This is a genomic window from Rufibacter sp. LB8 (assembly GCF_014876185.1).
In the GTDB taxonomy this organism is placed as follows: Bacteria; Bacteroidota; Bacteroidia; order Cytophagales; family Hymenobacteraceae; genus Nibribacter.
This window is the reverse complement of sequence record NZ_JADALJ010000001.1, coordinates 1,946,895-2,003,964: the sequence shown is the minus strand read 5'-3', so window position 1 is coordinate 2,003,964 and position 57,070 is coordinate 1,946,895. Positions and strand designations below refer to the sequence as shown.

The 57,070-nt window shown below is 50.8% G+C and carries 53 protein-coding genes (2 of these 53 only partly in view); 35 read left to right on the top strand and 18 right to left on the bottom strand.

What is annotated here, in order from left to right; translation table 11 throughout:
- From IMY23_RS08545 to IMY23_RS08515, 7 genes are all read left to right on the top strand, one after another.
- On the top strand, window positions 1-229 hold the 3' portion of the coding sequence (locus IMY23_RS08545; RefSeq protein WP_192821678.1) for a hypothetical protein. Its footprint begins 32 nt before the window's first position; 229 of the gene's 261 nt are visible here — the last part of the coding sequence; the start codon falls outside the window, past its left edge; it ends in the stop codon at window positions 227-229.
- A 109-nt stretch (window positions 230-338) separates the two neighbouring features.
- Window positions 339-1,016, top strand: coding sequence for a response regulator transcription factor (locus IMY23_RS08540; RefSeq protein WP_192821677.1), 678 nt, complete (start codon window positions 339-341; stop codon window positions 1,014-1,016).
- Complete coding sequence (locus tag IMY23_RS08535) at window positions 1,013-2,278, top strand: HAMP domain-containing sensor histidine kinase (protein ID WP_192821676.1); 1,266 nt, start codon at window positions 1,013-1,015, stop codon at window positions 2,276-2,278. Before IMY23_RS08540 ends, IMY23_RS08535 begins: the two co-directional genes overlap by 4 nt.
- 255 nt (window positions 2,279-2,533) lie before the next feature.
- Window positions 2,534-2,968 carry a hypothetical protein gene (locus tag IMY23_RS08530; RefSeq protein WP_192821675.1) on the top strand — a complete coding sequence of 145 codons (435 nt, stop codon included), beginning with the start codon at window positions 2,534-2,536 and terminating at the stop codon, window positions 2,966-2,968.
- 115 nt (window positions 2,969-3,083) lie between these two features.
- Window positions 3,084-3,992: an SdiA-regulated domain-containing protein gene (locus tag IMY23_RS08525; protein ID WP_192821674.1), complete on the top strand. Its 909-nt coding sequence runs from the start codon at window positions 3,084-3,086 to the stop codon at window positions 3,990-3,992.
- 311 nt (window positions 3,993-4,303) lie between these two features.
- Window positions 4,304-5,155 carry an SPFH domain-containing protein gene (locus IMY23_RS08520; protein WP_192821673.1) on the top strand — a complete coding sequence of 284 codons (852 nt, stop codon included), beginning with the start codon at window positions 4,304-4,306 and terminating at the stop codon, window positions 5,153-5,155.
- Between the two features lie 3 nt (window positions 5,156-5,158).
- Window positions 5,159-5,356, top strand: coding sequence for an Arc family DNA-binding protein (locus tag IMY23_RS08515; protein ID WP_192821672.1), 198 nt, complete (start codon window positions 5,159-5,161; stop codon window positions 5,354-5,356).
- Window positions 5,357-5,758: 402 nt separating this feature from the next.
- On the opposite strand, the gene IMY23_RS08510 is transcribed toward IMY23_RS08515, so the two are convergent.
- The 5 genes from IMY23_RS08510 to IMY23_RS08490 all read right to left on the bottom strand — a co-directional run bounded on the left by IMY23_RS08510 (window position 5,759) and on the right by IMY23_RS08490 (window position 11,717).
- Window positions 5,759-6,742: a sulfatase-like hydrolase/transferase gene (locus IMY23_RS08510; protein WP_192821671.1), complete on the bottom strand. Its 984-nt coding sequence runs from the start codon at window positions 6,740-6,742 to the stop codon at window positions 5,759-5,761.
- Between the two features lie 28 nt (window positions 6,743-6,770).
- Window positions 6,771-8,063 carry an exo-beta-N-acetylmuramidase NamZ domain-containing protein gene (locus tag IMY23_RS08505; protein ID WP_192821670.1) on the bottom strand — a complete coding sequence of 431 codons (1,293 nt, stop codon included), beginning with the start codon at window positions 8,061-8,063 and terminating at the stop codon, window positions 6,771-6,773.
- Between the two features lie 94 nt (window positions 8,064-8,157).
- The gene (locus IMY23_RS08500) at window positions 8,158-9,960 is read right to left on the bottom strand and encodes a glycoside hydrolase family 3 protein (protein ID WP_192821669.1); all 1,803 of its coding nucleotides are present in this window, start codon (window positions 9,958-9,960) and stop codon (window positions 8,158-8,160) included.
- Window positions 9,961-10,210: 250 nt separating this feature from the next.
- Window positions 10,211-11,146 (bottom strand): phosphatase PAP2 family protein, encoded by a 936-nt coding sequence (locus IMY23_RS08495; protein WP_192821668.1) that lies wholly within the window; start codon window positions 11,144-11,146, stop codon window positions 10,211-10,213.
- Between the two features lie 112 nt (window positions 11,147-11,258).
- A complete protein-coding gene (locus tag IMY23_RS08490; protein ID WP_192821667.1) occupies window positions 11,259-11,717 on the bottom strand; it encodes a DUF2059 domain-containing protein in 459 nt (152 codons plus the stop codon).
- A 143-nt stretch (window positions 11,718-11,860) separates the two neighbouring features.
- On the opposite strand from IMY23_RS08490, the gene IMY23_RS08485 reads away from it, so the two are divergent.
- From IMY23_RS08485 to IMY23_RS08440, 10 genes are all read left to right on the top strand, one after another.
- Window positions 11,861-12,397, top strand: coding sequence for an NUDIX domain-containing protein (locus IMY23_RS08485; protein WP_192821666.1), 537 nt, complete (start codon window positions 11,861-11,863; stop codon window positions 12,395-12,397).
- Between the two features lie 97 nt (window positions 12,398-12,494).
- Window positions 12,495-13,034 carry a hypothetical protein gene (locus IMY23_RS08480; RefSeq protein ID WP_192821665.1) on the top strand — a complete coding sequence of 180 codons (540 nt, stop codon included), beginning with the start codon at window positions 12,495-12,497 and terminating at the stop codon, window positions 13,032-13,034.
- Window positions 13,035-13,258: 224 nt separating this feature from the next.
- The gene (ligD, locus tag IMY23_RS08475; RefSeq protein ID WP_192821664.1) at window positions 13,259-15,808 is read left to right on the top strand and encodes a DNA ligase D; all 2,550 of its coding nucleotides are present in this window, start codon (window positions 13,259-13,261) and stop codon (window positions 15,806-15,808) included.
- Window positions 15,809-15,812: 4 nt separating this feature from the next.
- Window positions 15,813-16,835, top strand: a complete 1,023-nt coding sequence (locus tag IMY23_RS08470; protein ID WP_192821663.1) for an SDR family oxidoreductase — start codon at window positions 15,813-15,815, stop codon at window positions 16,833-16,835.
- Between the two features lie 171 nt (window positions 16,836-17,006).
- Window positions 17,007-17,393 carry a CZB domain-containing protein gene (locus IMY23_RS08465; protein ID WP_192821662.1) on the top strand — a complete coding sequence of 129 codons (387 nt, stop codon included), beginning with the start codon at window positions 17,007-17,009 and terminating at the stop codon, window positions 17,391-17,393.
- Window positions 17,394-17,524: 131 nt separating this feature from the next.
- A complete protein-coding gene (locus tag IMY23_RS08460) occupies window positions 17,525-17,755 on the top strand; it encodes a hypothetical protein (RefSeq protein WP_192821661.1) in 231 nt (76 codons plus the stop codon).
- 223 nt (window positions 17,756-17,978) lie between these two features.
- Window positions 17,979-18,914, top strand: coding sequence for a membrane-binding protein (locus tag IMY23_RS08455; protein ID WP_192821660.1), 936 nt, complete (start codon window positions 17,979-17,981; stop codon window positions 18,912-18,914).
- Between the two features lie 188 nt (window positions 18,915-19,102).
- A complete protein-coding gene (locus IMY23_RS08450) occupies window positions 19,103-20,026 on the top strand; it encodes a M20/M25/M40 family metallo-hydrolase (protein ID WP_225986458.1) in 924 nt (307 codons plus the stop codon).
- Between the two features lie 276 nt (window positions 20,027-20,302).
- Window positions 20,303-20,788: a hypothetical protein gene (locus IMY23_RS08445; RefSeq protein WP_192821659.1), complete on the top strand. Its 486-nt coding sequence runs from the start codon at window positions 20,303-20,305 to the stop codon at window positions 20,786-20,788.
- Between the two features lie 238 nt (window positions 20,789-21,026).
- Window positions 21,027-21,704: a porin family protein gene (locus tag IMY23_RS08440; protein ID WP_225986457.1), complete on the top strand. Its 678-nt coding sequence runs from the start codon at window positions 21,027-21,029 to the stop codon at window positions 21,702-21,704.
- A gap of 97 nt (window positions 21,705-21,801) precedes the next feature.
- Here IMY23_RS08440 and IMY23_RS08435 read toward each other — a convergent pair whose 3' ends face one another.
- The 6 genes from IMY23_RS08435 to IMY23_RS08410 all read right to left on the bottom strand — a co-directional run bounded on the left by IMY23_RS08435 (window position 21,802) and on the right by IMY23_RS08410 (window position 28,849).
- Window positions 21,802-22,458, bottom strand: coding sequence for a PA2169 family four-helix-bundle protein (locus IMY23_RS08435; protein WP_192821658.1), 657 nt, complete (start codon window positions 22,456-22,458; stop codon window positions 21,802-21,804).
- A gap of 187 nt (window positions 22,459-22,645) precedes the next feature.
- The gene (locus tag IMY23_RS08430) at window positions 22,646-23,674 is read right to left on the bottom strand and encodes a patatin-like phospholipase family protein (RefSeq protein WP_192821657.1); all 1,029 of its coding nucleotides are present in this window, start codon (window positions 23,672-23,674) and stop codon (window positions 22,646-22,648) included.
- Between the two features lie 64 nt (window positions 23,675-23,738).
- Entirely contained in the window at window positions 23,739-24,290 is a 552-nt protein-coding gene (locus tag IMY23_RS08425; protein WP_192821656.1) for a hypothetical protein, read from the bottom strand.
- A 272-nt stretch (window positions 24,291-24,562) separates the two neighbouring features.
- Complete coding sequence (locus IMY23_RS08420; protein ID WP_192821655.1) at window positions 24,563-25,582, bottom strand: SDR family oxidoreductase; 1,020 nt, start codon at window positions 25,580-25,582, stop codon at window positions 24,563-24,565.
- Between the two features lie 221 nt (window positions 25,583-25,803).
- The gene (locus tag IMY23_RS08415) at window positions 25,804-27,963 is read right to left on the bottom strand and encodes a S9 family peptidase (RefSeq protein ID WP_192821654.1); all 2,160 of its coding nucleotides are present in this window, start codon (window positions 27,961-27,963) and stop codon (window positions 25,804-25,806) included.
- A 67-nt stretch (window positions 27,964-28,030) separates the two neighbouring features.
- A complete protein-coding gene (locus tag IMY23_RS08410; RefSeq protein ID WP_192821653.1) occupies window positions 28,031-28,849 on the bottom strand; it encodes a hypothetical protein in 819 nt (272 codons plus the stop codon).
- 192 nt (window positions 28,850-29,041) lie between these two features.
- Here IMY23_RS08410 and IMY23_RS08405 point away from each other — a divergent pair, with 192 nt between their 5' ends.
- From IMY23_RS08405 to IMY23_RS08380, 6 genes are all read left to right on the top strand, one after another.
- Window positions 29,042-29,323 (top strand): ATP-dependent Clp protease adaptor ClpS, encoded by a 282-nt coding sequence (locus IMY23_RS08405; RefSeq protein WP_192821652.1) that lies wholly within the window; start codon window positions 29,042-29,044, stop codon window positions 29,321-29,323.
- 15 nt (window positions 29,324-29,338) lie between these two features.
- Window positions 29,339-29,947, top strand: a complete 609-nt coding sequence (gene recR / locus IMY23_RS08400) for a recombination mediator RecR (protein WP_192821651.1) — start codon at window positions 29,339-29,341, stop codon at window positions 29,945-29,947.
- A gap of 20 nt (window positions 29,948-29,967) precedes the next feature.
- A complete protein-coding gene (locus IMY23_RS08395; RefSeq protein ID WP_192821650.1) occupies window positions 29,968-30,624 on the top strand; it encodes a hypothetical protein in 657 nt (218 codons plus the stop codon).
- A 154-nt stretch (window positions 30,625-30,778) separates the two neighbouring features.
- Window positions 30,779-32,695, top strand: a complete 1,917-nt coding sequence (locus tag IMY23_RS08390) for a glycosyltransferase (RefSeq protein WP_192821649.1) — start codon at window positions 30,779-30,781, stop codon at window positions 32,693-32,695.
- A 311-nt stretch (window positions 32,696-33,006) separates the two neighbouring features.
- Entirely contained in the window at window positions 33,007-34,218 is a 1,212-nt protein-coding gene (locus IMY23_RS08385) for a pyridoxal phosphate-dependent aminotransferase (protein WP_192821648.1), read from the top strand.
- Between the two features lie 206 nt (window positions 34,219-34,424).
- Window positions 34,425-35,450, top strand: a complete 1,026-nt coding sequence (locus IMY23_RS08380) for a bifunctional heptose 7-phosphate kinase/heptose 1-phosphate adenyltransferase (RefSeq protein ID WP_192821647.1) — start codon at window positions 34,425-34,427, stop codon at window positions 35,448-35,450.
- Window positions 35,451-36,050: 600 nt separating this feature from the next.
- On the opposite strand, the gene hemE is transcribed toward IMY23_RS08380, so the two are convergent.
- The 3 genes from hemE to IMY23_RS08365 all read right to left on the bottom strand — a co-directional run bounded on the left by hemE (window position 36,051) and on the right by IMY23_RS08365 (window position 38,418).
- Window positions 36,051-37,082 (bottom strand): uroporphyrinogen decarboxylase, encoded by a 1,032-nt coding sequence (hemE, locus tag IMY23_RS08375; protein ID WP_192821646.1) that lies wholly within the window; start codon window positions 37,080-37,082, stop codon window positions 36,051-36,053.
- A gap of 113 nt (window positions 37,083-37,195) precedes the next feature.
- Window positions 37,196-37,816 (bottom strand): MarC family protein, encoded by a 621-nt coding sequence (locus tag IMY23_RS08370; RefSeq protein ID WP_192821645.1) that lies wholly within the window; start codon window positions 37,814-37,816, stop codon window positions 37,196-37,198.
- A gap of 95 nt (window positions 37,817-37,911) precedes the next feature.
- Window positions 37,912-38,418, bottom strand: a complete 507-nt coding sequence (locus IMY23_RS08365) for a hypothetical protein (protein WP_192821644.1) — start codon at window positions 38,416-38,418, stop codon at window positions 37,912-37,914.
- Between the two features lie 170 nt (window positions 38,419-38,588).
- Between IMY23_RS08365 and IMY23_RS08360 the strand changes: the two genes are divergently transcribed.
- The 4 genes from IMY23_RS08360 (at window position 38,589) to IMY23_RS08345 (ending at window position 41,583) form a co-directional block, all read left to right on the top strand.
- Entirely contained in the window at window positions 38,589-39,716 is a 1,128-nt protein-coding gene (locus tag IMY23_RS08360; RefSeq protein WP_192821643.1) for a 5-(carboxyamino)imidazole ribonucleotide synthase, read from the top strand.
- Window positions 39,713-40,237: a 5-(carboxyamino)imidazole ribonucleotide mutase gene (gene purE / locus IMY23_RS08355; RefSeq protein ID WP_192821642.1), complete on the top strand. Its 525-nt coding sequence runs from the start codon at window positions 39,713-39,715 to the stop codon at window positions 40,235-40,237. The genes IMY23_RS08360 and purE overlap by 4 nt, the downstream gene beginning before the upstream one ends.
- A gap of 6 nt (window positions 40,238-40,243) precedes the next feature.
- The gene (locus IMY23_RS08350) at window positions 40,244-40,777 is read left to right on the top strand and encodes a GNAT family N-acetyltransferase (RefSeq protein ID WP_192821641.1); all 534 of its coding nucleotides are present in this window, start codon (window positions 40,244-40,246) and stop codon (window positions 40,775-40,777) included.
- A gap of 230 nt (window positions 40,778-41,007) precedes the next feature.
- Window positions 41,008-41,583 (top strand): histidine phosphatase family protein, encoded by a 576-nt coding sequence (locus IMY23_RS08345; protein ID WP_192821640.1) that lies wholly within the window; start codon window positions 41,008-41,010, stop codon window positions 41,581-41,583.
- A 54-nt stretch (window positions 41,584-41,637) separates the two neighbouring features.
- Here the strand turns inward: IMY23_RS08345 and IMY23_RS08340 are convergent, their stop codons facing one another.
- Window positions 41,638-42,258, bottom strand: a complete 621-nt coding sequence (locus IMY23_RS08340; RefSeq protein WP_192821639.1) for a 3'-5' exonuclease — start codon at window positions 42,256-42,258, stop codon at window positions 41,638-41,640.
- 287 nt (window positions 42,259-42,545) lie between these two features.
- Between IMY23_RS08340 and IMY23_RS08335 the strand changes: the two genes are divergently transcribed.
- Window positions 42,546-44,216 carry a hypothetical protein gene (locus tag IMY23_RS08335; RefSeq protein ID WP_192821638.1) on the top strand — a complete coding sequence of 557 codons (1,671 nt, stop codon included), beginning with the start codon at window positions 42,546-42,548 and terminating at the stop codon, window positions 44,214-44,216.
- Window positions 44,203-44,646 carry a hypothetical protein gene (locus tag IMY23_RS08330; protein WP_192821637.1) on the top strand — a complete coding sequence of 148 codons (444 nt, stop codon included), beginning with the start codon at window positions 44,203-44,205 and terminating at the stop codon, window positions 44,644-44,646. Before IMY23_RS08335 ends, IMY23_RS08330 begins: the two co-directional genes overlap by 14 nt.
- A 96-nt stretch (window positions 44,647-44,742) precedes the next feature.
- Here IMY23_RS08330 and dnaK read toward each other — a convergent pair whose 3' ends face one another.
- Window positions 44,743-46,683 carry a molecular chaperone DnaK gene (gene dnaK, locus IMY23_RS08325; protein ID WP_192821636.1) on the bottom strand — a complete coding sequence of 647 codons (1,941 nt, stop codon included), beginning with the start codon at window positions 46,681-46,683 and terminating at the stop codon, window positions 44,743-44,745.
- A gap of 998 nt (window positions 46,684-47,681) precedes the next feature.
- Here dnaK and IMY23_RS08320 point away from each other — a divergent pair.
- The 3 genes from IMY23_RS08320 (at window position 47,682) to IMY23_RS08310 (ending at window position 52,448) form a co-directional block, all read left to right on the top strand.
- The gene (locus IMY23_RS08320) at window positions 47,682-51,215 is read left to right on the top strand and encodes a T9SS type A sorting domain-containing protein (RefSeq protein ID WP_192821635.1); all 3,534 of its coding nucleotides are present in this window, start codon (window positions 47,682-47,684) and stop codon (window positions 51,213-51,215) included.
- A 146-nt stretch (window positions 51,216-51,361) separates the two neighbouring features.
- Window positions 51,362-51,949: a Crp/Fnr family transcriptional regulator gene (locus IMY23_RS08315; protein WP_192821634.1), complete on the top strand. Its 588-nt coding sequence runs from the start codon at window positions 51,362-51,364 to the stop codon at window positions 51,947-51,949.
- A 73-nt stretch (window positions 51,950-52,022) separates the two neighbouring features.
- On the top strand, window positions 52,023-52,448 hold the full coding sequence (locus IMY23_RS08310; protein WP_192821633.1) for a DUF4345 domain-containing protein: 426 nt from the start codon (window positions 52,023-52,025) through the stop codon (window positions 52,446-52,448).
- 106 nt (window positions 52,449-52,554) lie between these two features.
- Here IMY23_RS08310 and IMY23_RS08305 read toward each other — a convergent pair whose 3' ends face one another.
- Window positions 52,555-54,447, bottom strand: coding sequence for an amidophosphoribosyltransferase (locus IMY23_RS08305; protein WP_192821632.1), 1,893 nt, complete (start codon window positions 54,445-54,447; stop codon window positions 52,555-52,557).
- Between the two features lie 784 nt (window positions 54,448-55,231).
- Here IMY23_RS08305 and IMY23_RS08300 point away from each other — a divergent pair.
- From IMY23_RS08300 to IMY23_RS08290, 3 genes are all read left to right on the top strand, one after another.
- Window positions 55,232-56,119 carry a DMT family transporter gene (locus IMY23_RS08300; RefSeq protein WP_192821631.1) on the top strand — a complete coding sequence of 296 codons (888 nt, stop codon included), beginning with the start codon at window positions 55,232-55,234 and terminating at the stop codon, window positions 56,117-56,119.
- 73 nt (window positions 56,120-56,192) lie between these two features.
- Window positions 56,193-56,447, top strand: a complete 255-nt coding sequence (locus IMY23_RS08295; RefSeq protein WP_192821630.1) for a hypothetical protein — start codon at window positions 56,193-56,195, stop codon at window positions 56,445-56,447.
- Between the two features lie 149 nt (window positions 56,448-56,596).
- Complete coding sequence (locus IMY23_RS08290; protein WP_192821629.1) at window positions 56,597-56,887, top strand: YMGG-like glycine zipper-containing protein; 291 nt, start codon at window positions 56,597-56,599, stop codon at window positions 56,885-56,887.
- A gap of 70 nt (window positions 56,888-56,957) precedes the next feature.
- On the opposite strand, the gene IMY23_RS08285 is transcribed toward IMY23_RS08290, so the two are convergent.
- Window positions 56,958-57,070 carry the 3' end of a TonB-dependent receptor domain-containing protein gene (locus IMY23_RS08285; protein WP_192821628.1) on the bottom strand. It continues 2,350 nt past the right edge of the window, so only the last 113 of its 2,463 coding nucleotides appear in the window; its start codon lies off the right edge, out of view; its stop codon occupies window positions 56,958-56,960.

Here is a 57,070-nt window from a genome sequence, read left to right as displayed (position 1 = left end):
CAGCAAACCACTGGCCCCAGACAGCCGGCTGGAAGATACGTTTTCGGGCAAAGACCTCACCATCATCACAGACGGGCAGGGCCGGGCCATCACCTTGTTTTTAGGCAAACGTACCCCAGACGGCAGCATCAATGGCGAGCGCTTCGTGCGGCGGTTCAAACTGGAAGCCGATGGCGTGACCGTGAAAAGCAGCCATTGGGAAGCCAAAGGAAAAGTGACCCGTTCCTGATTTCGGGCTCATTTCTGGAAATGAGCCCGAAAACGGAAAATCTGGTGCTAGGCCGCCATTCCCAACTCATTCCAGAATTGCCGCTTACCTTGCCAAAAACGCTTTAGCTATGAAAATTCTGGTCATTGAAGATGAGGCCCACATGCGTGATTCCATGGTGCAGTCCCTTAAGCAGGAACAGTACGTGGTAGAAACCGCCGTGGACTTTGACAGCGCCCTGGAAAAACTGGGCGTCTATGACTATGACTGCATTCTGCTGGACATCAACCTACCCGGCGGCAGCGGCCTGCAACTGCTGGAAGAACTCAAAAAGCTCCAGAAAACCGAAGGTGTGATCATTGTCTCGGCCAGAGATTCTGTGGATGACCGTATTCAGGGCTTGGAGTTGGGCGCCGATGATTATCTGCCCAAGCCGTTCCACATGGCTGAGTTGCACGCCCGCGTGAAATCTATTTTGCGCCGCCGAAAGTTTGAGGGCCACAACGTGCAAACCCTCCAGAACCTGCAAATTGACCTGGACAGCCACACCGCCACCGTGGCCGGACAAGACCTGGCGCTCAATCGCAAGGAGTTTGATGTGCTGCTTTACCTGGTGGCCAACAAAGACCGGCTGGTGAGCAAAACCGCGCTGGCCGAGCACGTCTGGGGCGACTACATTGACCAAGCCGACAACTACGAGTTCATCTATTCCCAGATCAAGAACCTCAGAAAGAAACTCAAAGACCACGCCGCCGAAGTGGAGGTGCAGGCCGTCTATGGCATTGGCTACAAACTGGTCACGGTATGAAACTGCTCAACCACGCCACCTCTTATTTCGCAGGGCTGCTTTTTGTGGTCATCACCATTTGGGCGGCGCTTTTCTACTTCAACATGCTAGAGGAAATCTATGACAGCATGGATGACGGCCTGGAAAACCAGAAATTGCTGGTCATGCAACAGGCCGGCAAAGACAGCACGGTGCTGCAGCAAGATTCGTTTGAGGCCGGGTATTACAAAGTAAAAGAAATACCGTTTACCCAAGCCAAACATCGCAAAGACCAGTACCAGGACACGCTCATGTACATGCTCAACGAAGAGGATTTTGAGCCCGTGCGCATGTTAACTTCCGTGTTCAGGCACCAGGAAAAGTATTATGAAGTGCGCCTCATTACGTCTATGGTAGAGGAAGACGACCTCATCTCAGATTTACTGTATTCTTTGTTGTGGCTCTATGCGGGCCTCATTGCCAGTATTTTGGTAGTCAATAACCTGCTCCTGAAACGCATCTGGAAGCCGTTTTACCATATTTTGCAACGTTTGCAGCGGTTTAAGCTGGAAGACGCCCAGCCAGTGCCCGTGCAGAAAACCAGCGTTGACGAATTCCGGCTCCTGAATGAAACCGTGGAGAACTTGCTGCAGCAAAACGTGACAACCTTCCAGAACCAGAAAGCCTTCATTGAAAACGCTTCGCACGAGTTGCAGACGCCGCTGGCCATTAGTCTGAACAAGCTGGAACTTCTGGCTGAAACCCAGCCGCTGCAGGAAGAACAGCTACTACAGATTGGCGCCATCATGGAAAACCTGGAGCGCCTCACCCGTCTGAACAAAAGCTTGCTGCTACTTTCCAAGATTGAAAACCGGCAATTCGGTCAGGAAGTGGAAGTGACTATAGCTGATGTACTACGGCAAACGTTGGCAGATTTAGAGGACCAGATTTCGTTTAATGAGGTAGCGGTGCAGGTAGACACCCAGGCAGCCAGTTCTGTGCGCATGAACCCAGATTTGGCCAGCATGTTGGTCCTCAACCTGCTTAAAAACGCGGTGGTGCATACGGCCAGGTCAGGGGAAATCAAAATCATTTTAACTTCGGCATTTTTGCAAATCAGCAATTCGGCCATCAACCAGCAGCCGCTAGACGCAAGCAAAGTGTTTGAGCGGTTCTTTAAAGATGACGCCGCCACTGCCTCTACCGGGTTGGGGCTTGCCATTGTCAAAGCCATCTGTGACCGGTACGGGTTCAAGGTTTCGTACGCCTTTGAAAACGGCCACACCTTTACGGTGAGTTTCTGAGTTTCCTGCAGTTTATAAAAGCCGATTTTATTGTTGTCCTGAGATTGATTCTGCTGGGCCTTGCAGGGCGTTTGAGGCAGTAAATGTTAGTTTGTAAGCAGTAGAGCAGATTTTAGTTGCTACCCACTCCGTTTTCCTCCCAGAGAAAAAAATCGAAATTTTTTTATTTCACGCCGCAGATTCCCAATTCTTTCCTGATTTGGGCCAGACCTTTGGGCTATATAAACTGATCACCTAATCTATACCGTTATGAAAATGACCTTGAGTGCTCTAGTAATCGCCGCCACCAGTTTCTTTAGCTGTACCCGTGACCTGGCCCCCACAGACGTGCCTTCGTTGGCCTTGAATTCTGTGAAAGCCAAGTTCCCCCAAGCCCTGACCATTGACTGGGAAAAAGCCGGCGATTTGTTTGAGGCCGAGTTTGAGGTAAATGGCCTGGACCAAACCATTTTGGTAGACGCCAACGGCACCATCTCCAAAGTAAAGCAAGACCTGTTGGTGACAGATTTGCCTGCCGCCGTAGATGCTGCTATTAAACGTGATTTTGCCGGCTACGTAGTAGATGACCTGGAAAAAGTGGAGATCAACGGCCAGGTGTATTACCAGGTAGAATTGGAGAACAAGTTGAAAACAGTAGAAAAAGTATTTGCCGCAGACGGTACAGTAGCCACCGTGGCCTACTGGGACTAAGGAATTTCCGTTTTCGGGCTCATTTTCATAAATGAGCCCGAAAACAGAATAACTTTCTGATATAGAAAAATAGCGCATGCTCACTTGCGTTCCCCTACCCTAAACAAAAGAGACTATGAAACGCTTTAAAATAATCTTGTCCAGCCTGTTCCTATCGGCCACCTTGCTGGCCTGCGACAACAGCAACGCACTTGGCTTTACATCAGACAACGGGAAAAAAGGGAAAGCTGCCAAAGTGGTAGAGCCCGCCTCCAACGCGGTAGCCGTTGCCCAGAAATGGGAAGTGCCGCCCATCTTGCGCGAAGTCTCTGGCATTGCCTATTTAGGCGATGGTAAATTTGCCTGCGTGCAAGACGAGGCCGGCGTGATTTTCATTTACAACACCGCCACCAAAACCCTTGACAAACAAGTGACCTTTGCCGCCGCCGGTGACTATGAAGGCATTGCCCTTGTCAATGAAACGGCCTATGTGGTCCGCAGCGATGGGCGTTTGTTTGAGGTAGCCAACTGGCAAAGCGCTTCGCCCAAGATTACGGAGCACAGCACGCCGCTCAACGCCGCCCACAACGTGGAAGGCCTTACCTATGACGCCCGCCAAAACCGCCTGCTGCTGGCCATTAAAGGCATTGAGAGCGGCAGCCCGACCTACAAAGGCGTGTATGCGTTTGATTTGGCCACCAAAAAATTAGCATCACAGCCGCTCCTCAAGCTGAACCTCAATGACCCGTTACTGGTGAAAACCGTGGCCAAGAAGAAAAAGAAGAAAGCCGGCAGTGACTGGCAGCCCTCAGAGATTGCCTTGCACCCCACCACCGGTGACATTTATCTGTTGGAGGCTACCAACCCGCAGTTGTTTATCTTGAACCCCGATGGCAGCATTAAAGCCCGCCACAAACTCAATGACGCTGAGTTCTACAAGCCAGAAGGTATTGCCTTCGGCCCGAAAGGAGAGCTTTATATTTCCAACGAAGGCAAGAATGACCCCGGCAACATTCTGCTGGTAAATTTCCAAGGCACGAAATAAAAAGTCCTTCCTGCTTATTTCCATCCCGTTTTCGGGCTCATTTCTAGAAATGAGCCCGAAAACGGGATTTTTTTGTGGGCGTTGGAAGCAGGTTGTCTGCAAGTTATACCTCATTAGTCCGTCACTGCCAGAACTGGGCTTTCTTCAATTTACATAACAGCTTTGCTATCAAGTAGTTTGACAAGTAAATCATTAGAAAGAAGCAAAATTTGTCTAAACAATTTTTGGGAAAAATTAGCGGTCAACTTTCAACTGTCCATAAAATTTTCTACTTTCACTGATATCAAAATGATATCAAAATAAATACGCCTATGAAAGCCGAAAAAACGTTTCATCCTTCTTCTGGTTACACCTTCCTTATTCTGGTGCTGATCTTGTTGCTGGCCACCGGGGCGGGCATTTACTACTTCGGGCCTGAGGTGCTGCTGCCCTTTGCTCTGGTGTTCTCGTTTCTTTGCAAGGGCTTTAAGATTGTGAACCCGAATGAATCCCGGGTGCTCACGCTGTTTGGCGAGTACAAAGGCACCATCAAGCACAACGGCTTCTTCTGGGTGAATCCGTTTTTTGCCGCCAAGAGCATCTCGCTCCGCGCCCGAAACCTGGACACTAATCCCATCAAAGTGAACGACAAACTGGGCAACCCCATCATGATTGGCGTGGTGCTGGTGTGGCGCGTGGAGGAAACGTTCAAGGCCGCGTTTGAGGTAGACAACTTTGAGACCTTCGTGAAAGTACAGAGTGAGTCTGCCATGCGGAAACTGGCCGGCGTGTACCCGTATGACAACTTTGAGGACGAAAGCGAAATCTCTCTGCGCGGCAGCAGCCAGGACGTGAACGACGAACTGGAGCGCGAACTAATGGAACGTCTGGCCATTGCCGGTATTCATGTGCTGGAGGCCCGCATCAGTTATTTGGCCTATGCTCAGGAAATTGCCAGCGCTATGTTGCAGCGGCAGCAGGCCACCGCTATTGTTTCAGCGCGCGCCAAGATTGTGGAAGGTGCCGTGGGGATGGTAGAAATGGCTTTGGCACAGATCACCCAGAAAGGTCTGGTGTCTTTTGACGAAGAACGAAAAGCCGCCATGATCAGTAACTTAATGGTGGTGCTCTGCTCAGACCGAAGCGTGTCGCCTGTAGTGAATGCCGGAACTTTACACCACTAGCCTATGGCCGAGAAAAAATCGTTTGCCCTGCGCATGAACGCCGAGATGATGAAAGCCGTGGAGAAATGGGCCGCAGACGAATTCAGGAGCACCAACGGCCAGATTGAGTGGATCATTCAGGAAGCGCTCAAAAAACAAGGCCGTCTACCAAAACCGTGTGCTTCAGAAGAATCCACTCCAGAGACTTCATCTTCAGAATAATTTCCGTTTTTAGGCTCATTTTTGAAAACGAAGCCTAAAACAGACTTGTCACTTTTAAGCGCCACCGCCGTTTTCGGCCTCATTTTAAAAATGGAGGCCAAAAACGGCGGTGGCGCTTATATAAACGGAGCCTGACTTATATAATCATCTACGGACAGATCTTGACCTGTCCTTAGCGGTGGCCTAAGCAGTTAACTTACGATGCAACTACCAAAAAAGCACCCCTCGGAAATGCGTGCGGACAGGTCAAGCGCTGTCCGTACTATCTGCCAATATTTCCCTGCTTGGTAAAAAACTCACTTCGGTTCCTGTTAAAGGAAAATGTATAATTACCAGGCGTTTTGGGCTTCATTTCCAGTTTAGAGGCCAAAAACGATCTACATAAATTACTTCCCCAAAAAACTACTTCGCTTTCTCTACAAGGGGCTCTTCTTTAAACAATTCCAGCATGGGCTCACCGTCTCTTTTAGGGAAAGGGAAACCCAGGAGTTCTGCCACGGTGGCGGCTACGTCTGCCTGCGTGCGGGGCTTTTTGGCGCGGCTGCCGGGCGGTACGTCGGGACCCAGCATGAGCAGACTGATGTGGCGGCAACTCTCACAACCATCGCCGTGGTCTGTGAACCGGCGGCCCGGGTGACGCCCGTGGTCATTGGTGATGATGAAGGTGGTGTTGTTGCGGTAGTGCGGGTGCTGCTGAAGCCAGTTCCAGAGGTCGTGGACCAAGCGGTCGCTTTTTTTTATGGCCGCGAGGTAACCGTCCCAGTTGCCCCGGTGGGCTTCCGTGTCGGGTTCATGTAAATTGATGAGCGACAGCCGCGGGGTATGTTCCTGGAAAATCTGTTTGGCTATTTTTAGGGTTTCTTCGTCAGCCCGGTAGCCAGAACCCAGACCGTTCACGCCGCAATTGCTGGACGGCGAAAAGGTAGCGACTTCCTCCTGGCTGTAGGTTTTACCCAGCACTTCCAGTTTATCTTTGCTGGTGATAAGCCAGGCGTCTGTGGCCGCAGTTTTGGAATGCTGGCGGTAATAATGGAAGATGGACGGGTACAGGGGCAGTTCGGAGCCGCGGTTGCTCAGGCGCTGGTACTTGCCCGTGGTCAGCGCCACGTGGCCCGGCATGGTGAGCGTGACGCCCTGGTTGTAAAACGCCGGATGGAACAAGCCCTGCGGTGCCAGCTGCTTCGCCATGAACGGAATATTGGTATAGGCAGAGTCGCCCCAACTGTCTGAGTACCGCACGCCGTCAATCACCACCAGCACCACGTTTTGGGCAGCATACGTGCGCGAAGGCTCGCGCATGGCCGCCGGCGACGACGGTTGGCAGCCTTCCAGAAAAAAGGCACAGATAATAAGTAAGAAAAGCAGCTGAAACCGAAGTCTGTTCATGCAGGGCAGAAAATAATGACTTCTTTTCCTACGGATAAAGCAGGTATTTGGCTCTCACGTTTTTGAAATAGGCCAACTCCGGCGCCCAGGCGGCAATAATAGCCTGCGGGTTTTGCCCGGCCTGTAATTGCTTGCGGGTCACGTCGGTTTTCCAGAGGCCGTCCATGCGGCTGTTTTTGTATTCCAGCTTTTCTGGGTAGAGCGTTTGCAACGCATGAATGAGGTACACGCTGGCTTTGGCACCTTCAAACTTGTTTCTATCTGTAATCACCATCTGGGCTCCTTGGCACACCTGCCCCATGAACTTAGGCGGATAGATTTTGATGCCGTCTACCACACTGTCTGGCTTGAACTGCACCGGTTTGAACGTGACTCCAGGTAATTTGTAAGAGTTGAGTTGTTTGGATAAAGCTTCACCGTTCACCCAGGGCGCGCCAATGAACTCAAAAGGCTGCATGGTGCCGCGGCCTTCAGACAAGTTGGTGCCTTCCAGAATACAGGTGGCGGGGTACAAGGCGGCCGTGGTCAGATTCAGCATGTTAGGCGAGGGCTTGATCCAGGGAAGTCCGGTTTGGTCAAACCACTGGGTTCGGGCGTAACCGCGCATGGGCACCACCAATAGTTCGGCCTGCCGAAGTTTTTTGGCCGAACGTTCGCCGTTGAACATGCGGGCCAGTTCGCCCACCGTCATGCCGTGCGTGATGGGCAAGAAGTTAGGGCCGGTTACGGGTTGGTGGGCGTTGTTGCCAATAGCGCCGTCAAACGCCACGCCGGTGATAGGGTTGGGCCGATCCAGTATGATCATCAGTTTTTCGTTTTCGGCGGCAGCCTCCAGTACGGCGGTCATGGTGGCAATGTAGGTGTAGTAACGCGCGCCCACGTCTTGAATGTCGAAGATGAGAATGTCCACGTCTTCCAACATCTGCGGGGTGGGTTTGCGCACGTTGCCGTACAGCGAAATCACTTTCAGGCCGGTTTTTTTGTCAATATCATCGCTCACGTGGGTGTCGGCCTCGCCGCGTATGCCGTGCTCCGGGCTGAAGAGTTTCACCACTTTCACGTCTGGGCGCGCGTGGAGCAGATCTACAATGTGGCTTCGGTCTGGCATCACGCCGGTGTGGTTGGTGAGAATGGCTACGCGGCGGTTCTGGATAAAGGGGAGGAATTCTGGGGTCACCAGCCGTTCAATGCCAATCACCACGCGGTCTTTGGGGGCTGCCGTGGTAGCAGTAGATGTTGATGATTTAGTGCAACCAGTCAGAAAAGTGACTGCAGAAAGCAGCGTGAAAATGAAAAGGCGGGAGGGGAAAATTCTGTTCATGTGGGCAATATAGAAAACAAGGCATATATCACGGCATGTTCCTTTCTGTTTTCGGGCTCAATTCCAGAAATGAGCCCGAAAACAGGAAATTACGCTACAACCCTTGCCCGTATTGGAAATGCTTGTTCACGGTTACCGGTAATTTACCCTGCGGTACCAGATCGCCCATCACCATTTTAGCCGCGGCCGCCTGCACAGCCGGCAATTGCTGGTAGCCCAACAACAGCGCCGACGACTGATGAATATCTGCGAACTGGTTCAAGGTATAGGCATTGTCAAAGAGCACCACCACCGCGCGTTTGCGCCGCACCAATTCATTCACCAGCGCCCGCTCCTCTTTGCTGAAACCAAGGTTGTTGCTGGGTCTTATGCTGGGTCCGTAAATGCTGATGACCAATAAATCCTGTTTCAGGAGCACTTTCCGGAGGTTCTCCAGGTCTTTCTTCTTGGTCTTGCGCGGCATGAAATAGTCTTTCACGGTCAGGCGGTTTTTGAGGCGTTGCTGAAACAGCGTAGGTTTGGCCGCACCCACTGCCAAACTCGCCACCGACCGCATTTTCTTGTTCTTTAGGGGCACTAGGTCTGGTTTGTTCTGGAGCAAGGTTAGCGAGCCCTCTGCCAGGCCGCGCAGCGTTTCTTTGGCGTGGGAGGTGTGCAGGTCCTGGTACAGGCTGTCTAACTTAATGGGTTGGTACTTGTTGAGGCCTACCCAATACTTGGCGGCCAATACTTTCTTGCAGCGGCGGTCCAACTCCTTGCGGTCTAACCTTCCGCTTCTGATGGCGGCTTTAATGGCATTCAGGGCTTTGGGCACGCTCACCAGACGTTCCAGTACATCATTACCGGCTTCCAGGGCCATGACTTCGGCCTCACCGGGGGCAAAATATTTGGTCACGCCTTTCATCACCATGGCGTCTGTGATGATGAGCCCCGCGTAGTTGAGCTCGTTTTTCAAAATGCCCGTCACAATGGGTTTGGAAAGCGAAGCCGGTAAATTGGCCGTGGAATCTAGCTTGGGCATGTGAATGTGGCCCACCATCATGCCGCCCACGCCGCTCTGTATCAAATGCCGAAACGGGTGCAGTTCCAGGGAATCCAGACGCTCACGGCCATAGGGGATGATGGGCAAGTCATAATGCGAATCCACATCGGTGTCGCCGTGGCCGGGGAAGTGCTTGGCGGTGGCAATCACGCCGTTGTCCTGCATGCCCAGCATTTGGGCCAGGCTTTTGGAACTTACATCGTTCTTGTTTTCGCCGAAGGAACGGTAACTGATGATGGGGTTTTTGGGGTTGTTGTTCACGTCTACCACCGGCGCAAAGTTCAGGTGCATGCCCAGCCGCTTGAATTCAAAAGCCATTTCGGCCCCCATCTGGTAAATAAGGCTGTCATTGTTAATGGCGCCCAGCAACATAGGCAAAGGGTATTGCATGGCACTGTCCATGCGCATGCCAATGCCGTTCTCAGCGTCCATGCCCACCAGCAATGGAATCTTGGAGGCCGCCTGCAGTTTGTTGGTGAGTTTGGCCTGCCGCACCGGTCCTCCCTGGAAGAAAATCACGCCGCCTACTTTGTATTGCCGCACCAGACGCAAGGCGTCTTCTTCATGCTGCGGACCCTGGTTAGAGAACACTTCCACCATCATGAGTTGGGTGATGCGCTCGTCTGGGGTCATGCGCCTGAAAACAGAATCTACCCATTTGTTGTGCCGGTTGAGGGCCGTGATAAGCGCGTTGGGGTATTTGATGGTGTCTTGCGGCAGAATGGGCTGGGGTTTGAACACCACCGTTTCATGCACGGGTTTTTTCTCCTGGCAGGCTTCCAGGGTGAACCCCACGCTAAACACGAACAGGTAAAAGTATAAAACCGGACTTTTAAAGATAGAAGGTAATGACATGGCAAGCGCAGACGGGCAGGAGGTTTGGTAAACGCACGGCCTGGGAAGATGAGAAGTACGCAAGCCAGCCGCTAAAGTTAATTAAAGCGCCCGCGCGCCTTCCGTTGAAAGATTTTTTACTGAAGACGTAAATTTTTATTGGAGATTTTGGCGGGTTCCCATTCCGTTTTCGGGCTCATTTCTGGAAATGAGCCCGAAAACGCAAATGTTGTTTCCCACAATTAACAGCGTAATAACCAAGCTGGCTAGATTAGAACTGAAGTGTGGCGCTCAAGCTGGCAGAGCCTTTCCCCACGTTTGGGAAGAACTGCCATTTGTTGCCTTGTAAGCGGTCTTTCAGCTGAAAATAGGTCCAGTGCGTCACCTTGGCAGATACGTACCCCACGGCGGCGCCCGCTATCACGTCTGAGGCCCAGTGGGCATTGTCATGAATGCGGGAGAGACCCACCAGCGTGGCAATGCCATAGGCCACGGGGGGCACCCAGCCTTTGTCGCGGTAAATGGTGGCCACGGCGGTGGCGGTGGCAAAGGCGTTGGAGGTGTGCGACGATGGCAGCGAGGCGTATTCATAGGAACTGGCAGGGCCGTTGAACTCATCATTGTCCTCAGCGTACAAGGGCCGTGCCCGCCTAAAGGTTTTCTTCAGTTGGCTTGTCATCATGGAGTTCAGGTAATAGCTGGCCAGCGAGATGGTGGCCACTTGCCTCAGCTTTCGGTTTTTGGTCACCAGACCTACCATGAACAAAGAGCCAAAGGTGGCGTGCAGCCTTTCTGAGGTGCCAAACGGTTCAATGGTTTCTGAAATGTCACGGGTAAAGGGCGTGGCGTTTCTCTGCACAAATTCTTTGAGAGGTTCGTCTACCCAATGGTAGGCAGCCAAACCAAGCCCAAACGTAGCCACAGCCCCAGCGGCACTCCACACAAATTTCTTCTTCTCCCGAGACCAACCCCTTTTAACAGGAAGTGCCTCTACCGTGTCACCCAGTAAAAAATAGGTTCGGTTAAATTCCGGGAAGCCAGTTCCATCAGTGGTTTTTAATTCCGAAGTAGAAGGAGAGGCTACAGCACTTATTGAATCTGAAGAGAAATGGACGGCAAAAGACGTGTGCCCCAGGCAAAAAGTGGCCAGGGTGAGCGCAACGCGAATAAGGAATTTGGTGAAGATGGTGGGTGAGACGGCCTTCATGCAATGTTGTGTCTTGTTAGGTCGAATGTCAATTACAATAAGACTTAGAAAGCCCAAAACTCGCAGTTTAGTCACTACCACAGGTTCTGGGCTTTCGTTTCTTACCAATTACTTAATTGTCAAGCTGCATTTTCTTCTGCAACAGCTGCTGCAGTTCCATCATGTGCGGTTCAATTTTCTTCTGGCCAAGCTGGGCGCTGCGCATGGTAAGGAGTGACTGCTTTGAGGCTAGTTTCTTGCCGGTGGGCGTGCCGTAAAAGGCGGTCATGTCTTTCAGCTCTTTCTCGGTGAACTCCGTCATGTACAGGTTGATGAGATCGGTTTTGATGGCTTCCCAGTTCATGTACTTGGCAAAGAAAGCGCGTACTTCCAGTTCGGCTACCTTCATGGCAGGCACCTGTTCCATTTGCATGGTGAGCATCTGCTGGAGGTTATCGTCAATGGCTTTGGGGCTGCCCATGGTCATAAGCAAGGTTTCGGCGGCTTTATAATGGCTGCTGGGGGCTTGTGCTAGGGTATTTCCGGTGGTCAACAGCACCAGTAACCCCCATAATAAAATAGTATTTTTCATAAAAAAGAATTATTTCTGCTCTTCATACGCAGAAAGCCAGGACAAAGCCACCACCTTTGCTTTTTATTGGCAACGGCTTTTACCCAACGTGCCGCCAGGTTGTGCGTACCATTAGCCAGACTTGCCAGATTTACAGCAGCACCATGAAAATAACAGACAAAGAAACCCTCTACCAAGGCCATTATAAGCTGCAACTCTACACGGTGACAGACGGCGAGAAGGAGTTCAAACGAGAAGTATACCATACCGGCACCGCGGCCTCGGCGCTGGTCTATGACACCAAAAAACAGAAATTCATCTTTGCCCGGCAGTACCGCCCCGCCATGGAGCAGGACCTGCTGGAGATTGTGGCCGGCATGCTGGACAGCCCAGACGAAAACCCCGAAGACGCCGTGAAACGGGAAATGGAAGAAGAAATTGGCTACGCCGTAGATGAACTGCAACTTATCCATGAATTCTACCCAGCGCCCGGTGCAGTGGCCGAAAAAGTCTTTCTGTTCTACGCCCAGGTAAGCCACCAGGTAAGCGAAGGCGGCGGCAAAGACAGCGAGCATGAAGACATAGAGATAGTGGAGATGACACCCCAGGAAATGCTTGACCACACCTTCTATGACGGCAAAACCATCATGGCCATTGAATGGGCCAAAAACCACGTGCTACCCACGCTTATGAAATCTTAAGGAACTGATCCCAAGCCCGCTGGTTTAACTATAGTTGCCAACGCCCGTAAATACGGGTACATATCCCTTATTTGTACACCTAACCTTACAAGAAACTATGGAAGAGCAAAATAAAAACCAGGACCAGAACAACGGCAGCAATAACAGTCAGGACGGGAACCAGGGAGGCGGCAGCTTCGCAGATCATAACTACGGCACCAAAGCCGAGGGTGGCAACACCGCCAACTATGACGCAGACGGCAACTTAGATGTGAACGATGCCGGCGGAAACCTTGACAAAGGCCAGGCCCATGATGACATCAACGGCGGCGGCGATGTGCTGGGCCGCCAGGGCGGTGGTTCTGGTGAGCGCGAAGGCGTTTTAGGCAAAGAGTCTCTCAAGCAGAAAGGCTCCGGACCAGATGCCGAGAGTGACAAAGACACCGGTTACGGCACCCACGCCGGCGGTATGAGCGACGGCCACAGCGGCTTCAAAGGAAACCACAACGGCAATGACGGTACTGGCGGAGGCCGCAGCTCCGGGCACGCGGGCAACGGTGGAGACCCTGAAAGACCAGACAAGCAAAACCCGCAAGGCAACGGCAAAGACGACAATAACAATGAAAACATAGCCGGCCGTGGCGGCAGAAAAGACTAGAGATCTTGAAGCTTATACATTTGAGAAAGGCCTGTTTCCTGAAAAGGAGGCAGGCTTTTCTGTTTTTGGCCTCGTTTCCAGAAATGAGCCCGAAAACAGGAAATGCAGCACGGCACAGTTTTTAAAATTTCCGTAGAAAGCAACAGTCCAACAAGTGCTTGTGAAATTTAGATTTCGACCTGAGGACCCAAAGACAGACAGACAACAATAGAGACACTACTAGAATGGCGTTAGAAAAATACAACCAGAAACGGCACTTCAACCAAACCCCAGAACCAGAAGGCAAAGAAGCCAAAAACAAAGGCGCGCTGAGGTTTGTGATTCAGCGGCACCAGGCCTCCACGTTGCATTATGATTTCCGGCTGGAGATGGGCGGCGTACTCAAAAGCTGGGCGGTGCCCAAAGGGCCGTCGCTCAACCCCGCAGACAAACGCCTGGCCATGGAAGTAGAAGACCACCCCATCAGCTACGGCAGTTTTGAGGGCGACATTCCCGAAGGCAACTACGGCGCCGGCCATGTGGACATTTGGGACGAAGGCACTTACCACGCCATTGGCACAGATTCCCGCGCGGCTGCTGAGAAACTTTTACTGGAGGAACTGGAACAAGGCGGCCTGCATTTTGTGCTGGATGGCCAGAAACTACAAGGCGAATTCAGTCTGGTAAAAATGAAAGGCCGCCAGAAAAACGCCTGGCTGCTGCTAAAGAGAAAAGACGAAGCCGCCACCACAGACCCGTATGACGCGGAGGATTTCGCCAAAGGCAAATCCTCAAAAGCCGCCACTTCCAAATCCAAAGCTGTTGCCAAGGCTAAACCTAGCGCCAAAAAAACATCAGACTCAAGCATTGGAAGCAAAGCAGACATGCCGCATAATCTGGTGCCCATGACCGCCAAACTCACCGACGGCCCTTTTGATGACCCAGATTGGCTCTTCGAGGTGAAATGGGACGGCTATCGCGCCGTGGCTGAAGTAGAAAACGGACAAGTACATCTCTATTCGCGCAACGGAAAATCGTTTAAGGAAAAATACCAGTCGGTGGTGAAAGCACTGGAAGCGCTAAAGGACCAAGTGATTTTTGACGGTGAATTGGTGGTGCTGGACCGCAAAGGAAAAGCAGATTTCCAAGCCTTGCAGAATTACCAAAACACGCCCTCAGAGCATTTGTATTACTATATTTTCGATATTCTGCACCTTAATGGTGAAGACCTCACCCATTTACCTCTCCTTCAGCGCAAGGAAAAGCTGAAGCAAGTGTTGAGCAAAGCCAAAGACCCGCTGCGTTACAGCGAACACCGCGTGGGCGACGGTACTCAGTTTTTCAAAGAAGCCCAGAAAAATGAGTGGGAAGGCATTATGGCCAAAGCCGCTGGGAGCAAATATCTGGTAGGCAAGCGGTCACAAGAATGGCTGAAGGTAAAAACGCACCTCCGGCAGGAGGCCGTAATTGCCGGTTACACCGCGCCGCAGGGAGCACGCCAGCATTTGGGTGCGCTGGTGCTGGGCGTGTATGAAGGCGACCAACTCAAATACGTGGGCCAGTCTGGCAGTGGCTTCAACAAAACCAGCTTGCAGGAACTCATTGACAAACTGAAACCGCTGGAGCGCAAAACCTCGCCGTTCAAAGAAAAAATCCCGCTCAGCCGTGATGTGACCTGGGTGAAGCCGGAACTGGTCTGTGAACTGTCTTTTGCCGAATGGACCACTGACGGGCAGATGCGCCAGGCCATCTTCAAAGGCCTGCGCGAAGACAAAAAAGCCCAGGACGTGGTGCATGAAGAATCGGTGTCGGCCAAAGAAGAACAGGAGGAAACAGATTCCCGTTTATCGGCTCCAAATCCCAAACTCAGCCCAAAACAGACCGCAGACAAAAACGCCCTGGTGTTGGAGTTAGACGGACAAGAAGTTACTATCACCAACCCAGACAAAGTGTATTTCTCTCAGGAAGGCTATACCAAAAAAGACCTGGTAGATTATTACCAAACCATGGCAAACGTGCTATTGCCTTACCTGAAAGACCGTCCGGAATCTTTGCTCAGGCACCCCAACGGCATCAGCAAGCCCGGGTTTTTCCAGAAAGACGCCGGCGAGCAGGCCCCGGATTGGGTTCAGACCACCAGCATTGAGGCCGAATCAACGGGCAAAGAGGTGGAGTACATAGTCTGCCAAGACAAAGCCACGCTGGCGTATCTCAACAACCTGGGCTGCATTCAACTCAATCCTTGGAACGGCCGGCTGCCGCATTTAGAAAAACCAGATTATTTAGTCCTGGACCTTGACCCCGGCGAAAATACCTATGATGAAATGGTGGAAGTTGCCTTGGTGGCCAAGCAGGTGCTAGACGAACTGGAGATTCCGGTATACGCCAAAACCTCTGGGGCCACAGGTATGCACCTGTACGTTCCGCTGGCTGCTAAATTTCCGTTTGAGCCCGTGAAGGAACTGGCGTTTGCCCTGGCTCAGCGCGTGCATGAACGCCTGCCAGAACTCACCAGTTTGGAACGTAGCCCCAAAGAACGCCGGTTCCAGATTTATATTGATTACATGCAAAACGCCATCGCGCAGACCATTGCGGCACCATATTGCGTGCGGCCGCGGGCTGGGGCCACTGTGTCAACGCCGCTGCAGTGGAAAGAAGTAAAAAAAGGCCTGCACCCCACGCAGTTCACCATCAAAAACGTGCCGGCGCGCGTACAGAAACTAGGCGATCTTTTTAAACCCGTGCTGGGCGAAGGCATAGACGTGAACGCCTTCCTCAAAAAACTCAAGAAATAGAAACATGAAAAACAGTACAAAGAATAACCTGTTGCTAGCAGGCGCAGGGTTAGGCGCATTTCTTGCCCTTCGGTCAGCAGGCCGCAAGAAACGTGAATTTTCGTTTACTGACCGTGTGGTCTTGATTACCGGCGGAAGTAGGGGATTGGGTTTGGTTTTGGCCAGAATGTTTGCTGAACAAGGTGCTAAAATTGCTATCTGCGCCCGCACCGAGCACCAGGTAGAAGCCGCCCGCGCAGAATTGTGCGCCGGCGGGGCATCGGTGCTCGCCTTTACAACTGACGTGAGCGACCAAGCCCAAGTGAAGCGCATGATTTCAGAAATCAAAGAAACCTGGGGGCCGGTGGAAGTGCTGGTGAACAACGCAGGCGTGATCACGGCTGGGCCGCTGGCCGAAATGACCGTGGAAGATTTTGAGATCGCCATGAAAACACATTACTGGGCATCATTGTACACCATGTTGGAGGTGATCCCAGACATGAAAGCCCGCGGCGAAGGGCGTATTGTGAACATCGCGTCTATTGGCGGGAAGGTGAGCGTGCCGCATCTGGTGCCGTACAGCGGCAGCAAGTTCGCGCTGGTGGGCATGTCTGAGGGCTTCAGGTCTGAGCTTAAGAAAGACGGCATTTACGTGACCACCATCAACCCAGGCCTTATGCGCACCGGCAGCGCCCGCAACGCGTTTTTGAAAGGGCAGAACGAGAAAGAATACACCGCCTTCGCGCTGCTAGACGCCAATCCGGTGATTTCATTGGCGGCCAACAAAGCGGCTCAGGACATTATGAACGCCTGCCGCTACGGTGAGGCCGAAGTAACTTTAGGCTTAAATGCCAAACTAATGAGCTTGTTCCACGGCATGTTCCCCGGCGCGGCCACAGACTTGATGGGCCTGATCAATGTGTTCTTACCGGGCCCCGGCGGCATTGGCCAAGAGAAAGTTCGTGGTTATGAAAGTGAAACGCCCCTCACGCAGTCCATTTTGAACGCGCCCAATCACAAAGCTGCCGCAGATAACAACGAATATTAAGGTTAGTTTCCCTCAAAAGAAATTCCGTTTTGGGGCTTGTTTTCAGAAATGAGCCCGAAAACGGGATTTCTGTTTTCTGGTAAAAGAAAAAAGCACGGTTGTAAACTATTTCAGTCAAAGTTGCATTCTATAGAGGCAAAGTGTGGTGAACCCGTATCTTTGCTTCCCGTTATGACCCAGAAAAAAGAACCGTCGCTTTTAGCCCTTATAGGTAAGTTTGATTTTGAGCAAGCGCGCATCAAGCATGTGTTGTTTAAGTCAAAAATACGGGCCTTGCTGTACGGGGCCAACATTGACAAAGACCCCATTCTCTCCAGCACGCAGTGTTCCTTGGGCAAGTGGATTTATGACGTGGCCATGCCCAGCATTGGCCATTGGCCCGAAATGGACGAACTGGAACGCGTTCATGACCAAATGCACACCATTGCCCGTGACCTCTGGCACCAGTACCAGCAAGGCCAGGAAGAAGCCGCCCGCGCAGGCCTGGCCCTGATTGACGAAACAGCGGTGAAATTACTGCATCTTTTAGACCAGCTGGAACAGAAAACAGCGTCCTGACCTACAACTTTCCTCAGAATTTTGTGACGATTTTGGGGCTTCGCCTGGCCGGTTGAAGAACTTTTTTGCGTGTGCGGTAGTACAAGAAAGACGCTTTGCCTTGCAAGGCTTTCACTTAACCTACAACTGTTATGTCAGACCAAAAAGATACCACTTCGGCCCAAAACACTAACCAAGGAAACCAGTCAGAACGGCAGCGCCAAGACGCCAGCGACAATGACACCTACAAACGTTCCGTGACTGGCTATGATGCCACCAAGCAAGACGAAGATTTTGACGGCACCATGAAATCTACCGGCGGCAACACCATAGATGAACGCGAAACCAACGACGGCGACGCCAACAACGAGAACAACTCGTAACCAACTTTAAAAAAGCCCTATTTCTTGCAGAAGTAGGGCTTTTTTGTGCCTTCTCCGGAACTAAAAAAATATTTTCTGGGCGCGCAGCCAAAACCGCGTTCTATGCGTCTTTTAGAAAGATTGGCCTGTGTTTTGCTATTACTTTGGTAGACAATGAAAAGGCAGAAAGTACGTTGAATCAATTGCCGCACTGTTCTGTTTTCAACTTATAATGGATAAGCATATGAAAAAGGTTCTTTTATCAGTTCTCGCCGGTGTCTTAATGGCCGGCGTCTCGGTGACAACACCGGCAGTGGCTGAATCCAGAAAAGCGGCCGCTGACACGTATGCGGCTCCTGTTCCGGCGGGGGCACGTGACATCATCACAGAGATTATTGACGTGGTAGGCCTTAAGGCGCGCTTTGAAGTGCGGGCGGCCAACGTGCCCAATGCCGCGGCGGTGATCATGAACGGCAAGCGCTATATTCTTTACAATGAAAACTTCGTGAACGCTCTCAACTCCGCAGTAAGAACAGACTGGGCCGGCGTGAGCATTCTGGCCCATGAAATTGGCCACCACCTGAATGGACACACTTTGTCTTCCAGCGGTAGCAACCACCAAGATGAATTAGAGGCCGATGAATTCTCTGGCTTTGTACTGCGCAAGATGGGCGCCAGTCTAAGTGAGGCCCAGGCCGCCATTCAAGTGCTAGCCGATGAAGAAGACAACAGAACGCACCCCGGCAAACGTCCGCGTTTGTCGGCCATAAGCCAGGGCTGGAAAAACGCCGATGGTCAGATTGTAGCCAGTGCCAGAGCCGGCACGCCTACAAGGTCAGTGGCTACAGCCAGCCGCAACGCCGGGGCCAGCCTGAATTCTTCCAATGCCATGGCTTCCAATGTGCGCACCACGTCTTCGTCCAGATTGTCTGAGCGGCAGATTCTTCGTCAAGTGAAATTGGCGGGCGCTCCGCAGGAACGCATGTACGTAACTACTTCCATGAACCTGGTGCGTGAAACCAACGCCGGTATTGAAGTGATTGGCAAACTGCAAAAGACCAATAACCGCAACTTCCCGTACGTGTTGGAAAGCCGGTATTTCGCCTCGCTGTTTGTCTCTACCAACGGCTTACTTCTCAATGAAGAAGGCGAACGCGTAGGTGTATTGACCACTACGTAAGCTTCCGAATCAATCATAAGGAAAGCGACAGTTCTGCAAAGGACTGGCGCTTTTTTGTGTCCATTGGTTTCGGTTTTAAGTGCATTTCCATTTCCGTTTTCGGGCTCATTTCCAGAAATGAGCCCGAAAACGGAATCCCGCGGCAAGAACATTCTGCTAGAGTTAGAATTTTGCAGTATCTTTTCCCCATGAAGCAGTTTGTCTTGTTCCCGCGCCTGTTGGCCATGGTTTTAGGGGTTTCCAGCCTGAGTTTGAGTTCCTGCGCGCAGCAGATGTACCAGCCAAACCAGGTCTTGCGGGACGTGGAGATTCTAGCCGCCGATTCCATGGGCGGACGCCTGCCGGCCACCGAAGGCCACCTGAAAGCGCAGCAATACCTGTTAGGCAGATTCAAGGCAATCGGTCTGAAGCCCGTAGGCGGCAGCCAATACCAGCACACGTTCTCTTTTACCGGCCGCACCAGCAAGCAGCCCACCAACGGCGTAAACCTGGTAGGCATGATTGAAGGAACCTCGTCAAAAGCCATTGTGATCACGGCACATTATGACCACGTGGGCACCCGCAATGGGCAGATCTTTAACGGAGCTGATGACGACGCCTCGGGCATTGGCGCTATTCTGGCCATCGCCACGCACTTCCAGAAGAAGAAACCCAAGCATACACTCATCTTTGTTGCCTTTGACGCTGAAGAGCAAGGCCTGTCTGGCTCCAAAGCCTTTGTGGAGAGATTACCGGTGGCCAAAGAGCAGATTCTTCTCAACGTAAACCTTGACATGGTGAGCATTTCGGCTAAAAATGAATTATACGCCTCCGGCACGCACCATTACCCGTGGGTGAAAGAGCACCTCCAGAACCTGAAAGTACCCGAGGGTTTCAAACTTACTTTTGGGCATGATCGCCCGGAACAAGGCCCCGATGACTGGACGTTTCAATCGGACCACGGTAGTTTCCACAGAGCTAAAATTCCGTTCATCTACTTTGGCGTGGAAGACCACCCGCATTACCACAAAGAATCTGATGAGTTCAAGAACATTCACCAGCCATTCTATCTCAAAGCCGTGGAAACCATCTTAGCCGCGGTACAGACCTTGGATTCTAAGTTGCCTCAGTAAATCAAGGGTATGTCTTTTAAAGTAAGTGCCAGTGGTTCCATTGGCTGCCTTAAAAGTCATTGCCTTTTTTGTTCCTTTTAAAGAAAATTTCAAAAGGTGGGTTTTGATTTGAGCTAGAATGAAGTGAGGAAATCTAGTGCTAAGAGTATTAAGCATGATTCAGCCAAAAAATTCTAATTAAGTACAAAATAGAACTATACCAAGCAAAATAACCATATATTAGTAGATTCGTTAAAGACTTAGTTGCTAAACCGATGTTTCACCAACTAAGCAAGCATGTTCAAGAACAAACTATATGGATTGGTTTTCTTACTTCTGTTCCCCTTTCTGAAAGAGATTTCAGGCTCCACCACGCCGTCACCCGCTAAGCCGGTTACCCTCAACACCCTCCCTACCTGGACTCCCACCGAGGTCAAAAAAGTGACTACCAAAAGTATCACGGTCAACGCTTCGGTGTATTTCCCGGAGGAGGCGCAAACCGATGACACGCCTTTCATTACCGCAGATGGTTCCAAGATCAATGAACGCAACCCGCGCAAGCACCGGTGGCTGGCTTTGTCCAGAAACCTGTTGGCCCGCTGGGGCGGCAAGATCCACTACGGAGATTCAGTAAAGGTGGAAGGTATCTCCAAACAACTGGACGGTGTGTACGTGGTGCGTGATGCCATGCACCGCCGCATCAGGAATCGGGTTGACATTCTGGTAGGCCCCAATGACAAGATCATGGGCTACTGGGAAGACGTGAAACTCACCAAGATTTAGACCAAGCAAATTTTTTTTTAACAGCAGCGCCCCGCCTTATACAAGGTGGGGCGCTGCTGTTTTAGGTTTTTAGCGAAATTTTTTAAGGTTCTAAATAATTCAATCACAAGTAGTTGTGTGGCTTTATAAGTCCTGAGTAGAAACTTGGCATCTGTAGTTGGCTTGGGTTTGGCACAGTTTTTTCATTTGGAGAGTCACAGGCCTTTAGAGCTTGGCTCAACAAGAAAAAACTACAGATATGAAGAAGATACTACTAGTGGTAACAGCTCTCATGGCGGGGCTTTTCACCGAAGGATTTGCCCAGGACAACGGTGTACGGGTAGGCATTAAAGCGGGCTACAGCATGACCAACTGGCAAGGCGAAACCGTGAGAAAGCTCAAAGATTTACTGGAATACACAGACGGCAACGTGAGCACCAAAATGAAACACGGGTTTCATGCGGGCGCTTACCTGAGCGTGCCTTTGGGCAACGGGTTTGAGTTTGAACCTGGCGTGCAATACTCGCAGAAAGGAACCGTGGTGGAAGGCCGCGTACCCGGCGATGTGGGCACGTTCACCAATGCCAAAGTAACGCTCACCAACAAAGCCGAATACATTGATGTGCCCTTGCTGGCCAAGGTGTACATAGGCCAGGGATTCAACCTGTTTGCCGGTCCGCAGGTGTCTTTCCTGCTTTCCAATAAAGTGAATGTGAACGCCGGGGCCTTCGGGTTTTCTGCCTACAACAATGACTTTGAGTGGCGGGAAGCGCAGCGGAAGGTAGATGTGGGCTTGTCTGCGGGGGCCGGTTACCAGTTCAGCAACGGCCTGAATTTTGGGGCCAGCTATGACATGGGCCTGACCACCATTGACCAAACCGCTGATTATAAATCATACAACCAGGTGGTCAAAGCCTCGGTGGGTTTCCGGTTTTAAGCGCATAGCAGAAATCTGAATATGCTTTAAGAGAAGAATTTAGTGAATGTGTTATAGGATGATTAAAAAAGCGGCGGACATTGTCCGCCGCTTTTTTTTAGCCTTTGCGTTGGTTGTTGTTTTTCTTTTTGGTGAGACTGCTTACTGCAGCTACCAAGCCACCTGTAGAAATGCGTTTGGTGACCAGGCCGTAGATTAAAGCGGCTCCGGCAGCCCCGGCAGCGGCAAACAAAGCCGTTCTCAAGGGTTTGCTGGCTACGGGAGAAGCAATGGCGGCAGGTAAGCCGCCTGGGGCCGGGGCGAAACCAGCGGCTTCGCGCAGTTGGTGCAGGTGGGTCAACACATCAGTTGAGGCTTCGCGCTGGCGCAGGATAATGCCGCGTACTTCGGCGGGCAGTTCATGGTCCAGGGCGTCACGGTAGGCTTTCTGGGCCCACTCTTCGCCGTAAATGCAAGACCCCAGAATGGCTTCTTCATTGCTGCCGGTAATGGTGGCTTTAAAGTCCATCCATTGGCGGTATAGTTTGCCTTTGGCGGTGGTGTCGCGCTCTGGGCTGCCGCCGTGCTGCTGAATCACCTGGTTCAATTCATTGGCGAAGGCCAGGCGCTGCTGCGAGAACCGGCGGTACACGTCCTGGCGCAGTGAGTCTGTGCTTTCCTTGGCTGCGCGCTCGTAGCCTTCCAGGCCGTCATGTACAAATTGATTCAGTTCGGTGAGAACCTCCACTACTTTAGATTTTCCGTTCGTTGACATATGCTACGTTTTAGTTTTCAGCTTTTATGAACGTGAAACAGGCGCAGAGGTTGAAGAAAATGACGGCAAAGCCATTCTAGCCTTTATCATCAGAAAATCTAGGGCTAATTTTTTTGCGGAGCGTGCGTTTTCGGGCTCCGTTTTGGAAATGAAAGCAAAACCAGGAATTGGAAAGCCAATGAAGCATTTATTCCTCACACCCGGCGTAAAACTGCACCATGCCCAGCCGTCCGCTTTCCAGCAAAGTATTTTTGTCTTTCTCAGATAGCCGCTTGATTTTAGGCCCAAAACCAGCGGTGCTCACTGAAACGGTTCTGTCCCAGTCTGAAGGGGTGAGGGCGTGGCGGTTGAGGTTCTCAATGATGATGCGGTAAAAGCCGTTGATGTAGTCCGGAAAGCTGTGGATGGGATTGGGCGCCAGGCCTTTCCGCTCCAGGTCATAGGCAATCTGCTCGTCATAATCCAGCCGAATACCAATGGTCTCGGGGTTGATGAATCGGTAGTCGGACTCGGCCATGGATTGGCTTCCGCCGGCATAATAACGCGGGTGGTCAAACACCATCAATGGGAAATTCAGGAGCAAGCCACCGTCTACTAAAACATCAGTTTGGTTATTTGGCAGTGGTTTAGGAAAGACAGCGCCCGTGCTGTCCATGAACATCGCCTGAAAAAACATGGGCACTGACATGGAAATGCGTACGGCGTCTTTCACGCGCATGAGCGGATAGGTTTCATGGCTGAACACTTCTGGGCGCTGCCTGCTCAGATTGGTGCCCGTGATGTACAGATCCCTGAACCCGTTTTTGCCTGCCAGCGCGTGCAATTGCTGGAAGGTGAGGTCTGGGTTTCCTGTTTTGCCTTTGATGAGGTCTGAAAGCCACTGGGTAAACTTCTCGCCGCGGTACCAGCCGTAACGGCTAGACATTCTGGCGAAGCCGCCAATGAAAAAGAACCGGCCATCGGCAAATTTCTGCACCGGAGTTTTAAACGTAATCTCTGTGATTTCCTGCGGCGAATACCCCATGGCCAGCAGGCACGCCTGTATGGCACCCGCCGAGGTGCCCGCAATGCGCTCAATGCCCTGTAGCTGTCCGCGCCGTTCCAGTTCTGCAAGCGCGCCGCCGTAAGCAATGCCCCTAATGCCGCCGCCTTCCAGCGCCAAATTGCGGTACACGGGCGCAGGCGTTTGGGCGAGCAGGGGAGAGGTGGTTACCAAACAGCACACCCAGCAGAAAACCTGTTTTAGGGCCCATTTCTGAAACAGAGGCCAAAAACGGAAACTACTCCACCTCAAATTGCCAGGGAAGGTTGAACGGAAGCTGCCGGCGTTTGCTGCGGCCGTTGAGGTCTGTGAGAAAGTCATTCAGCGTGTCTTGGTATTCCAGGTGATAGTCTTGGTGCAGGTGTTTCTTGATGAGCATCATGGCGCGCAGCACCAGGCGGGCGGTGGCCACGTAAAAACTCTTGTACACGCTCTCAAACTGCCCCGTGAAGTTGTCGAAAATCAGCTGCAAAACATAGAAATGCAGGTCAATTTCGCCTTTGCGGTCTTTGGTGACGCGGTAATAGCGGGCAATTTCCTGGGTGGCTTTCTTGAGGCCCCGGCTCAGCGCCTTGCTAAATGACCTCCCCGACACCGTGAACAGAATATCATGGATGGTTTCCTGGCTTCGCTGCAGCATGGTCTCCAGGGTGATGTCGTCCAGCAGTTCCAGGGCCAGCGTGTCATACGCCTCGGCGTCTTTGCGCACCAACCGGAGCACCAGCGCCTCTTTCTCTTTCTCAGATAGTTTCTTGAGCGCCTGTTTGAAATCTGCGGAAGGTACGGGCATTTCGTCAGGATAGGGTTAACGTGTCTCTTTCTAAAAGCCAGGAGCTATGTAGGCTGAAACTCCACGCAAATTTATGGCTTTTCCAGCTGATTAGTAGACAAACGAACGCAAACTACTTTAGGTTGAAGCAGTGAGTTATTTGTAAATCCCGTTTTCGGGTTCATTTCTGGAAATGAGCCCGAAAACGGAAAGGGTAAGTAGGTCTGGAGCCTCAACAAAAAAGGCTTCTGCACATCTGCAGAAGCCTTTTTTACAATTATAAATGCTCAAATTTATTTCCTGGCACCGTTCTTTTTAGACGTATTAAGCAAGGCCATAACTGCGGCGCCGGCTGCCAGCGCCAGAACGCCCGCTTTCACTGGGTTGGTCTTGGCGCGGGTATAGAGGCTGGTTTTCATGACGTAGCCTTTGTGGTTGCCGCGCACTTTCCCGGCGGTGGAAGGGTGGTGCAATGAGCCTTCTACGTTGGTGGGCGCTTCGTCTAACACCTGTTGGTCAGACATCACAGTAGAACTGATCCAGTCCATGACGCCCGGTATGCGTTTGTTGAGCGAGCTCATCACCTTGGCACCGCCACCAATCATAATATCTCTGTAGTGGTGCTCGGCGGCTTCCAGAATGGCGTTGGCTACTTCTTCTGGGGTGTAAACCGGGGCGGGTAGGGTTAGGGCTTTGCCGGTGTAGTTTTTGGCGTGCTCTGGGTAGGGCGTGTCAATGCCGGCGGGTTTGATTAAAGTCACCGAGATGGGCGCTTTGTCTTCCAAGAGCTCAATTCTTAGCGCGTCTGTGAAGCCTTTCACGGCGTGCTTGCTGGCGGCGTACATGCCCTGCAACGGAATTGAAACGTCAGACACTTCGCTGCCCACGTTGATGATGGCGCCGCCGTTGGTTTTCAGGTGCTTGGCTGCGGCTAGAGAACCGTATACCAGCCCCCAGAAGTTGGTGTCAAACATGCGCCGGTGGTCTTCGTCTGAGACTTCGGCTAGTTTCCCGTAGATGGAGCCGCCGGCGTTGTTCACCCAGGTGTCAAACCCACCGAACTCCCGCAGGGCCACGTCTACAATCCACTGCACTTCTTCTTTCTTGCCCACGTCGGCCACGCAATGGAAGGCCTGGCCGCCTTCGGCTCTTATTTCCTGTTCAATAGTTTCCAGGGCTTCGCGGTTGCGGGCAGCCAACACTACTTTGGCGCCTTTTTTGGCGGCGGCTTTGGCGGTGGCCAAGCCGATGCCGCTGCTGGCGCCCGTGATTACTATTACCTGCTCCTTCAGCGGTTTCAAAGAATATTTCATAATGTCAAAAGTTGAGGTACTCAAAAAAAAATGTTTTCCTGTCATTTCTTACGAACGCTTTCAACATTTGATACAACTCAAACCCATTCTGCCTGAATTAGATATAGAGTTTTTGCTGTATTTAACGCGTAAAAACGACAAAGGGAGCTACTCTAGAAAGCAGTTCCCTTTGTCGTTTTCCGTTTTCGGCTTCATTTCTGGAAACGAGCCCGAAAACGGGTTTACTCCTTAAGATGGTCTTCTAAATACTGCGTCACTTTCTTGTAGAGGTGCACGCGGTCTTTGCCACCCACATTGTGCGGATGGCCGGGGTACACAAAGTAATCCAGCAGCACGCCTTCATCCACGGCTTTCTTCAAAAACGCGAGGCTGTGCTGCCACACCACCACGTCATCTACGGTGCCATGAATCAGAAGCAATTTGCCTTGCAGGTTCTTCACATGGTTCAGTAAGTTGGCTTGCTCGTAGCCTGCAGGGTTTTCCTGGGGCGTGTCCATGTAGCGCTCGGTGTACATGATTTCATAGTAGCGCCAGTCAATCACGGGTCCGCCGGCCACGCCTACTTTGAACACGCCGGGCTGCTTGAGCATCAGAGACGTAGTCATGAAACCCCCGTAGCTCCAGCCGTGCACGCCCATGCGGTTGCCATCTACAAAGGGCAGTGATTTCAGATATTCCACGCCTTTCATCTGGTCCCGAACTTCGGCGGAGCCGGTTTGTCTGAAAATGGCCGATTCAAACGCTTTGCCTCTATCAGCGGAACCGCGGTTGTCAAGCGTGAAGACGATGTAGCCTTTCTGGGCCATGTGCTGCATCCAGAGGTTAGAGCCGCCCAGCCAGCCGCTGGTAATCATTTGCGCATGGGGACCGCCATACACGTACACTACCACCGGGTATTTCTTGTTCTTGTCGAAGTTAGGCGGGGTGGTCATGCGGCAATACAAATCAGTTCCATCCTCGGCTTTGATAGGGAAAACGGTGGTTTCGCCCAGCAGATAATCCTGCAATGGATTGGCCGCGGTGAGCAAGGTTTTCCGGACTTTCGCTTCTTTTATGTCCAGCATCTTGATGGTGCGGGGCGTGACGGGGCTACTGTAATTGTCTAGGAAATACTGACCCGTAGAACTCAGACTTACGTTGTGCATGCCACTGCCCTGGCTCAGTTTTTTCACGCGGCCTGAACTAAGGTCCACCGAATACAGATGGCGCTCCAGCGGACTTTCAGCCGTGGACGTGAAATAGGCTTCGCGGCCCGCTTTGTCAAAACCCAGCAGGTCTTTCACCACCCAGTCGCCTTTGGTCAATTGCCTGATTTGTTTGCCGCTGGTATTGAAAAGGTACAGATGCTCAAAGCCGTCGCGCTCAGAGAACCACACAAACTGGTCTGGCTTGCCCGGCACGAAATAAAGGCCATGCTCCGGTTCCACCCATCTTTCGTCTTTCTCCTCAAACAAGGTTTTCACGAAGTCGCCGGTGGCGGCGTCATACTGGTTCAGCCACAAATGATTCTGCGCGCGGTTGACCACGGCCACATAGATATGTCTTTCGTCGGGACTCCAGCTGATGTTGGTCATATATTGCTCGGCAGGTTCACCGGTTTTCAGGTAGATAGTCTGGCCGGTAGTTGCATTATACACGCCAACCGTCACGTGGTGGCTTTTGCCGCCCGCCATGGGGTATTTGATGTTGTTCAGTTTGGCGGGCAGTTCGCTGATGTCTACCAAGGGGTAATCTGTCACCATGGTCTGGTCCATGCGGTAAAAGGCCAGTTTGCTGCTGCTAGGGCTCCAGAAGGTGCCTTTGGTAATGCCAAACTCTGAGCGGTGCGCCGACTGACCATTCACAATGTCTGGGTTGGTGTCTTGCGTGATCTGCTTGTTTTCCTGGCCAGGCTGCGAAACGAACAAGTTGTTGCCTTTGGTATAAGCCACGCGCTGCTTGTTCGGCGAAAACTCTGCATTCTCAGCGGCTGGGTCAAAGGAAAAGAAGCTCTGCGCGGTTTTGGTTTGGGTATTGATTCTGTACAGCTTGCTGCGCTGGTTAAGCAGGAGTTCAGAGGCGTTCAGCCATTGCAGGCCGTTCACGCTGGTCACGTTGGCACCGCCGGCTTTGCCAACCGCCGCGCTCAGTTCAGCGGTGGAAATGACGGGTTTGGCATCTCCTTTCAGGCCACCGCGCAGGAGCAGGTCAGTTTTGGCGTGCACGTAGCTGTAGTCATTGGTGCCCGGCACCCACGTGAGGCCGCGCAGGTTGGCCGGTTGCAGGGCCGGGTTCAGGAAGGCGTCTTCCATGGTGAGCAGCTTTTGCTGGGCCGCTACGGGCAAGGCTGTCGCCAAGAAAAGCAAGGTTAAAAAAAGCAGGTTTCTGAAGGTGGTACGCATGAATTGCTATATAATGAATGTGTAAAGGAAATACTGGTCAGTATTATTAAAAACGTTTATATGCGCTTTAGCTTTTCTTAACTGATATTTTTCTATACTTTTTGTATTTATATTTTTCCAAATCATTCAATTTTCCGCTGCTGTCCCAATAGTAATTTTTAAAAGGGAGCCCATTTTTATAGGTAAAACTTGCTTTGCTTAATACATTCCCATGCTTATCAGTAGTAATGGTTTCCACCAGTTGCTTTGATTGGTTGTACTTATAGTTGTAAATTATTTCTTTCGAATAATATTTAATCTTTAAGTCTTTTATATACTCCGCTTTTATTTCTCCGTCAGAAGAAAATTCTGAAAGTGTACTATCTGTTAGCGAGAAATAAGCATGGGTTTCAGAGTCATTGTTGCTTTGTAGAATTTTTTCAATCCTACCTTCAACATAAAATATTGTTTTGCAGCTAGCTAAAGTGTAATTAGGAGTTGAACCTTGTTTATGATATTTGCATACAGAAATAACTTGTCCGTCTTGGTTGTAACTGTACTCTTTCTTATCCCATTTTCTGTCGTCCAACCAATACCATTCGTCATAAACTAACCTATGCGAATTATCATAATAGAAATAGACTTCCCAGCCGTCTAATTTATCTCTGTCTAAATATTTCTTAACTTTTATCAAGTTGCCTAGAGTGTCATAATGATGAATACTTTCCAAGTATTTAATGTTGAAAAACAGTATTTTGAAATCAGTTGCATAAAGCTTGCGCTCTTTGATTTTCTGTTGTTGATAGACCTGATGGAAAGAATTGTCTTCGGTAAAAAATTCTGATTGTTGGCCCTTAACCCCAAGACTTATAGTTAGCAGAAATAAGAAAATTCTAAATTCCTTCATGGAAGAGCAGTATGAAATGATAGCTAACTATAACAAAATAAAACGTCTTCCGTTTTTGGCCTCTAAACTGAAAATAAGGCTAAAACTAGGCAATTTCAGGAACAAGGGCACCTTTTCTGTTGTTTTACTTTCGCTGATTTACTCAAGGTGAGTGGGCTTCTTAAAGTCATAGCAAATGCGTAATTTTGAGCCATGGACATTCTAACCGAAATACTGGAGCAGGAAGATGTGTTGCTGTTGGAGGAAACCACCGATGTACGCGAACTGGTGGTCTACAATGACGACGTGAACACGTTTGACCACGTGATCAACACGCTGGTGCAGGTGTGCCGCCATACCGCCGAACAGGCCGAGCAGTGCACCATGCTAATCCATTACAAAGGGAAATGCACGGTAAAGCTGGGCGACTTCACGGAGTTGCAGGCCATGTGCACCGCCATCCATGACCGGGGTATCTCAGCAGATATCGTTTAACCCCGAACCCAACGAATGAATTTTCCTTCCAAGCTGATTGAAAATGCGGTGGAGGAGCTGGCCAAACTGCCGGGCGTAGGAAAGAAAACCGCGCTCAGGTTAGTGTTGCACCTGCTCAAAGCCGAAACCGAAGATACCAAAAGCCTTTCTGAGGCCCTCACCCGCATGCGTACCAACATCAGGTACTGCAAAACCTGCCACAACATCTCAGACCATGAAATCTGCGGCATCTGCGCCAACCCGCTCCGTGACCGTACCATTCTGTGTGTGGTGAGCGATATGCGGGATGTGATTGCTATTGAGAATACCTCCCAGTTCAAAGGCGTGTACCACGTGCTGGGTGGTGTGATCTCCCCGTTAGAGGGCATCGGCCCCGCCGATTTGAACATCCAGAGTTTGGTGGAGCGCTTGCCCAAGTCTGAGGTGAAAGAAATCATCCTGGCCCTAAGCCCCACCATGGAAGGTGATACCACGTCTTTCTACCTCACCCGCAAACTCAAAGAATACCCGGCCCGCATTTCCAGCATCGCCCGGGGCGTGCCCGTAGGCGGTGAACTGGAATACACAGATGAAATCACCTTAGGCCGAAGTATCTTAGACCGGACGGCGTACAACCAAGGGTAGACTGCTTAAACTTAATTGAAATGGGAGGTAGAAGCATATTTTTATTAGCATTTCTATTACTAGGATTGAATGCTGCTTTTGGCCAAATTCCATTAAGTATTACGTCTACGGCTGACTCACTTGTGATTTCTAAGCTAGGTAATAAAGTATTCGAAAAGGTTAAATTTAACTGTCTTGACAGCGGTTTAAGGAAAGAGTATTACTTTATCGAAGAATGTAATGATGATACCTCTCTTTCTAAAAAAGAAAGAAGGAAAGCTGAAAACTACAGGAAAGAGGAGCTGAAGTTGACCTCTGCTTTACCCATTGACGAGTATGTGATTAGCTATACATTAAATCTTAGCCAGAATATAATCTATCCTTTTCAAGTAAAAATGGATGTAAATGGCAAGTTAAAAGGGAATCTAGAAATCCCAGATTGTTCAATAGACCCTAAACTTTGCAATCTCAAAGTAGATAGCTTGTCTGCGATTGCATTGGCTTCTAAGCTTGGCTTTATAAGGGGGCTGGGCCTTAAGGGTTCAAAAGTGAAATATATCCCAAAGTTTGGTAGATTTTTCTGGGAGGTGAAAACTGAACTATCTACAAATAGAGGAGAAGCAATTTATCTTGATGCAATTACTGGTGAGTATAACAAAAGCTTAGATGCTCAGTGGAGAAGAGTAGTCGTGAATTAACTTTAAGTTTTTACTGGTGCGTTTTCGGGCTCCAGATTTAAAATAGGCGCTAAAACAAGAAACTGAAAAAGCAGCGACATAGGTCGCTGCTTTTTTTTATGTTTGTAGAACCGTACGCGCCGCAGCGCGTTTCCCAAATCCGTTCCCTTTAGCATTGAAAGACCTTTCCGTCATCATTGTCAATTACAACGTCAGTTACTTTCTGGAGCAATGCCTGCTTTCCGTTAGAAAAGCGGTGCCTGGGCTCAACGTGGAAGTCTTTGTGGTGGACAATAATTCGGTAGATGACTCTGTGGAGATGGTGCGGCGTAGGTTCCCCGAAGTAATTCTGCTGGCCAACAAAGACAACCTGGGTTTCTCCAAGGCTAACAACCAGGCCATGCGGCAGGCACAGGGCAAATACATGCTACTGCTCAACCCAGACACGGTGGTGGAGGAAGACACCTTCCTGAAGTGTTTCCAGTACATGGAAGCTAACCCCAAAGCCGGGGCACTGGGCGTGAAAATGATGGACGGGGCCGGACAATATCTGCCAGAATCTAAGCGCGGGTTGCCCACGCCGTGGGTGTCGTTTACCAAGATGTTCGGGTTGGGCAAACTATTCCCTAATTCAAAATCATTCAACGGTTACTACATGGGCCATCTGCCCGAGCACGCAACCAACGAGGTGGATATTCTGGCCGGTGCCTACATGTTCATGCGCGCCGAAGCCCTGCAGAAAGTGGGCTTGCTGGACGAAAGTTTTTTCATGTACGGCGAAGACATTGACCTCTCGTACCGCATTCAGCAGGGCGGCTACCAGGTCATATATTCCCCAGAAACCCGCATTATCCATTACAAAGGCGAAAGTACCCGCAAAACCAGCGTGAACTACGTGTTCATGTTCTACCGCGCCATGATTCTCTTCGCCGAAAAGCATTTCAAAGGGCGGCAGGCACGAATTTTCTCTTTTCTGATTAAACTGGCTATTTACCTGCGGGCAGCAGTGGCGGTGGTGTCCAGGTGGGGCAGGCAGTTATTTCCTTTTCTGCTGGATGGTCTTTGCCTGGCGGCAGGCGTCGTGTTAGGCGCCAGCGCAGTGCCCGACCCGTTGGAACTGGCCTGGAGTTTTCCGTGGGCCGTGTATTTTTCGGTGTGGTTGGGCGCGGCGTTTTTCAGCGGGGCCTATGATGAGCCGCCGCGTTTGTACCGCTTGGTGCGTGGCATGGTGGTGGGCAGCGTCTTGATTATGGCGCTTTCCAGCATTGTGAGCATTGAGAATATTCTGGGCGTGGCCAACAAAAAGCACCTGTTACTGGCCATGTTTCTGGGCTTGGTGGGCATGGCAGGTTGGCGCATGGTCTGGCATTACAAAAAATACGGAAGCTGGTTTCTGGGCGAATCCAAAGCCAAACGCATAGCCGTAATTGGAAGCCCCAAGGAAGTGAAAAGAGCCAGCGCACTGCTGCGCGAAGTAGGGGCACAGGAGCCCATCGCTGCTTTAGAACCGCAGCACGCCGGCGCAGATTTGCACCAGATTCAGGAAATCATTCAGATTCATAAAATCAACGAGCTCATCTTCTGCGGAAAAGATTTGGCCATGTCCCAGATTATTGAGTGGATGGTGCAGATTCCGGACAATAACGTGGAATTCAAGATTCTGCCCGAGAACAGCACCTACATCATCGGCAGCAGTTCTAAAAACGCCCGTGGTGACTATTACGCCCTGCACCTGGAAATTAACCTCTATAACCCGTACCACCGGCGCAACAAAGTATTATTGAATGCCTTGCTGGGGCTTGTGTTTTTGGTGGCTTCTCCGATTCTTATCTGGAAGGTGAAAAAGAAAGGCCAGTTCCTGAAGAATTGCCTGGGCAACCTGTTTGGGCTGTACCAGTGGGTAGGCCTTAAAGCCACCGCCACGCCAGAAACACGGCCCGCGGTTTTGTCCCCGGTAGACAAGGTAAACAACCCAAACATTTCTGTGAACGCGGCCCGGCAGATTGAAGTGGTGTATGCCAAAGATTATACGCCGTATGCAGATCTCAGCATTATCTGGCAGAACATCTCCAAGCTGGGGAACCCCGTATAACCGGTGCCCGCCTATCTGGGAGTTTCCGTTTTTGGGCTCAATTCTGGAAACGGAGCCGAAAACGGAAAGTGAAACCAAAGCAATTAGGCTTTCGGTTTTCTTTTTAAATAAATCAGGGTAACTTTCTTTCTCACTTAGCCGCTGACGCTTTTATCTGCGGTGGTGAAGGTTTGTGGTTTTTGATTCGATTCTCTGCTAACTTTTATGGTAGATTAGGGTTTCGGTTAAAAATTTCCTTAAAAATTAATTTAAATACTATAAAATAGGTAAAAGGCTTTTATTTTTGGCCAGACCATAATCACTTCCAACCAATGATTACCACTGTACAATCACCCCTGTCTGACCGCATTACCTCCCTTGCTGAGTCTCAGACCATTGCCATGGCCAAAAAAGCGCGTGAACTGGCTGCCAAAGGCGTAGATGTGATCAACCTGAGTTTCGGCGAACCAGATTTTCAGACGCCGCAGCACATCAAAGATGCCGCCAAGAAAGCCATTGATGACGGCTACACGTTCTACACGCCCGTGGCCGGTTACCCAGACTTGCGCAAGGCCATTGCAGAGAAACTTCGCCGCGACAACGGCCTAGAGTACGGCCCGGAAAACATTGTGGTCTCCACGGGTGCCAAGCAGTCCATCGCCAACGCGGTCATGTGTCTGGTGAACCCCGGTGATGAAGTCCTGATTTTTTCGCCGTACTGGGTGAGCTACGAGGAAGTGGTGAAACTGGCCGAAGGCATTCCGGTAGCCGTGCAGGGCCGTCTGGAGAATGACTACAAAGTAACGCCGCAGCAGTTTGAAGACGCCATTACGTCTAATACCAAGCTGGTCATGTATTCCTCGCCCTGCAACCCAACCGGGTCTGTGTTTTCAAAAGACGAGTTGGCCGCGTTTGCCAAGATTCTGGAGAAACACCCCCAGATTCATGTGATTGCTGATGAAATCTACGAGTACATTAACTTCACCGGGGAGCATTACAGCCTGGCCAGATTTGAGGCCATTAAAGACCGCGTGATTACCGTGAACGGCTTTTCCAAAGGCTACGCCATGACCGGCTGGCGCGTGGGCTACATTGCGGCCCACAAAGACATTGCTGATGCCTGTGACAAAATGCAGAGCCAGATTACTTCCGGTACGTGTTCCATAGCCCAGAAAGCAGCGCAGGCGGCCCTGGAAGGCGGAAAAGCATCTGCTGAGGAAATGAGCGCGTCTTATCTTCGCCGCCGTGATTTGGTGCTGGATCTGATGAAAGACCTGCCGGGCTTTAAGACCTATGTGCCGAAGGGCGCGTTCTATATTTTCCCGGATGTGAGTCATTACTTCGGGACCACCACTACAGACGGCGTGACTATTGAAAATTCCAATGACCTGGCCATGTACCTGCTCAATGACGCGCACGTGTCTCTGGTAGACGGCGGCGGGTTTGGGGCACCGCAATGCGTGCGCTTCTCGTTTGCGGCCTCAGATGCCAAACTGATAGAAGCCATGGAACGCATTAAAGCCAGCTTGGCCAAGCTTTCGTAAGTAGCTTTTAAAATACGCGGCAATCTTATTCAACGGTTATTGCGCTGCTGGTTCTTTAGAATTGGCGGTGCAGTAACCGTTTTGTTTGGGGCCGGCGCCTAAATTTGGTTTCCTGCCAATGGAGAACAATTAGTATCTTCACGGCTCTTTTTAAGGGCGAAAATCAAATTTGCCCCCGCATACTTTGTATCCTTGACGTGAATTGAATGCCAGACCAACGTAGTTTCTCCTCTTTGTTTGACCGTTTCGCGCAGCTGCGGGTGTTGGTGGTGGGTGATGTGATGATTGATGCTTATCTCTGGGGGAAATCAACGCGCCTTTCGCCCGAAGCGCCCGTGCCCATTGTGAACCAAACCAAGGTAGAACAACGCCTGGGCGGGGCCGCCAACGTGGCTTTGAACGTGCAAAGCCTGGGCGCCACGCCGCTCCTTTGCTCCGTGGTAGGCGATGACCAAGACGGCGCCACGCTGGTGCGGCTACTGTTGGAACAAGGCCAAACCGATGAAGGTATTGTCTTGAGCCCAGAACGCCCCACCACCGTAAAACAACGCATTATCTCTGGCGGGCAACAATTGCTCAGAATTGATTCTGAAGTAGAAACTGATCTCACGGTTTTTGAGCACAGAGCCTTGGTACAGAAGTTTTCTGATTTACTGGAAACCGCCCACGTAGTCATCTTTGAAGACTATGACAAAGGCGTGCTCAGCGAAGCCGTCATCACAGAACTGTTGGCGCTTGCCAAAGAGAAAGGTGTGCCTACCGTAGTAGACCCCAAGAAAAGGAACTTTCTGTCTTACACCGGCTGCACGCTGTTCAAGCCCAATCTCAAAGAGCTCAAAGAAGGCCTTAAAGTAGATTTCACAGATTCTAACGCAGAAGCCTTTGAAGCCGCCGTGCAGCAGTTGCAAACGAAAATGGCGCTAGAGAACGTGCTGGTCACCCTCTCAGAACGTGGCGTGTTCTGCCAAGACCCAGCCGGTACCAAAACCTATCTAGACGCGCACATCAGGTCCATTTCTGACGTGTCTGGGGCCGGCGATACGGTGGTGAGCATTGCCGCGCTCAGTTTGGCTGTTGGTTTGCCGTTACCCGCCCTGGCAGAACTGGCTAATTTAGGCGGCGGCCTGGTCTGCGAACACGTAGGCGTGGTGCCCATTGACAAACACCAACTCCAGCAGGAAGCCGAAAAGTCTGACGTCTTAAAGCAGGAACTGGCCGACGTGGAGTTTTAAGTGCACCGCTACAAGCCTATTTGATAAATGTAGGGACAGGGCTTGACCTGTCCGTGCGCATTTCTGATCAATCGCATTTCTGATCAATCGCATTCCCGAGGGATTTTAATATTTGTTGCAAGGTGGGTCAACTGAGTAGGCTACCGTTCAGGACAGGTCAAGCCCTGTCCCTACCTTTTCAGGAATGCGAATTGACTATATACTTATGGCGCGGAAGTTACTTCCGTGCCTTTCGTTCTTTAGTCACGGAAGTAAATCCACGCCATAGAGGGCAATATTTTTCGGTATGTAGGGGCGTATAGCATACGCCCTGACGCATTCATGATAAATGCATGCTGTACATTTCATTGTAGGAAACGATTTGTCAGGGCCACCGCAAAGGGCGTATGCGATACGCCCCTACAATATCTTGGTTGAACAACTCAGAGTTCCAATTTTTGCCTCAAACTCTTGTTTAGACAATTCTCAAGGGGAAATACAAATTTGATAGGTGGGTTCATTTACCTTTCCTTCGCATTGCTCCACAAAAAAAACGGCCTCCCGCATCTACATGCAGGAGGCCGTTTTTGGCTTCATTTCCGGAAATGAGCCCGAAAACGCTTAGCGTTGGCTGTATTCTTTCACGGTCTGGATAAAGCATTTCACTTTCTCGGGGTCTGTGTCTGGGTACACGCCGTGGCCCAGGTTGGCAATGTGGCGGCCCGGCCCAAAGGCGTCCAGCATCTTTCTGGTTTCACGCTTTACGCCTTCAAAATCATTATACAACGCACAAGGGTCGAGGTTTCCCTGTAACGTTTTGGTGTCCCCGAAGAGTTGGCGGGCTTCTTTGATGTCCATGTTCCAGTCAAGGCCAATCACCTGGCAGTCTAGTTGCTTAAAGGCAGGCATGGAGAAAAATGCGCCCTTCGCGAAGACGGTCACGGGAACCTCAGTCAAAGCCGTGCAAATCTCCGCGATGTAGCGATACGAGAATTCCTGGTAATGGCCTGGCGGTAAAATGCCTGCCCAGGAATCAAAAATCTGGATTAGATCGGCGCCTGCCGTTACCTGGGCTTTGAGGTAGGCAATGGTAGTGTCTGTGATTTTGCGGAGGAGTTTATGGCTCAGTTCGGGCTCTTCGTAGAGCATTTTGCGGGCTTTGGAGAACGTTTTGGAGCCGCTGCCTTCCACCATGTAGGCAAAAATTGTCCAGGGTGCGCCTGCGAAACCGATCAAGGGCACACGTCCGTTGAGTTCGCGCTTGGTGACTTTAATGGCTTCCAGAACGTAATTGAGGTGTTCATACGGGTCGGCTACGCGCATATTCTCCACATCAGCGGCGGTTTGCACGGTTTTGGGGAACAAGGGGCCACGTTTCTCCACCATTTCATAGGTACAGCCCATGGCTTCGGGCACCACCAGAATATCAGAGAAAATAATGGCGGCGTCCACGTCCAGCAAATCAACGGGCTGAATAGTCACCTCGGCGGCCAAATCCGGCGTTTCCACCAATTCCTTGAACCCCGAAAGCCGCTCTCGCACGGCGCGGTATTCAGGTAAAATACGGCCGGCCTGGCGCATAAGCCAAACAGGGGTGCGTTCAGTGGGTTGGCCTAAGGCGGCGCGCAGGAAAAGGTCGTTCTTCAATTGCATGGCGCAAAGATACAGAATGGGAACCGAGACAGGAAATGAAGTACTACGTTTGCCCTTCGGTTTCCGTTTTTGGGCTCATTTCTAGAAATAAGCCCGAAAACGCATCAATAATTTTACGATTTAAAGAGCGCCAGCAAGGCCGTAATGATGAAACTCACGCCAATGGACAAGGTGATGAAGCCCATGATTTTCGCCAGCGCCGATAGGCCTGCTTTGCCCATGAACATCACCAGCCGCGGAGAGAACAGCAGAATCACGTAGGTCACAGTTCCCAGCAAGATAATGGCCAGAATGGTCAGGCCCATGTCCAGGAAGGTGAGGGATTTGGTGAAAAGGCTGATGACAATGGCAATGGAACCGGGGCCAGAGAGCAACGGCATGGCCAGCGGCGTGAAGGAGATGTCGGCTTTTTCCACGCCTTCGGCCACCACGTCTTTGGATATTTTCTTGCCTTCCTCGGCTCTGGGGTTGAGCAGTTCCAGGCCCGCGCGCATGATCATGATGCCGCCCGCAATGCGCAGGTCATGTATGCGCAGCCCAAAGAAATCAAGCACCGCCTGCCCGGCAATAAAGAAAACCGACAAGATCAGCACCATGTACATACAGGCGCGCAGGGCTTGCTGGTTACGATGCTGCGTGGAGTCGTCTTGGGTGAGGGTGAGGAACACGGGCATGGCCCCAAACGGGTTTACCACAGAGAAAAGCGCCGAAAACGTAGCAAGCAGGATTTCCATTGGCTCAAAATACGTAATTTGCCTAACTATTGCGGTACGGGCATAAAAAAAGGAGAACGTGGCCGCTCTCCTTTCTATTTATAGCAGGGTGGAAATTACATAAAGAAGCTAAACAAAGCCGCCCGCATCTGCGAGAAAAAGCCTTTAGAAGAAGAACGCGGTTCAACGTAGACTTGCTTTCCGCTTACCGTTTTGCTGGGTTGCTGTCTGAGCTGCAGGCGTTGCAAGGCTTTCACCAGCCAGGTTTTGCAAGATTCGTTGCGTTCTGCAATGCCTGAGACGCCCGGTTGCCACAGCTGTAACGTGCTTTGCTGGCTGAGCGATGGTACCAGGGCAAAAACGTGGGTCCGTTGCTGTTGGGCCAAAAGGGCAGACAACAGCGCGGCATCTGGCTCAAAGTTAAGCGCGGCGCGGCCGCCTAGCAGAATGATTTCCCGGGTGGAGTTTCTATGTTCCTTGAATTGGAGTTCATATTCCTCATAAGAAAAAGACCTAATCTCAATGGGCTTTGAATACTGGTTCTGTTGGTTAAGCGCATGGCAAAGAGAGCCAGCAAAGGCTTTGTCATCTTCTAACAGGAGCAAACGATACGGATGTGACATAAAGGGAAAATAATCGCTCTTGGGGAATATGCTTCAAAGTTGCATGTAAACTAGAAGCCCATACGGTTTATTAGCTAAGTTGGTTTTATGTAAAGCTGAATCAGTACTTTTACACGATGAATATCAAATAAGGCCTATATTTGTGTAATGGTATTATTTCAATAATAAAAATGATAAATCATAAACTGGGAATTTTAGGGGGAGGCCAACTGGGGCGCATGCTCATTCAAGCGGGCATTGATTTCAACCTGTCTATTAAGGCGCTGGACCCAGATCCCAATGCCCCGTGCCGGTTTCTGGTAGAGGAATTTGTGACAGGCAATCTGCTTGATTTTGAGACGGTTTACAGCTTCGGGAAGGGCTGCGACCTGGTCACCATTGAGATTGAGCACGTGAACGTGGACGCTCTTTTTCAATTACAGGCCGAAGGCGTGTTGGTTTACCCCAAACCGGAATCGTTGAAAATTATACAAGACAAAGGCCTGCAGAAAAATTTCTTCGTGGACCACGCCATTCCCACCGCTGAGTTCAGAATGTTAGCCGACGGCGCGACACCTCAGGACCACCTTGATTTTCTGCCGGCATTCCAGAAACTGCGCAAAGGCGGCTATGACGGAAACGGGGTGCAGCGCATTGCCTCAGAAAGTGATTTCAGCAAAGCGTTCACCGCGCCTTCGTTGCTTGAGAAACTGGTGCCGTTTGAGAAAGAAATCTCGGTGATTTGCGCGCGCAGTGCCAATGGGGAAGTGAAAGCGTTTCCGGTGGTGGAGCAGGTCATGCACCCAGAACACAATCTGGTAGACTACCTGCTGGCCCCGGCCCAGATTTCGTATAAACTGCAGCGCATGGCCATTGAGATTGCCACGCACGTGACCACTGCTCTGGACATGGTGGGCTTGCTGGCCGTGGAGATGTTTGTGACCCAAGACGGACAGGTGCTGGTGAACGAAGTGGCGCCCCGGCCCCACAACAGCGGCCACCACACCATGAAAGCCAACGCCACCTCACAATTTGAGCAACACCTGCGCGCCATTCTGGGCCTGCCCCTAGGCGACACTGACTTCCATTGCCCAGCCATTCTGGTGAATCTGTTGGGCGAAGCCGGCTATTCTGGTGAGGCCAAGTACCAGGGCCTGGAAGAAACGCTTAGAGAACCGGGCGTTTATTTGCATCTTTATGGAAAGAAATTCACCCGGCCGCATCGTAAGATGGGGCACCTCACCGTGCTGGCCCCCACCGTGGAGGAAGTGAAGCAGAAAGCAGACCACATCAAGAACCATTTAAAGATCATTGCATGAGCCAAGTAGAGAAAAGCCCCTCGCAGGTGGGCATCATCATGGGCAGCCAGTCTGACCTTAAAATAATGGCCGCCGCCGCCGATATACTGGAGCAACTCAACATTCCGTTTGACCTCACCATCGTGTCGGCGCACCGCACGCCGCACCGCATGTTTGAGTACGCTGAGGCCGCCCGCAAGAAAGGCCTGAAGGTGATTATTGCCGGGGCCGGTGGCGCTGCCCATTTGCCGGGCATGGTGGCGTCATTGACTACGTTGCCCGTGATAGGCGTGCCCATCAAATCCAGCAATTCTATTGACGGCTGGGATTCTGTCTTGTCTATCCTGCAGATGCCCAACGGCGTGCCCGTAGCCACCGTGGCCCTCAACGGCGCCGGAAACGCAGGTTTGCTGGCCGCCCAGATTCTAGGAACCAACAATGCCGTAGTAGCCGATGCCCTGGAGAAATACCGCACCACCCAGCGTGAGAAAGTGATGCGCTCCGTGGAACAACTGCACCGCGGCGACATTGACGTGGACTAACCCACCGTGTTGCATCTTCAAGAAATAACTTCTACTGCCACGCCTGAATTCCTTTGGGCGTGGCAGCTGTATGAAGAGGCCTTTCCGGCAGAAGAACGTCGGTCATTGAATCAACAAGAAGCACTTTTGGCAACTGATGATTACCAGTTTCTGGCAGTTCACACAGAAATTGGTCTGGCAGGGTTAGTCGGTATTTGGCACTTGGAGGAATTTACCTTTTTGGAACATGTGGCGGTTTCACCTTCGCAGCGCGGTGCTGGAATTGGTCAGAACTTGCTAGCCTTGCTCAAAATTCAGTTCCCAGGAAAGTGGGTGCTGGAAGTGGAGCCGCCCCTGAATGTTCTTAGCCAGCGCCGCATTGCCTTTTACCAACGCGCCGGGTTCGTTCTCAATGACTTCCCTTACCAACAACCACCTTACAGCCCAGAAAAATCCTGGGTACCGCTGCAGTTAATGTCCTTCCCGGGGGCATTGACTTCCAATGAGTGCCAACAAGTAGTGACCGCGTTGTACCATGAGGTGTACCAGGTAGCACCCTGATTTTTCCCGTTTTCGGGCTCATTTCCAGAAATGAGCCCGAAAACGGGAAGTCTCTAAAGACGAATTATCATGCGACTTGGGGCAATGCAACAATAATGCTGGAAGAAGATGGGGTGTTTTGCATCTATGAAACTATAATGTTGGAAGGCGTGTGAGAGGCAAAGTAGTACGTCTCTAAAATTTGCTTCTGCCCACCTTCGCCGTATACAACCGGAGCAACCATTAAATCCATGGCAGAAACGGCACACATTTATCTGATCAGGCACGCCAGGCCTTTGGTAGAGCGGTCGGGGTTTTTCAGCAAGGCGGCGGCTCAGCAATATCTGCAGGAGTACCAGGTAGCCGAAGTGGAGGAAATCTTGGAACGCCAGGAAGGCCTTCTGCCCCATGAAATAAACCGTGTGTTCTGCAGCCCGCTGCCCCGCGCCAAAGCCACCGCCCGTATGCTCTTCGGGCCAGATGTGGAATTGGTGGAAGATGCGGCGTTCAGGGAGTTTGAAAGCCGAATTGCCGGCTTGCCCATCGGTAAATTTCCTTTAGCCTGGTGGCAGGTGACGTCCAGAATGCTGTGGATGCTGGGCCTGAACCAGCGGGAGATAGAAAGTTTCAGAGACGCCCGCGCCCGTGCCACCCAGGTAGCCCAACGGCTGGCCCTGGAAGCGGAAGTACAAGGCTTGGCCGTATTGGTGGCCCACGGATTTTTAAACACGTTCATCAAGCGCACCCTCCGGCGCCAGGGCTGGAAAGTCCTTTCAGATAATGGCCGGCAGTTTCTGGGCATCACCCAACTGGAGAAAAAGCGGTAGCGTTTTCGGGCTCATTTTCAGAAATGAGCCCGAAAACGGAAATTCTCTTTATGCTTAAAACGGAAACGCCTTCCTGGGCTTGGGTGCTTTGCGCACAGAAGACGCGGCATAGCCACCGTCATACAGTTTCCCTAAGTTGATGTTGAGTTTCGCGGGCAGTTCTTCCTGGTGGCTGCAGTTGGTGTGTTCCAAGGCGCGCAAGGTCAACTCAGCACAGGCGTAGGAATCTGCCGCTGCCCGGTGGTGTTTGAACTGAATGCCGTGCCGGTTGCACAGTGATTTCAAGTCATATTTGGGCAAACCCTGCCACACCTGCTTGGAGAACTGCACGCTGCAGGCGTACTGCAATTCCGGGAAAGGCAATTGATAGGTGTTCAACGTGGCCCGTAGCACGCTCATGTCAAAGCTGGCATTATGCGCAATCACCAGTTGGTTCTGCAACAACGGCTGCAACTCGCGCCACACACCGTCAAACTCCGGGCTGTTCTTCACATCCTGGGGTTTTATGCCATGGATGGCGATGTTCCAGCTGTTGAAGTACGGGTAAGACTTCGGTTTGATAAGCCAGGCCTGCGTGCCCGCAATTTTGCCATTCTGCACGAAGGTCAAGCCAATCTCACACGGGCTGTCACGGTCTGCCGTGGCCGTCTCAAAGTCTAGGGTAATGAAGTTCATGCGCCTCTTTCTGGTTCAGGAACAAAGGTAAGAAGATGCTCCATGTTTAAATTAGCTTTTGCCTACCCTGACTCCAAGAGAGGGAATATTTTTGTGGTCATGTTACAAAATGCGCTTTTCTGGACAGCAATTTACCTACCTAAGCGTGTTTGAGAGCAGCAGTAGTGCTTTATGTGGTTTTAATTATATTTTCTTGATAAAAGTCTATGTTGCGTTTAGTCTTATAATATCATTTTTTGATATGGGATTGCCATATAGCTTGCATAAAAAATAAATATCTAAATTTTATGCAAAAAATCTACAACAGGCTTAAAATCCTACTCCTACTTTTAGCACTTGTTGGGTGCCAGAAAGAAGACCTACTGACTGAGCTTGAAACCAATTCTGACGCGCTGCGGGTGGAGCAGGCGCAGGCATGGTACACTGCAAACGCATCTACCCCAAGTATTGGTACTGCAGCCGCAAAGAAGAAAAAGCAGTTCCCGCCGTTCAATGCGCAATGGGGGAAGGCTGCAGAGACAGAGGACAAACGGTATTTTGTAGTGGAGGTGCCCATTAAGGCAGAGAAACGGTTAGCTTTCAAAATAAAGGGAACAGATGTTGCTCCCAACGGCGTGACCAGATTACTGGTCTTGAAAGACAAGAAAAACGGAAAGTTGGTGGCTGCGCTTATGCACGCGTACTCTACTACTGGTTCAGATATTAAAAGCTTTTCTTACAAGAGTAGGCCCAAAGATTTCAGCGGGCTGGTTTTCTATACCTCTTTGCAGGGGGAGTTGGTGAACGGGTACACATACGAGAAGGGAAAGATTATAGCGGCTTTGAAGCAGCCTGCGCAGGAGAGCTCTGCCCGCACATCATGTAGTGACTTCGGATATGTGGAGATTTGGGAAAGGACTTGCACCGTTAATTTGGAAGGGCCTGATTACTGTGGTGAGCCATATTATGTTGGAAGGGAGAGCGTTCCCTATTGCCAGACGTTCCAACCCGAAAGCTTGGATCCCGCGTTTGACCTGGGCGGCGGCGGCGGAGGGTATCAGGAGCCGGACAAAATAGTGGAGGATGTGTATGCGCCTACTGAAGAAGAATTAGAAAACGCTACTTACGAAAAACCATTTGCGCTTTTGCCTGATGTGCCGTGTGACATTGTCCAGCAGTGGGTGACTTTGGCCAAGTTTACGGTAACTCTAGCTCAAAAACAGAAGGTGGAGGGGATCGTTTCCCAGATTAGTGTTTACGCGCCCACTCCAACATCTGGCTATGGAGTGCCTGTTACTATTAATTACCTCTCGAAAGTCCTTGATATTGACAACGCCTTTAGTTCTGTGGTGAACATGGATTACTTTGGTGTGAAAGTCAATACACTTCCTGTCATAAATGGGCAGCAATTGACACCTCAACAATTTTTAAACCTCATAAGATTAAACATAAATAACTTTGTTGATAGTGAAAATTCCGAGTTTACTCCTTATAATCACTATAATATAGATGACCGAGCTTTATGGTCTTCCACTAATCCTTTAGGTGCTATTGTTAGTATTGACATCTTCGGACCGAGGAATGGCTCAGTCATCGTTTCAAACTACACTTCCAATAGTTGGACGTTCTCTACTCTTAAAGACCCTTTTAATGGGGTTCACCCTGTTAGTGGCAATCGACAGTTCGGGTATTCGACTAACTCAGACGGCAGTTATACTTTCTATACAAGAGGTGTAGACCGACTATCTGACATCTGGATAACAGCATCACAACCAACAGCTACAATAGGGATTCCTTTTAGCCAAGCAGATGCATTATGGACATCTTTCCAAGATAAAATAAAATTATATGTAAACAATAATGGTGGCTCCGCCTCGGCAAATAGCATTACAGAAAAGTATCGTCCAGATTGGTCGGCTCTGAAAGCTGTTGTAGATGGAAAGAAACCATTAAGTTCATTGTCAAATGATTGTAAGTAAAAAGTTTAGGTTTGCGCTGATTTGGGTACTGCTTTGCCTTCTTGTTATTCCAATCTTGAATGCCGGACTCTCCATTTTTACAATGATTATTTTCAATCCTGGTTATTATAAAGAGCCCTTATATAATTTTTCTGAACTTGTTTGGATGTGGACGCTTGTACTGTTTGGCTGGACACTACTAGTTTTTGTCGTTGTCCCATACTCAGGGCTTTATGTGTATGCTTCCCTTGGCCAGAAACATATTATTCTCCAAATGTTAGTGTTTTATGCATTACTTGTTTTTATGGGACTGATATTGCCAGAAGCCTCTATTGGGGAATCTTTTAATAGAGGTGACCACACCAGGATTTACGTGCTCTACTTCCTCACCACCCTTATTGTTTGCCCGATGTGCAACTTAGTGTTGAAACGATTGTTGAAAGCCAAGTAGCCAAAAACTTCCTTTTGATTAGACTGCCTTTTTGAGTCTTACAAAAAAAGCCCCACCGCAACGCGGTGAGGCTTTCTCAACTAAACCTATTTTTAATTACTTCACTTCTTCATAGTCCACATCGGTCACGGTATCACCGTTGTTAGAAGACTGGCCACCACTGGCGTTTCCGCCTGGTTGCTCAGCACCTCCGCCGAATCCTCCATCAGCACCGGGTTGTCCAGCTCCGCCGCTGGCCGCGTACATCTCTTGAGAAGCAGCTTGCCAAGCATTGTTGATGTTGGCCATGGCGCTGTCAATGGCGGCTAAGTCTTTAGACTCGTGCGCTTTCTTCAGCTCGGCCAGGGCACCTTCAATGGCGGTTTTGTTGCCTTCAGAAAGTTTGTCACCGTACTCGCTCAGTTGTTTCTCCGTCTGGAAAATCATGGAGTCGGCTTGGTTTACTTTTTCTACCTGCTCTTTGGCGGTGCGGTCAGACTCAGCGTTGGCTTCGGCCTCTTTGCGCATGCGCTCAATTTCTTCTTCAGACAGGCCAGACGATGCTTCAATTCTGATTTTCTGCTCTTTGCCGGTGCCTTTGTCTTTGGCAGACACGTGCAAGATACCATTGGCATCAATGTCAAACGTCACCTCAATCTGCGGAACGCCGCGTTGCGCTGGAGGCAAATCTGACAAGTGGAACCGACCGATGGTGCGGTTATCGCGGGCCATAGGGCGCTCGCCTTGCAGAACGTGAATCTCAACACTTGGCTGGTTGTCAGAGGCTGTGGAGAAAGTCTCAGATTTCTTGGTCGGGATAGTGGTGTTAGACTCAATCAACTTGGTCATCACACCGCCCATGGTCTCAATACCCAAAGAAAGAGGCGTTACGTCTAACAGAAGAACGTCTTTCACTTCACCGGTTAATACACCACCTTGAATAGCAGCACCAATGGCCACTACTTCATCTGGGTTTACACCTTTAGATGGTTTCTTACCGAAGAATTTCTCTACTTCCTCCTGAATTCTTGGGATACGGGTAGAACCACCCACCAAGATTACTTCGTCAATGTCAGATGGCTGCAAACCGGCGTCCTGCAAGGCTTTTCTAACCGGCTCCATAGAACGGCGTACCAGTGAATCTGCCAGTTGCTCAAATTTGGCGCGGGTCAGTTTGCGTACCAAGTGCTTAGGGCCCGTCTGGGTAGCGGTGATGTAGGGCAGGTTGATTTCGGTTTCAGACGATGAGGAAAGCTCAATCTTGGCTTTCTCAGCGGCTTCTTTCAAACGCTGCAACGCCATTGGGTCGGTGCGCAGGTCCATGTTCTCCTCAGCCTTGAACTCGTCAGCCAACCAGGCAATGATCACTTGGTCAAAGTCATCGCCACCAAGGTGCGTGTCACCGTTGGTAGACAATACTTCAAACACACCATCACCTAATTCCAGCACAGAGATATCAAAGGTACCACCACCCAGGTCATACACAGCAATTTTCTGGTCTGTGTGTTTTTTATCTAAACCGTACGCCAGAGCAGCGGCGGTAGGCTCGTTGATGATACGTTTTACCTCCAAACCGGCAATCTGACCGGCTTCTTTGGTGGCTTGGCGCTGCGCATCGTTGAAGTAGGCTGGTACGGTAATAACCGCCTCGGTCACAGTTGTGCCAAGATAATCTTCCGCGGTCTGCTTCATTTTCTGCAATACCATCGCTGATAACTCCTGTGGCGTGTACTCACGGTCACCGATCTTCACGCGTACGGTATTGTTGCTGCCCGCCTGCACGTTGTAAGAAACATGTTGGGTTTCGTCTTTCACTTCTGAGTACCCACGGCCCATGAAACGCTTGATACTGGCAATAGTATTTTGGGGGTTGGTGATGGCCTGACGCTTGGCGGGGTCTCCCACTTTACGCTCACCGTTCCCGTTGTCCAGGAAGGCCAGGATGGATGGAGTGGTCCGGCGACCTTCGCTGTTGGGGATCACCACTGGTTCGTTCCCTTCCATTACGGCCACGCACGAGTTGGTGGTTCCTAAGTCAATGCCTATGATTTTTCCCATTGTCTATAGTTTTAATATGTAGTTCCTGATTGTGTTCTGTTTGGCTCTGTGCTAACAAGACTTATGCCAACGGTTATTCGGCTGCCAATTGTGACACAATGTCATTTTTGGGGCAGGCGGGATGTTCCGGTACTTGCAGATTCGTCAGCGTATGGCAGGGTGGGCTGCGTTTTTGGCTTCCTTTCTGGAAATGAGCCCGAAAACGTAATGTACTTTTCACTGTCATCCTGAGCTTGTCGAAGGATCTAACGAGGATTCTTGCTAGTGCACGCCATTTGCCTTCCTTCCAAAATTCCGCTTTCTCCTGAGTTCTACAAGACAGCTTTTTTCATAGCCGGGCTCCGAGCGCTCACGGCCGCGAGGCCCAGCCTTCCCCTCTCGCGCTGTACCAGCTTCTTGGCGCCTTCGGCACCCGCCTGCCGGCGACGGAACCTGCTTAGGCGCTCGATGGAAAGGCTGGAAAAGGTGACCACCCCCAGCCCCTCCTAAGACAGGAGGGGAGCCTTTCTGTAAATTGCGTTTTCGGGCTCTAAATTTAAAATGGAGGCGAAACTGGAATTCTGTGGTTGGTTGTAGAGACCAGGCACTGCCTTGTCTCTACGGTTGAGGTCCCGACTGCTGTTGCTCAAAAGACCTCGTAGTGCGCGCAGCTCCTACGAGCGTCTTCGCCAATTCCGTTTTCGGGCTCATTTCCAGAAACAAGACCGAAAACGGAAACTTGACTTTTGACCAATTCATTGTCACTGTACCAACAGGTAACTTCAATAAAATCCACCTATCTTCTTTCAAAACAGAGACTGTTAATACAACTATCTATTGTCCTGCTGTTTAAAAATATTTCAGACAAAAAAATATCCCTATTTCATTTAAACCGACTTCTGGGAAAAAGGCAATGAAAAAGTGCTGAAATCATTGAACTAGCCTTTCTAAATCTTGGTTGGCATCTCAATCTCAAAAAGGATAAACCATTAATCTGTAAGAGTTTAACGATGATGCGAATGAAGGCAAACCAAGTGAAGAAAGCAGGGTTTAAAGTTTGGATGTTCATGTGGGCCTTCTCTATTTTTTGGCTCCCTTCCGTTACCGCTCAATCAATCCCCAATTATAGTCCCGGTGACTACCGAACCACCGCTGCCACCACGGTAAGCCAGTCAACCAGCAGCACCAACCTGGAAAGATTCACCGGCGACGGCACCTGGGAGCCTGCCACTTTTCCAATTCCCACTACTGCTAATATATACGTGTTGCACCCTGCGCAAATCACAGGCTCCCTGGAAGTTGCATCACTAATAATCACTGGCAACCAAACCCTGACAATTACTGCCGGCGCTAGCCTTAAGACCACCACAAGGTTGACTATTACGCCGTCTGCCACGCTTTTGATGGCAGGCGCAATTGAAAACCGAGGGGTATTGCAAGTGCAGGCCAATGCTAAACTGATACTACAGTCGCCCAGCTATTCTGCCGCTTCTCAGTTGTGGGCGGGAACCGAGGAAATAGATGCCAAATCTGAAATCCGGATAGAAAATGCAGCCTTGAATACTCCTTTGTTCAGTGGCAATCAACTTACCACTCAGGCGCACGGTTATTGGTTCGGGAAGCTGACGGTGGCTCCGGCAATTGCGGCGGCATGGCAATTAACAGATGGGAGCGGGGTGGTGGCCGCCAACTCAACGGTTATTCAGTTACCAACGGGTGGGTCCTTGCTGTTTTCGGCTGCGCCAAACGTTAACCTCAGCTTTGGGCAAGACCTGCAAATTAATGGCGGAACGGCTGCCTTGCAAAATCAGACGGCGGGCACGGGGCTGGTGACAGTGGCAGGTCATCTTAACCTTCAGAATTCAACGCTTACTTTAAACCAAACTTCCAGCGCTACGGCCGTCACCACGTTAGACTTGAAAGGCAACCTGAGCCTTGACGCCGCTTCGGCCATCATCAATAGTAGCACCGTCAATACCAGTACCAGCGGCATTCAGATGACAGGCTCAGCTTGGCAGCAAATAAAAGCCGATGGCCCGCTCAACCACGTGTCTTTATCTGTGAAAGCTGGCGCGAAAGTCCGGATGGCCCAAAACTTGGTCTTAAATCCCACAAATTCAGTGTATGCCGGAACGTTGGCCGTAGAAACCGGCGGAACCCTTGATTTTGGCCAGGATGCGACCGGTAACGGGTATGCTGTGCAAGGCCAAGGCACCTTTAAATTAGATCAGGGCGGAACGTTGCACATCACCAGCGCCCACGGCTTGAACAGCACCGGCACCACGGGCAACGTACAGGTCACCGCCAGCCGAAGACAAATCAGCCAGATCGCCACCTATATCTACAGCGGCAAATTACCGCAGCAAACAGGCAATGCCTACACCACGGCCACCACGGGTAAAATCTTCATCATTGACAATCCTACTTCGGTGACGTTGAATTCTAACATCGGGATTTCCAGCCACACAGCGCTGGCCCCAGACGGCGGACGATTAGAAATCAGACAGGGGAGGTTCATCACACCGGCAGGAATTGATGTGAGCAGTTCGGGCAAACTGGTCATGACAGGCGGCGTGTACCAGATTGGAACCGTGGGCGTGCCCGTGCCGCTTATGACCGGGGCCTATGAATTCTATGGCGGTGCGCTGGAACTGGCCGGCACCGGCGACCAGATTTTAAAAGGCAGCAAGATTTACTACCACGTTATTTTCGGTGGCACCAACACAGCGGGCGTGAACGCCAAGACCATTTCCTCTACCACCACCGTCAACCACAACGTTACTATTCTACCCAATGCTATTGTAGACATCAGCAACAAAGCCTTAAAAGGTGATGCTGGCTTGACTATGGCTGGCGGTTTGTTCAGAATCAGCAAAACGAGCGGGACTCTTCCGGAATTGACAGGCAAAAGCTCGCCCTACGCGCTTACCGGTGGCACCATTGAACTGTACGGCACAGTCTCAGGGCAGACGCAATCCATCAGGGGAACATATGGTAGTTCGCAGAAAGTGGTGTATCATAATTTGTTGCTCAATGCCACGCAAGCCAATACCGCCAATGATTTAGGAAACCAACTGCCCAGCGCCATTTTTGACGTGTCTGGTACCCTGACCGTGGCCGCGCCAACCGTGTTGCAGATTGCCAGCAACCGCGCCATTGGCGGAACCGGAAATTTTGTAGTGCAGCCCGGCGCTACCTTGTTATACGGGTCGGCGCAGGGCATTAAAACCAGCGGTACCGGTACCAATGACGGCAACATTAGAGTAAGCGGAACCAGAACGTTCTCCAGCGCCGCCAACTACGGCTTTGTGGGGACTTCTGAGATGGTTTCCGGCGATGGGCTGCCAGCCACGGTGGCTAATTTATTGGTGGCCAAATCTGGATTGGGCGTGACCTTGACCAATTCTGTGGCGGTGACCGAGGTTTTCACGCTAAAAAACGGATTATTTAAAACTGGCAGCAATGAATTGTCTATTACCAGCCTTTTACCAGACGCGTTGCAGTTGGCAGATTCATCGTTTTATATTCAGGGCAATTTACGAAGAGCGGTAGGCAGCAGCGGAAGTTACACATTTCCTGTGGGCAACTCAGAAGGCAAACGCCAGTTAACCATCAACTCCAACGGGCTTACCGGCAATAATTTCCAGAGTGTGCGGGTCGGTTTCGGGCCGTTGACCGGGCATAATGACGCTGATTTGCACATTGTGGAGACGGGGAACCGCTACACCAAAATTGAGCCGCAAGGCGTGTGGTTTGTGGAACCCAATGCGCAGCCCAGCTCCGGTAGTTTCACGGCCATGGCTTCGTTGAATGGTTTCGCAGACTTGTCAGACAATAAATTCGCGCTGCTGATCAGACCTTTGGCGTCGCAGAGTGGGGCCGATTGGTCTACCGGCGGTGGGGTACTGGATGCGCCTAACAAAGAAGGCCGAACCGTGGCAGGCGGCTATGCCAAGCGCAATTTCATCACGCCGTTCGGGCAATTGGGCATCGCAAACATAGAAACCACCTTGCCCGTGTCTTGGCTTTACGTGAAGGCCGAACGCAAAAACCAACACGTGCAACTGCACTGGGCCACCGCCTCTGAGATCAACAATGACCGTTTTGAGGTGGAAGTCTCCAGAGACGGAAAGCATTTCCAGACCATTGGCACCGTGAAGGGCAGCGGCAACAGCACGGTAGCGCAGCAGTATCAATTTAGGCATGCAAGTCCTGCACCGGGCGCCTTGTACTACCGTGTCAAGCAAATTGATTTCGACGCTAAATTTGAACACAGCAAGCTGGTTGCGGTGCAAGCCGGTGCCTCAGAAAACCAAGGAATGCAACTGGCGCTCTACCCCAACCCCGCGGTAGAATCCATCAAAATTCAAGGGTTGGAGGAAGCGGCAGAAGTGGAAATTTTCGATTTGAAGGGCAGACGCCTGGAAAAGCTGGTCTTGCACCAACAGCCTGAGGCCTCTACCATTTCAGTGAAACACCTGGCCACCGGGGCTTACATTCTGCACGTGCGGCAAGCCAACCAAGTGCATCGACTTCGGTTTGTGAAACAATAGTTTCTGTTTTCGGGCTCATTTCCAGAAATGAGCCCGAAAACGGAAATAGAAATCTGACCTCTATCTGTGAAACAGCAGGAACCGTCTTATCTAAGGCTAGTTCCTGCTGTTTTTGTTTGCGGTAGAGTTTCGCTTATTTTTAAGGCATGAACGTTGATCCGCTGGAACGCTTACGGCTGGCTGTATCGGGCCTTTATCCCTTGTCAGAAGAAGATTGGGCGGCTTTCTCGGCGCTTTGGAAGCCTTTTAACGCAGCTAGAAAACAGCCATTAACGGTGGCCGGTGACCCAGAGAAATACCTGTATTTCATCTTAGAGGGCGTTCAAAGAATCTATGCCCTGGATGAACAGGAGCGCGAGGCAACCTTGACGTTTACTTACCCCTCAAACTTCGGTGGGGTACTGGACGCCTTTCTATTGCAAAAGCCTTCTGCGTATTTTTATGAAACGCTGAGCGCCAGTAGTTTCCTCCGAATTTCTTACGCAGATCTGCAGCCTTTGGCAGAAACGTCACTGGCCATCAATGCTTTCTTGAGAAGTGGTTTGGCCCACAGCCTTTCTGGCGTGTTAGAGCGCTTGGTGGAGTTGCAGGCGTATTCCTCAGAGGATAAATTCAGGAAACTGCTCACCCGCAGCCCGCATATTTTGCAATTGGTGCCGCATAAATACCTGGCAAATTACCTGGGCATAGAGGCCACCAATTTCAGTAAGTTGCTCAACAAGGTGAAATTGTAAAACCTTGGTAATTACCAAGATTTTTGCGCGGGCGTTGCTCCACCTTTGCTTTATCATTAAAGGCAACCCCATTATGAAAAAGCAAAAATCAAAACTAGCCGCCCAGGGCTTCATTCTTTTATCGGCCTTGAGTTTATTATCTGTGAGCGTGATGGCCTTTGCCAACCCGCAAGCTGTCATGGATCTGGTGCAGGTGAAACTGGGAAACACAGATGCCTACAGCTCCATCAGGGGTGTATATGGCGGCGTGGGCCTCACCCTCACCATCTCCTTGGTGTACCTCATGCTCACCGATGTCAGGAAAGGCCTGTCTTTTCTGTGCTTGCTCTGGGGTTTCTATGCCCTGTCACGACTCATCACCATGTTCACCGAAGGCGCCTTGGGTACTTTTGGAACCCAATGGCTGTACACCGAAACGGCTTTCTTTATAACAGCGACATCACTACTTTTTTTGAACCGGAAGAAGCAGCATACGCCTCAAATTCTGGCGGTCAGGTAAGTGTATTTCCGTTTTCGGGCTCATTTCTGAAAACGAAGCCAAAAACGCCAAGGGCGCGACGGTCAGACCATCGCGCCCTTGGCGTTTTATACTATATGCTGAGCGTTTAATATGCGCGGCCTTCTTTGTTTTCCATGAAATTCACGAAGGCGCGGTTCACCACTTTCATGCCGCCGGGCGTAGGGTAGTTGCCCGTGAAGTACCAGTCGCCTATGTGGTTGGGGCAGGCTTCATGCAGGCCTTCAATGGTCTGGAAAATCACTTCCACTTCGGCTTTCACATCAGAGGCTTTCACAATCTGGGCCACTTTGGCGCTGATCTGCTCGGGAGTGAATTCGCTGTAGAGTTCCTGCACAAAGTTGTGGGTGCGGGCTTCGCCGGAGGCCAAACCTGCCAGACATTTCTGGTAGACTTCCTTGGCCAGGTCTTGTTTGCCCTGGTCCTTGAGCAAGCCCATCATAGCTCTAAATGCGACAAACTCCTTCATTTTAGACATGTCAATGCCGTAGCAGTCTGGGTAGCGTATTTGCGGGGCGCAGGAAACTACTATGATTTTCTTGGGCTGCAGGCGGTCCAGCATTCTGATGATGCTTTTCTCCAGCGTAGTGCCGCGCACAATAGAGTCATCAATCACCACCACGGTGTCCACGCCTTTTTTCACCACTTCATAGGTAGTGTCATAGACGTGGGCCACCAAGTCATCTCTGGAAGAATCATCAGAGATAAAAGTGCGCAGCTTTGCGTCTTTGATGACCAGTTTTTCAATGCGCGGTTTAAACGAAAGAATGTTGTCTAGTTTCTCGTCACTGAGGTTTTCTTCTTTTAAGGCTTTCCGGCGGTACGTGCGCAGGTAATCTTCCACGCCTTCCATCATGCCCAAAAATGAAGTCTCAGCGGTGTTGGGAATGTAGGAGAAAACGGTGTTCTCCAGGTCATAATTGACCGCTTCCAGAATGGTGGGGCACAAGATTTTGCCCAGGCGTTTGCGTTCCTGGTAAATCTCGGGGTCATTGCCGCGGGAGAAATAAATGCGCTCAAAGCTGCAGGATTTCTTCTCCAGGGCGGGCAATACTTCTTTTTCTTCGGCCTCGCCGTTTTTGCCAATGATCAGGGCATGGCCCGGCGTAATCTCTTTGATTTGGCTGTACTCAATGCCAAATGCGGTTTTAATGGCAGGTTTCTCTGAGGCAATGACCACCACTTCGTCATCCATGTAATAATAGGCCGGTCTAATGCCCGAGGGGTCGCGCACCACAAAAGCAGCACCGTAGCCGGTGAGGCCCGCCATGGCATAGCCGCCGTCAAAGTCTTTGCAGGCCCGGCGCAGCACGCGTTGCAAGTCCAGGTTTTCCTCTATTAAATGGGTGATTTCCTGGTTGCTGTGGTCAGGTTTGTAGTAGTCAAAGAGGCGTTGGTTTTCCTCGTCCAGGAAGTGACCGATTTTTTCCAGAACTGTGACGGTGTCAATTTTTTGCTTGGGGTGTTGGCCCAGGTTGGTGAGCACGTTGAAGAGCTCGTCTACGTTGGTCATGTTGAAGTTACCGGCCACGGCCAGGCTTCTGTTGCGCCAGTTGTTCTCGCGCAGCATGGGGTGGCAGTTGTCTACGCTGTTCTCACCGTGAGTGCCGTAACGCAAGTGACCCAAATAGACATCGCCTAAAAACGGAAGCTGTTCCTGCAGCCAAGAAATGTCACTGGAGTTGGAGGGATTGTGCCGGCGGCATTTGTTGTATTTGTCACTCATCTTCCCGAAGATGGCGTCAATGGCCTTGGTCTTGACGGAGCGGTAGCGGGCAATGTACTCGGTGCCGGGCTTGGCGGTGATTTTTATGCTGGCGAAACCCGCGCCGTCTTGCCCCCGGTTGTGCTGTTTCTCCATAAGCAGGTACATCTTCTGTATACCGTACATGGGGGTTCCGTATTTCTGGGCGTAATACGAAAGGGGCTTGCGGAGCCTGACCAGGGCAATTCCGCATTCATGCTTGATGGCATCACTCATGGTAGATCAATTTAGGCAGGAAACCACAATTTTATGGTTTCCGTGACTCCCAGTGCGCCTCTGCGGGAAGCACCCAACGGGAATACAAAGTAAGGTTAAAAATACGTACGCACCCAAGGGAAAACCCATTTAAAATTACGGTTGTGGCTTAGGTTGGCAGCGGTTCTGAGATGCGCACTCCTTCTTAATTTGAAACTTTATACTTCTGCCAGGCCAGCCTATCTTTCTTATGTTTCTGCTGGCAGCTACTTGTCTCTTACTTCGCTTTATCTTTTCTTACTTTTCCGTTTTCGGGCTCATTTTCAGAAATGAGCCCGAAAACGGATGTCTTTCTCTACCGCAAGTTTAGCGTTAGTGTAACTTGTGGTTTTACAAGTTGTAAGTTTATAAACTTACGTCAGTTGATAAACTGACCCAGTTTTTTACCACAAGTTACGCTAGCGCTAAACTTGCCCTCTATGGCGCGGATTTACTTCCGCGTCTTATAAAAAGCTCTTCAACAAGTCACGGAAGTAAATCCGTGCCATAGGCGGGTGGAACAAAAAAAGAGAAAAACGTACTGCTCTTCCTCGGTTTGTCCCCTGACAGACCGAAAAGATAGCCGGACAATTGCCAATCCCGGCTGGTTTGCCAGGGGACAAGCCAAGGTGAAAGTGCGGCTCGTTGCAAAACAACCAACCATCAAACATCATCAATTTACTGTTTTCGGCATCATTTTCAGAAACGAGCCCAAAAACGGAAATATGTGTAGCAACACTGCCGGCCTGTCAATTACCTTTGCGGCATGAACCAACAGGTAAAGGTACACGGCGCGCTCTTGACGGTTTCCCTTATTTACGGGGCCAATTACAGCATTGCCAAGGAGATCATGCCCACGTACGTGCAGCCGTTCGGGTTGATTGTGATCAGGGCGGTAAGCGCGGTGCTGTTCTTCGGGGCCATGTCTCTGTTTGTGGTGAAGGAGAAAGTGGAGAGCCGCCAGGACTGGGGCCGAATTATTTTGTGCGGCATCTTTGGCATCATGCTCAACCAACTGTCCTTTTTCAGCGGCCTCAACCTTACTTCGCCCATAAATGCGTCATTGATCCAGACGGTGTCGCCGGTAGTGGTGGTCCTGATGTCGGCCTATCTGCTCAAGGAACGGTTGAAAGTGTTTAGAATGGCGGGCATTCTGCTGGCCGGGCTGGGCGCCATGCTGTTGATCTCGGGCAAGGCCGGCAACGCGCAGGGCAACACCTGGGGCGATATTCTGATTCTGCTCAATGCCATCAGTTTTGGGGTATTTCTGGTGCTGGCCAAACCCCTCATGAAGAAATACCAGGCCATTACGGTGGTGAGCCGCATTTTTCTGGTGGGCGCGGTGGGCGTGATTCCGTTCGGCTGGCAAGACGTGCTGAGTCCAGACTATGCTACATTCCCAGTTTCTATCTGGGCGGCCATCGCGTTTGTGATCATCGGTATGACTATTTTGGCGTACTTGCTCAACGTGTGGGCTATGAAAACCGCCAGTCCGGCGCTGGTGGGCGTGTACATTTACCTGCAACCGCTGGTGGCCATCATTATTGCCGTTTGGCTGGGCGCCGATGTGTTCACCTGGCAGAAGGCCCTGTACGCGGCCATGATTTTTGGCGGCGTGTACCTGGTGAGCAAACCCAAGAAAACATCTAATTAAGACCAGCCCGCGTATGTGAATGGCGGCGCTGCTTTGAAAATGCTTAACCGGAAGACCGTAAAAAGCCTGTGGCATGCTAGAACAAACCCAATTCTCAGATGACGATCTGCACCACCTTTTCCTGCTGGTGGAAGCCCAGGACGCCACCTGTATGCTGAACCTGGCGGGTCACCCGCTGCGCATCCGTGAGGTGGTGTTCCAGATGGTGGAGAACGGTTGCCGCGTGAGCAAGGTAGATACAGACGCCTACAATATCTTTCTGTATGACAAGGAAGTCACCGAAATCTACGACTACCTTACTACTATCATCAAAGTAAAATTCACCTGAGTTTTTTCCGTTTTCGGGCTCATTTCTGGAAATGAGCCCGAAAACGGAATTTCTGCCCGTTGCTTTCCTGTTCAATGCATCTCCTGTAATCGTGCAAGTTTTTGGGGTGGTTCATATCGTATAAACCGCAGAACCTAACTTGTATGGCTATGAAAAATCTGAAGATATCCTTAGTAATGCTCTGCTCGGTTTTCATGCTGGGCGGCGCCGCGAATGAAACCCAGGCCCAGGACACCAAGAAGAAAGAAAAGAAGGGCTGGAGTAAAAAAGCGAAAGGCGCTGTCTTGGGCGGTGCTGGTGGTGCCGCGGCCGGAGCCGTAATTGGCGGCGGAAAAGGCGCTGTGATTGGCGGGGTGGCCGGGACTGTGGCTGGTGGTGCCGTTGGAAGAAAGAAAGACAAGAAAAAAGACCCCAAACGCTACCGCGCCTATAAAAACTAACCAGAAAACTTATTCATAAAAAAAGCCTGACGCATACGTGTCAGGCTTTTTTTATGGGGTTGCTGCTGAATTAATACTGACCCCCTTCGCGCTCTGGCCCGGCAGGAATCTCGCCGTCTTTGTTGCCTTCTTCGCGTTTCTGGGCGTTGTTGTTGCCAAACCGGTAGCTGAAGCCCACAAATA

Excerpts from the sequence above, each read along its gene's own strand:
- IMY23_RS08540 (WP_192821677.1), top strand. The coding sequence starts at position 339 with ATGAAAATTCTGGTCATTGAAGATGAGGCCCACATGCGTGATTCCATG.
- IMY23_RS08535 (WP_192821676.1), top strand. The coding sequence starts at position 1,013 with ATGAAACTGCTCAACCACGCCACCTCTTATTTCGCAGGGCTGCTTTTT.
- IMY23_RS08530 (WP_192821675.1), top strand. The coding sequence starts at position 2,534 with ATGACCTTGAGTGCTCTAGTAATCGCCGCCACCAGTTTCTTTAGCTGT.
- IMY23_RS08525 (WP_192821674.1), top strand. The coding sequence starts at position 3,084 with ATGAAACGCTTTAAAATAATCTTGTCCAGCCTGTTCCTATCGGCCACC.
- IMY23_RS08520 (WP_192821673.1), top strand. The coding sequence starts at position 4,304 with ATGAAAGCCGAAAAAACGTTTCATCCTTCTTCTGGTTACACCTTCCTT.
- IMY23_RS08515 (WP_192821672.1), top strand. The coding sequence starts at position 5,159 with ATGGCCGAGAAAAAATCGTTTGCCCTGCGCATGAACGCCGAGATGATG.
- IMY23_RS08510 (WP_192821671.1), bottom strand. The coding sequence starts at position 6,742 with ATGAACAGACTTCGGTTTCAGCTGCTTTTCTTACTTATTATCTGTGCC.
- IMY23_RS08505 (WP_192821670.1), bottom strand. The coding sequence starts at position 8,063 with ATGAACAGAATTTTCCCCTCCCGCCTTTTCATTTTCACGCTGCTTTCT.
- IMY23_RS08500 (WP_192821669.1), bottom strand. The coding sequence starts at position 9,960 with ATGTCATTACCTTCTATCTTTAAAAGTCCGGTTTTATACTTTTACCTG.
- IMY23_RS08495 (WP_192821668.1), bottom strand. The coding sequence starts at position 11,146 with ATGAAGGCCGTCTCACCCACCATCTTCACCAAATTCCTTATTCGCGTT.
- IMY23_RS08490 (WP_192821667.1), bottom strand. The coding sequence starts at position 11,717 with ATGAAAAATACTATTTTATTATGGGGGTTACTGGTGCTGTTGACCACC.
- IMY23_RS08485 (WP_192821666.1), top strand. The coding sequence starts at position 11,861 with ATGAAAATAACAGACAAAGAAACCCTCTACCAAGGCCATTATAAGCTG.
- IMY23_RS08480 (WP_192821665.1), top strand. The coding sequence starts at position 12,495 with ATGGAAGAGCAAAATAAAAACCAGGACCAGAACAACGGCAGCAATAAC.
- ligD (WP_192821664.1), top strand. The coding sequence starts at position 13,259 with ATGGCGTTAGAAAAATACAACCAGAAACGGCACTTCAACCAAACCCCA.
- IMY23_RS08470 (WP_192821663.1), top strand. The coding sequence starts at position 15,813 with ATGAAAAACAGTACAAAGAATAACCTGTTGCTAGCAGGCGCAGGGTTA.
- IMY23_RS08465 (WP_192821662.1), top strand. The coding sequence starts at position 17,007 with ATGACCCAGAAAAAAGAACCGTCGCTTTTAGCCCTTATAGGTAAGTTT.
- IMY23_RS08460 (WP_192821661.1), top strand. The coding sequence starts at position 17,525 with ATGTCAGACCAAAAAGATACCACTTCGGCCCAAAACACTAACCAAGGA.
- IMY23_RS08455 (WP_192821660.1), top strand. The coding sequence starts at position 17,979 with ATGAAAAAGGTTCTTTTATCAGTTCTCGCCGGTGTCTTAATGGCCGGC.
- IMY23_RS08450 (WP_225986458.1), top strand. The coding sequence starts at position 19,103 with ATGAAGCAGTTTGTCTTGTTCCCGCGCCTGTTGGCCATGGTTTTAGGG.
- IMY23_RS08445 (WP_192821659.1), top strand. The coding sequence starts at position 20,303 with ATGTTCAAGAACAAACTATATGGATTGGTTTTCTTACTTCTGTTCCCC.
- IMY23_RS08440 (WP_225986457.1), top strand. The coding sequence starts at position 21,027 with ATGAAGAAGATACTACTAGTGGTAACAGCTCTCATGGCGGGGCTTTTC.
- IMY23_RS08435 (WP_192821658.1), bottom strand. The coding sequence starts at position 22,458 with ATGTCAACGAACGGAAAATCTAAAGTAGTGGAGGTTCTCACCGAACTG.
- IMY23_RS08425 (WP_192821656.1), bottom strand. The coding sequence starts at position 24,290 with ATGCCCGTACCTTCCGCAGATTTCAAACAGGCGCTCAAGAAACTATCT.
- IMY23_RS08420 (WP_192821655.1), bottom strand. The coding sequence starts at position 25,582 with ATGAAATATTCTTTGAAACCGCTGAAGGAGCAGGTAATAGTAATCACG.
- IMY23_RS08415 (WP_192821654.1), bottom strand. The coding sequence starts at position 27,963 with ATGCGTACCACCTTCAGAAACCTGCTTTTTTTAACCTTGCTTTTCTTG.
- IMY23_RS08410 (WP_192821653.1), bottom strand. The coding sequence starts at position 28,849 with ATGAAGGAATTTAGAATTTTCTTATTTCTGCTAACTATAAGTCTTGGG.
- IMY23_RS08405 (WP_192821652.1), top strand. The coding sequence starts at position 29,042 with ATGGACATTCTAACCGAAATACTGGAGCAGGAAGATGTGTTGCTGTTG.
- recR (WP_192821651.1), top strand. The coding sequence starts at position 29,339 with ATGAATTTTCCTTCCAAGCTGATTGAAAATGCGGTGGAGGAGCTGGCC.
- IMY23_RS08395 (WP_192821650.1), top strand. The coding sequence starts at position 29,968 with ATGGGAGGTAGAAGCATATTTTTATTAGCATTTCTATTACTAGGATTG.
- IMY23_RS08385 (WP_192821648.1), top strand. The coding sequence starts at position 33,007 with ATGATTACCACTGTACAATCACCCCTGTCTGACCGCATTACCTCCCTT.
- IMY23_RS08380 (WP_192821647.1), top strand. The coding sequence starts at position 34,425 with ATGCCAGACCAACGTAGTTTCTCCTCTTTGTTTGACCGTTTCGCGCAG.
- hemE (WP_192821646.1), bottom strand. The coding sequence starts at position 37,082 with ATGCAATTGAAGAACGACCTTTTCCTGCGCGCCGCCTTAGGCCAACCC.
- IMY23_RS08370 (WP_192821645.1), bottom strand. The coding sequence starts at position 37,816 with ATGGAAATCCTGCTTGCTACGTTTTCGGCGCTTTTCTCTGTGGTAAAC.
- IMY23_RS08365 (WP_192821644.1), bottom strand. The coding sequence starts at position 38,418 with ATGTCACATCCGTATCGTTTGCTCCTGTTAGAAGATGACAAAGCCTTT.
- IMY23_RS08360 (WP_192821643.1), top strand. The coding sequence starts at position 38,589 with ATGATAAATCATAAACTGGGAATTTTAGGGGGAGGCCAACTGGGGCGC.
- purE (WP_192821642.1), top strand. The coding sequence starts at position 39,713 with ATGAGCCAAGTAGAGAAAAGCCCCTCGCAGGTGGGCATCATCATGGGC.
- IMY23_RS08345 (WP_192821640.1), top strand. The coding sequence starts at position 41,008 with ATGGCAGAAACGGCACACATTTATCTGATCAGGCACGCCAGGCCTTTG.
- IMY23_RS08340 (WP_192821639.1), bottom strand. The coding sequence starts at position 42,258 with ATGAACTTCATTACCCTAGACTTTGAGACGGCCACGGCAGACCGTGAC.
- IMY23_RS08335 (WP_192821638.1), top strand. The coding sequence starts at position 42,546 with ATGCAAAAAATCTACAACAGGCTTAAAATCCTACTCCTACTTTTAGCA.
- IMY23_RS08330 (WP_192821637.1), top strand. The coding sequence starts at position 44,203 with ATGATTGTAAGTAAAAAGTTTAGGTTTGCGCTGATTTGGGTACTGCTT.
- dnaK (WP_192821636.1), bottom strand. The coding sequence starts at position 46,683 with ATGGGAAAAATCATAGGCATTGACTTAGGAACCACCAACTCGTGCGTG.
- IMY23_RS08320 (WP_192821635.1), top strand. The coding sequence starts at position 47,682 with ATGAAGGCAAACCAAGTGAAGAAAGCAGGGTTTAAAGTTTGGATGTTC.
- IMY23_RS08315 (WP_192821634.1), top strand. The coding sequence starts at position 51,362 with ATGAACGTTGATCCGCTGGAACGCTTACGGCTGGCTGTATCGGGCCTT.
- IMY23_RS08310 (WP_192821633.1), top strand. The coding sequence starts at position 52,023 with ATGAAAAAGCAAAAATCAAAACTAGCCGCCCAGGGCTTCATTCTTTTA.
- IMY23_RS08305 (WP_192821632.1), bottom strand. The coding sequence starts at position 54,447 with ATGAGTGATGCCATCAAGCATGAATGCGGAATTGCCCTGGTCAGGCTC.
- IMY23_RS08300 (WP_192821631.1), top strand. The coding sequence starts at position 55,232 with ATGAACCAACAGGTAAAGGTACACGGCGCGCTCTTGACGGTTTCCCTT.
- IMY23_RS08295 (WP_192821630.1), top strand. The coding sequence starts at position 56,193 with ATGCTAGAACAAACCCAATTCTCAGATGACGATCTGCACCACCTTTTC.
- IMY23_RS08290 (WP_192821629.1), top strand. The coding sequence starts at position 56,597 with ATGAAAAATCTGAAGATATCCTTAGTAATGCTCTGCTCGGTTTTCATG.